At 63.3% G+C, this 56703-nt stretch carries 52 protein-coding genes and 1 pseudogene (1 of these 53 only partly in view); 19 read left to right on the top strand and 34 right to left on the bottom strand.

Translation table 11 applies throughout. The features are described 5' to 3' along the window. The 3 genes from ACEPP2_RS09755 to ACEPP2_RS09745 form a co-directional block, all read left to right on the top strand. Positions 1-455 carry the 3' portion of a tellurite resistance TerB family protein gene (locus ACEPP2_RS09755; RefSeq protein ID WP_077549738.1) on the top strand. 247 nt of this gene lie to the left of the window's left edge, so the window shows 455 of its 702 coding nt (coding positions 248-702); its start codon lies beyond the left edge, outside the window; the stop codon is at positions 453-455. 68 nt (positions 456-523) lie between these two features. Next, positions 524-1216 (top strand): GNAT family N-acetyltransferase, encoded by a 693-nt coding sequence (locus tag ACEPP2_RS09750; protein ID WP_395516478.1) that lies wholly within the window; start codon positions 524-526, stop codon positions 1214-1216. After that, a complete protein-coding gene (locus ACEPP2_RS09745; RefSeq protein ID WP_395516477.1) occupies positions 1213-1428 on the top strand; it encodes a hypothetical protein in 216 nt (71 codons plus the stop codon). The genes ACEPP2_RS09750 and ACEPP2_RS09745 overlap by 4 nt, the downstream gene beginning before the upstream one ends. Here ACEPP2_RS09745 and ACEPP2_RS09740 read toward each other — a convergent pair. The 3 genes from ACEPP2_RS09740 to ACEPP2_RS09730 all read right to left on the bottom strand — a co-directional run bounded on the left by ACEPP2_RS09740 (position 1425) and on the right by ACEPP2_RS09730 (position 4079). Further along, entirely contained in the window at positions 1425-2468 is a 1044-nt protein-coding gene (locus ACEPP2_RS09740) for a nickel/cobalt transporter (protein WP_395516476.1), read from the bottom strand. The genes ACEPP2_RS09745 and ACEPP2_RS09740 overlap by 4 nt on opposite strands. Further along, the gene (locus ACEPP2_RS09735; protein ID WP_395516475.1) at positions 2468-3109 is read right to left on the bottom strand and encodes a DUF1007 family protein; all 642 of its coding nucleotides are present in this window, start codon (positions 3107-3109) and stop codon (positions 2468-2470) included. Before ACEPP2_RS09735 ends, ACEPP2_RS09740 begins: the two co-directional genes overlap by 1 nt. Before the next feature lie 73 nt (positions 3110-3182). Beyond that, a complete protein-coding gene (locus ACEPP2_RS09730; RefSeq protein WP_077549733.1) occupies positions 3183-4079 on the bottom strand; it encodes a LysR family transcriptional regulator in 897 nt (298 codons plus the stop codon). 543 nt (positions 4080-4622) lie between these two features. Between ACEPP2_RS09730 and odc2 the strand changes: the two genes are divergently transcribed. Together odc2 and ACEPP2_RS09720 are read left to right on the top strand one after the other, a co-directional pair. Continuing rightward, complete coding sequence (gene odc2 / locus ACEPP2_RS09725) at positions 4623-5756, top strand: ornithine/lysine decarboxylase (protein WP_142587223.1); 1134 nt, start codon at positions 4623-4625, stop codon at positions 5754-5756. Between the two features lie 95 nt (positions 5757-5851). Continuing rightward, positions 5852-6418: a GNAT family N-acetyltransferase gene (locus ACEPP2_RS09720; protein WP_395516474.1), complete on the top strand. Its 567-nt coding sequence runs from the start codon at positions 5852-5854 to the stop codon at positions 6416-6418. A 91-nt stretch (positions 6419-6509) separates the two neighbouring features. Here the strand turns inward: ACEPP2_RS09720 and ACEPP2_RS09715 are convergent, their stop codons facing one another. The 4 genes from ACEPP2_RS09715 to ACEPP2_RS09700 form a co-directional block, all read right to left on the bottom strand. Continuing rightward, positions 6510-7085 (bottom strand): hypothetical protein, encoded by a 576-nt coding sequence (locus ACEPP2_RS09715; protein ID WP_395516473.1) that lies wholly within the window; start codon positions 7083-7085, stop codon positions 6510-6512. A 16-nt stretch (positions 7086-7101) separates the two neighbouring features. Next, positions 7102-8277 (bottom strand): zinc-dependent alcohol dehydrogenase, encoded by a 1176-nt coding sequence (locus ACEPP2_RS09710; RefSeq protein ID WP_077549729.1) that lies wholly within the window; start codon positions 8275-8277, stop codon positions 7102-7104. Positions 8278-8467: 190 nt separating this feature from the next. After that, entirely contained in the window at positions 8468-8686 is a 219-nt protein-coding gene (locus tag ACEPP2_RS09705) for a tautomerase family protein (protein ID WP_077549728.1), read from the bottom strand. A 28-nt stretch (positions 8687-8714) separates the two neighbouring features. Beyond that, positions 8715-9455: an SDR family oxidoreductase gene (locus ACEPP2_RS09700; protein WP_077549727.1), complete on the bottom strand. Its 741-nt coding sequence runs from the start codon at positions 9453-9455 to the stop codon at positions 8715-8717. Between the two features lie 98 nt (positions 9456-9553). On the opposite strand from ACEPP2_RS09700, the gene ACEPP2_RS09695 reads away from it, so the two are divergent. Together ACEPP2_RS09695 and ACEPP2_RS09690 are read left to right on the top strand one after the other, a co-directional pair. Continuing rightward, positions 9554-10447, top strand: coding sequence for a LysR family transcriptional regulator (locus ACEPP2_RS09695; protein ID WP_395516472.1), 894 nt, complete (start codon positions 9554-9556; stop codon positions 10445-10447). A gap of 94 nt (positions 10448-10541) precedes the next feature. Then, complete coding sequence (locus tag ACEPP2_RS09690) at positions 10542-11567, top strand: serine hydrolase domain-containing protein (protein ID WP_142587217.1); 1026 nt, start codon at positions 10542-10544, stop codon at positions 11565-11567. Between the two features lie 406 nt (positions 11568-11973). Here ACEPP2_RS09690 and ACEPP2_RS09685 read toward each other — a convergent pair whose 3' ends face one another. The 6 genes from ACEPP2_RS09685 to ACEPP2_RS09660 all read right to left on the bottom strand — a co-directional run bounded on the left by ACEPP2_RS09685 (position 11974) and on the right by ACEPP2_RS09660 (position 16390). Continuing rightward, entirely contained in the window at positions 11974-12654 is a 681-nt protein-coding gene (locus tag ACEPP2_RS09685; RefSeq protein ID WP_395516471.1) for a spermidine synthase, read from the bottom strand. A 4-nt stretch (positions 12655-12658) separates the two neighbouring features. After that, positions 12659-13645, bottom strand: coding sequence for a WD40 repeat domain-containing protein (locus ACEPP2_RS09680; protein ID WP_395516470.1), 987 nt, complete (start codon positions 13643-13645; stop codon positions 12659-12661). After that, on the bottom strand, positions 13645-14769 hold the full coding sequence (locus ACEPP2_RS09675; protein ID WP_395516469.1) for a CobW family GTP-binding protein: 1125 nt from the start codon (positions 14767-14769) through the stop codon (positions 13645-13647). Before ACEPP2_RS09675 ends, ACEPP2_RS09680 begins: the two co-directional genes overlap by 1 nt. A 117-nt stretch (positions 14770-14886) precedes the next feature. Further along, a complete protein-coding gene (locus ACEPP2_RS09670; protein ID WP_142587213.1) occupies positions 14887-15291 on the bottom strand; it encodes a type II toxin-antitoxin system VapC family toxin in 405 nt (134 codons plus the stop codon). Next, complete coding sequence (locus ACEPP2_RS09665) at positions 15291-15542, bottom strand: type II toxin-antitoxin system VapB family antitoxin (RefSeq protein WP_395516468.1); 252 nt, start codon at positions 15540-15542, stop codon at positions 15291-15293. Before ACEPP2_RS09665 ends, ACEPP2_RS09670 begins: the two co-directional genes overlap by 1 nt. 56 nt (positions 15543-15598) lie before the next feature. Beyond that, positions 15599-16390 (bottom strand): creatininase family protein, encoded by a 792-nt coding sequence (locus tag ACEPP2_RS09660; protein WP_395516467.1) that lies wholly within the window; start codon positions 16388-16390, stop codon positions 15599-15601. 82 nt (positions 16391-16472) lie between these two features. Between ACEPP2_RS09660 and ACEPP2_RS09655 the strand changes: the two genes are divergently transcribed. The 3 genes from ACEPP2_RS09655 (at position 16473) to ACEPP2_RS09645 (ending at position 19074) form a co-directional block, all read left to right on the top strand. Further along, complete coding sequence (locus tag ACEPP2_RS09655; RefSeq protein ID WP_183949900.1) at positions 16473-16967, top strand: MarR family winged helix-turn-helix transcriptional regulator; 495 nt, start codon at positions 16473-16475, stop codon at positions 16965-16967. Positions 16968-17067: 100 nt separating this feature from the next. Next, complete coding sequence (locus tag ACEPP2_RS09650) at positions 17068-18090, top strand: LacI family DNA-binding transcriptional regulator (RefSeq protein WP_052639404.1); 1023 nt, start codon at positions 17068-17070, stop codon at positions 18088-18090. 21 nt (positions 18091-18111) lie between these two features. Then, positions 18112-19074: a 2-hydroxyacid dehydrogenase gene (locus ACEPP2_RS09645; RefSeq protein WP_395516466.1), complete on the top strand. Its 963-nt coding sequence runs from the start codon at positions 18112-18114 to the stop codon at positions 19072-19074. A 25-nt stretch (positions 19075-19099) separates the two neighbouring features. On the opposite strand, the gene ACEPP2_RS09640 is transcribed toward ACEPP2_RS09645, so the two are convergent. Further along, the gene (locus ACEPP2_RS09640; RefSeq protein ID WP_395516465.1) at positions 19100-19894 is read right to left on the bottom strand and encodes a gamma-glutamyl-gamma-aminobutyrate hydrolase family protein; all 795 of its coding nucleotides are present in this window, start codon (positions 19892-19894) and stop codon (positions 19100-19102) included. Positions 19895-20180: 286 nt separating this feature from the next. Between ACEPP2_RS09640 and ACEPP2_RS09635 the strand changes: the two genes are divergently transcribed. Further along, positions 20181-21287, top strand: coding sequence for a TRAP transporter substrate-binding protein (locus ACEPP2_RS09635; RefSeq protein ID WP_142587209.1), 1107 nt, complete (start codon positions 20181-20183; stop codon positions 21285-21287). Between the two features lie 131 nt (positions 21288-21418). Here the strand turns inward: ACEPP2_RS09635 and ACEPP2_RS09630 are convergent, their stop codons facing one another. The 6 genes from ACEPP2_RS09630 to ACEPP2_RS09605 all read right to left on the bottom strand — a co-directional run bounded on the left by ACEPP2_RS09630 (position 21419) and on the right by ACEPP2_RS09605 (position 28210). After that, entirely contained in the window at positions 21419-22819 is a 1401-nt protein-coding gene (locus ACEPP2_RS09630; RefSeq protein WP_152339486.1) for an NAD(P)(+) transhydrogenase (Re/Si-specific) subunit beta, read from the bottom strand. A gap of 12 nt (positions 22820-22831) precedes the next feature. Beyond that, positions 22832-23242, bottom strand: coding sequence for an NAD(P) transhydrogenase subunit alpha (locus ACEPP2_RS09625; RefSeq protein WP_052639394.1), 411 nt, complete (start codon positions 23240-23242; stop codon positions 22832-22834). Beyond that, entirely contained in the window at positions 23242-24552 is a 1311-nt protein-coding gene (locus ACEPP2_RS09620) for a Re/Si-specific NAD(P)(+) transhydrogenase subunit alpha (protein WP_142587208.1), read from the bottom strand. Before ACEPP2_RS09620 ends, ACEPP2_RS09625 begins: the two co-directional genes overlap by 1 nt. A gap of 76 nt (positions 24553-24628) precedes the next feature. Further along, a complete protein-coding gene (locus ACEPP2_RS09615; RefSeq protein WP_077549714.1) occupies positions 24629-24853 on the bottom strand; it encodes an aa3-type cytochrome c oxidase subunit IV in 225 nt (74 codons plus the stop codon). Between the two features lie 175 nt (positions 24854-25028). Next, positions 25029-25778 (bottom strand): N-acyl amino acid synthase FeeM domain-containing protein, encoded by a 750-nt coding sequence (locus tag ACEPP2_RS09610; protein ID WP_142587206.1) that lies wholly within the window; start codon positions 25776-25778, stop codon positions 25029-25031. A 137-nt stretch (positions 25779-25915) separates the two neighbouring features. Continuing rightward, the gene (locus ACEPP2_RS09605; protein ID WP_395516464.1) at positions 25916-28210 is read right to left on the bottom strand and encodes a putative bifunctional diguanylate cyclase/phosphodiesterase; all 2295 of its coding nucleotides are present in this window, start codon (positions 28208-28210) and stop codon (positions 25916-25918) included. Between the two features lie 376 nt (positions 28211-28586). On the opposite strand from ACEPP2_RS09605, the gene ACEPP2_RS09600 reads away from it, so the two are divergent. From ACEPP2_RS09600 to ACEPP2_RS09590, 3 genes are all read left to right on the top strand, one after another. Further along, positions 28587-29147: a TRAP transporter small permease subunit gene (locus ACEPP2_RS09600; protein WP_395516463.1), complete on the top strand. Its 561-nt coding sequence runs from the start codon at positions 28587-28589 to the stop codon at positions 29145-29147. A gap of 2 nt (positions 29148-29149) precedes the next feature. Further along, on the top strand, positions 29150-31126 hold the full coding sequence (locus ACEPP2_RS09595) for a TRAP transporter large permease (protein ID WP_395516462.1): 1977 nt from the start codon (positions 29150-29152) through the stop codon (positions 31124-31126). A gap of 195 nt (positions 31127-31321) precedes the next feature. Further along, positions 31322-32341, top strand: a complete 1020-nt coding sequence (locus tag ACEPP2_RS09590; protein WP_395516461.1) for an LLM class flavin-dependent oxidoreductase — start codon at positions 31322-31324, stop codon at positions 32339-32341. A 24-nt stretch (positions 32342-32365) separates the two neighbouring features. Here ACEPP2_RS09590 and ACEPP2_RS09585 read toward each other — a convergent pair whose 3' ends face one another. Together ACEPP2_RS09585 and rpsU are read right to left on the bottom strand one after the other, a co-directional pair. Further along, positions 32366-33250, bottom strand: a complete 885-nt coding sequence (locus ACEPP2_RS09585; protein ID WP_395516460.1) for a tetratricopeptide repeat protein — start codon at positions 33248-33250, stop codon at positions 32366-32368. A 119-nt stretch (positions 33251-33369) separates the two neighbouring features. Next, on the bottom strand, positions 33370-33597 hold the full coding sequence (gene rpsU, locus ACEPP2_RS09580; protein ID WP_052639379.1) for a 30S ribosomal protein S21: 228 nt from the start codon (positions 33595-33597) through the stop codon (positions 33370-33372). A gap of 304 nt (positions 33598-33901) precedes the next feature. Here rpsU and ACEPP2_RS09575 point away from each other — a divergent pair, with 304 nt between their 5' ends. The 5 genes from ACEPP2_RS09575 to ACEPP2_RS09555 all read left to right on the top strand — a co-directional run bounded on the left by ACEPP2_RS09575 (position 33902) and on the right by ACEPP2_RS09555 (position 39782). Further along, positions 33902-34525 (top strand): hypothetical protein, encoded by a 624-nt coding sequence (locus ACEPP2_RS09575; RefSeq protein WP_395516459.1) that lies wholly within the window; start codon positions 33902-33904, stop codon positions 34523-34525. 129 nt (positions 34526-34654) lie between these two features. Then, positions 34655-35908, top strand: a complete 1254-nt coding sequence (locus ACEPP2_RS09570; RefSeq protein WP_395516458.1) for a sarcosine oxidase subunit beta family protein — start codon at positions 34655-34657, stop codon at positions 35906-35908. Positions 35909-35924: 16 nt separating this feature from the next. Next, positions 35925-36266, top strand: a complete 342-nt coding sequence (locus ACEPP2_RS09565; RefSeq protein ID WP_077549701.1) for a sarcosine oxidase subunit delta — start codon at positions 35925-35927, stop codon at positions 36264-36266. Further along, the gene (locus tag ACEPP2_RS09560; protein ID WP_395516457.1) at positions 36263-39241 is read left to right on the top strand and encodes a sarcosine oxidase subunit alpha; all 2979 of its coding nucleotides are present in this window, start codon (positions 36263-36265) and stop codon (positions 39239-39241) included. Before ACEPP2_RS09565 ends, ACEPP2_RS09560 begins: the two co-directional genes overlap by 4 nt. Next, a complete protein-coding gene (locus tag ACEPP2_RS09555) occupies positions 39234-39782 on the top strand; it encodes a sarcosine oxidase subunit gamma (RefSeq protein ID WP_395516456.1) in 549 nt (182 codons plus the stop codon). Before ACEPP2_RS09560 ends, ACEPP2_RS09555 begins: the two co-directional genes overlap by 8 nt. Positions 39783-39804: 22 nt before the next feature. On the opposite strand, the pseudogene ACEPP2_RS09550 reads toward ACEPP2_RS09555, so the two are convergent. The 12 genes and pseudogenes from ACEPP2_RS09550 to ACEPP2_RS09495 form a co-directional block, all read right to left on the bottom strand. Then, positions 39805-40856: pseudogene (locus ACEPP2_RS09550) on the bottom strand (DUF2332 domain-containing protein). Positions 40857-40880: 24 nt separating this feature from the next. Beyond that, the gene (locus ACEPP2_RS09545; RefSeq protein ID WP_395516455.1) at positions 40881-42122 is read right to left on the bottom strand and encodes a class I SAM-dependent methyltransferase; all 1242 of its coding nucleotides are present in this window, start codon (positions 42120-42122) and stop codon (positions 40881-40883) included. Between the two features lie 59 nt (positions 42123-42181). After that, a complete protein-coding gene (locus ACEPP2_RS09540) occupies positions 42182-42670 on the bottom strand; it encodes a MaoC family dehydratase (RefSeq protein WP_395516454.1) in 489 nt (162 codons plus the stop codon). An 87-nt stretch (positions 42671-42757) separates the two neighbouring features. Beyond that, entirely contained in the window at positions 42758-44698 is a 1941-nt protein-coding gene (gene glgX / locus ACEPP2_RS09535; RefSeq protein WP_395516453.1) for a glycogen debranching protein GlgX, read from the bottom strand. Then, a complete protein-coding gene (locus ACEPP2_RS09530; protein WP_395516452.1) occupies positions 44695-45102 on the bottom strand; it encodes a GFA family protein in 408 nt (135 codons plus the stop codon). Before ACEPP2_RS09530 ends, glgX begins: the two co-directional genes overlap by 4 nt. Positions 45103-45128: 26 nt before the next feature. Continuing rightward, on the bottom strand, positions 45129-46757 hold the full coding sequence (locus ACEPP2_RS09525) for an alpha-D-glucose phosphate-specific phosphoglucomutase (RefSeq protein ID WP_395516451.1): 1629 nt from the start codon (positions 46755-46757) through the stop codon (positions 45129-45131). Position 46758: 1 nt separating this feature from the next. Continuing rightward, positions 46759-48201, bottom strand: coding sequence for a glycogen synthase GlgA (gene glgA / locus ACEPP2_RS09520; RefSeq protein ID WP_395516450.1), 1443 nt, complete (start codon positions 48199-48201; stop codon positions 46759-46761). A gap of 6 nt (positions 48202-48207) precedes the next feature. Then, entirely contained in the window at positions 48208-49470 is a 1263-nt protein-coding gene (glgC, locus tag ACEPP2_RS09515; protein ID WP_395516449.1) for a glucose-1-phosphate adenylyltransferase, read from the bottom strand. Positions 49471-49487: 17 nt separating this feature from the next. Next, on the bottom strand, positions 49488-51701 hold the full coding sequence (gene glgB, locus ACEPP2_RS09510) for a 1,4-alpha-glucan branching protein GlgB (protein WP_395516448.1): 2214 nt from the start codon (positions 51699-51701) through the stop codon (positions 49488-49490). Continuing rightward, complete coding sequence (locus tag ACEPP2_RS09505; protein WP_395516447.1) at positions 51701-54163, bottom strand: glycogen/starch/alpha-glucan phosphorylase; 2463 nt, start codon at positions 54161-54163, stop codon at positions 51701-51703. Before ACEPP2_RS09505 ends, glgB begins: the two co-directional genes overlap by 1 nt. Before the next feature lie 204 nt (positions 54164-54367). Next, positions 54368-55516, bottom strand: coding sequence for a vWA domain-containing protein (locus ACEPP2_RS09500; RefSeq protein WP_395516446.1), 1149 nt, complete (start codon positions 55514-55516; stop codon positions 54368-54370). A 215-nt stretch (positions 55517-55731) separates the two neighbouring features. After that, positions 55732-56703, bottom strand: a 972-nt coding sequence (locus tag ACEPP2_RS09495) for a mannose-1-phosphate guanylyltransferase/mannose-6-phosphate isomerase (RefSeq protein WP_395516445.1), incomplete at its 5' end; no start/stop codon positions are given.

Below are 56703 nucleotides of genomic sequence, written 5' to 3'. Positions count from 1 at the left end.
CCGGCCAGTCGCCCCAGACGGTGACACATAAAGAACCTGAGATCCTGCCGCCGCCGGTGGATTCGCCCTTCAACCCGCAGTCCTCCGCGCTCAGCAATGACTTTGCCCTGACCCTGATCCGCGCGATGATCGCCGCCGCCAAGGCCGACGGCCATATCGACGCCGCGGAGCGGGCGAACATCATTGACAAGGTGCATGCGGTTGACCTCGGCTCGGAAGCGGAAGCCTTCATCGCCAACGAGCTCGCCAATCCCGTTGATATAGACGATCTCGTCGCCTCAGCTCGCACCGAGGAGCAGAAGGTGGAGCTCTACACCGCCACCCGGCTCACCATCGATCCGGATACGCGCGCCGAACGCGGCTATCTCGACCTCCTCGCCGGTCGCCTCGGCCTGCCGGATGCGCTGCTTGACCATATCGACGCCACAGTCTCGGCCGCCAAGGTTCAGGCCTAGGTTCCCCTTCGGCCGGTTGCCTTTCACCGGCAGCTGGCCTAAGCCTCGACCCGGACAAGAGGCAGACCATGCGCGATCTCAGGAACTACAAGGTTGAAGCACCCGGCCCCGTTACCTTGCAGGGCCGTTTCGTGACGCTGGAGCCCTACGAGGCCGGACGCCACCTTGATGCGCTATGGGACGGACTGGGCGGCATGGGTGTCAACCAGCTGACCCGCTTCTTCCCCAATGACGACTTCACCGGGATCGACGACTTCGGTGCGTGGCTGGAAAAGGCTCGCACGCAGAGTAACTTCATGACCCTAGTCTTCCGGGATAACACCAGCGGGCGGATCGTCGGCATGGCGAGCTATATGCGGCCGGATCCGAAGAATGGTGTCGTCGAGGTCGGCTCGGTGGCTCATGGCCCGGATGTCCAGCGATCGCCGCTGACCACCGAGGCGCATTACCTCATGGCTCGACACGTGTTCGAGGATCTCGGCTACCGCCGCTACGAGTGGAAATGCCACAACGAGAACGAGGCCAGCAAACGTTCCGCTGTCCGCTACGGCTTCACCTTCGAAGGTGTCTTCCGCCAGCATGTCATCTCGAAAGGCGCCAACCGCGATACCGCATGGTTCTCGATGATCGACGGCGAGTGGCCGGTGCTGAAGCAGGCGTTCGAGGCATGGCTTGCGCCGGCCAACTTTGAGCCCGACGGAAGCCAGAAGCGGCGCCTGGAGGATATCCGCTCCGAGCTTTCGCAGGGAGCGGCGGCATGAGCGGCGAGGGCGGACGCAGCCCCGCAGTGGCTGCGGCACTCATCTTCGTCGGCTTCATGGCGCTGTTCTTCGTCATGCCGCCGATCATGATCTGGTTGGCGGAGACCTTCTCGCCCTATCTCGCGGCAGCGTTCGGCGTTCTGGCTGTTGTTTCCTTCTTTCTGATCTTCTGGCTGCGAGCCCGCCATCAGCGGCGCAAGACCGACGTCTAGGCCTGGAGTGCTGCCCCGAGCAGCGAGAGGCCGATCAGCAGGATGAAGAGCGCGCCGGCGATCTCGAAGCCGGTCGTAACTCGGCCTGCAGTGCGTGATCCGGGACCGGCAAAGCGAACGGCGACATCCTTTGCCGTCACGGCGAGGATCGCGAGCACCGACACGGTGATGGCGGTGCCGAGCGACATCGCCATTACCGAGAGCATTCCGCCGAGATAGAGGCTGTTCAGGAGCGAGAAGCTCATGACTAGGATGGCGCCGGAGCAGGGGCGCAGCCCGACCGCCACGATGGCCGACCAGGCTTCCCTGGCTCCGAAGCGGTTCCCGCCGAGGAGGCTTGGATCCGGCGCATGGGCGATGCCGCAGGTTTCGCAGGCGTCTCCGCTCCCCCGATAATCATGGTCCGTTACGTCGACCGCCTGGAAGGCGGACACGGCAGGTCGCGTGGGCCCGAGCCGCATGGGTCGGGGCGACGTTGCGTTGCCTGCGCCCGCCAGAACGGGCGCGGGTGCCGCACGAAGCACCATCAGCTTGCGGACCAGCAGCCAGGCGCCGAAGGCGGCAATCAGCGCGAAGCTCGCGATTTCCATGGCGCGGGTTGCGGCCGTCATGGTGATGCCGCTGCCCCTGAGGAGGAAGAAGGCCGTGCCGACCAGGAGTACTGCCACAAGCCCCTGAAGGAGCGAAGAGATGAAGGAGATGGCCACGCCGCGCCGGAGTTCCACCTCATTGGCGATCATGTAGGAGGAGATCACCGCCTTGCCGTGTCCTGGCCCTGCCGCGTGGAAGACACCATAGGCGAAGGAAAGGCCGACCAGCCCGCTCAGCGCCCACGGATCGTCGCGCATCGCCTTCAGCGCGCCGGTGAGCGAGCGGTAGAAGAGCTGCTGGTAGTCGTTGATCCAGCCAAGGAAGCCACCGAGCGGGCCGCCGATGCTGAAGGCCGGTTCAGCCGACCCGACGCCAAGCGGCGACTGCGCATGCGCGGCTCCAGCCAGCGCCAGCCCCACCAGCAGCAGAACCAGACGTCTCGACCGCATCAGCAGGTCAGCTCCAGTCGTGTTGCAAAGAGCTTGGACATGTCGTTACCCGAGGGGTCTTCGAAGAAGGCTTCGGTTAGTGTTTCGCTGTTCTGGGCAATGATCTCGTCGGGATCGGGGCGAACGACCTGCCGCTGGCATGCGTCGGCCGCCTTGCCCTGCGCGACGAGGTCTTCGTCGGTCGGGAAATCGATGGCCGTGTACATGGAGGGATCGTAGACGCCGAAGGCGAGCTTGCCCTTCAGCGGCAGCGGCGCCTCCGGCCGGACCGCGAAGAAGATGAGAATCTGGTTCTCCTCGAACGAGACATGGATCGCATCCGGTTTCACGATCGCTGCACTCTTGCCGTCCACAGAGATTGTCGTGAAGTAGTCGAAATCCGCAAGCGAGGCCCGCATGATCTCGCCGAGCTCGGCCAGTTCGGCCTCGTCAAGCTTGAGGTTGGTGTTCTGGTCGAAATCGAGCAGCACGCTCGACGAGAACACCTCGTCGAACCGCCATACGTGACGCAGTTCCGAGATGCTGCCATCGTCGGCGGCTACGACCTCCAGTCGCGCCTCCGCGAAGATGTGAGGGTGCGCGGCGGCCATTCCCGGCAGCGCCAGCGCGAAGGCAGTCACCGAAAGCAGGAGGTATTTCATGCGGGGACCGTGTCTCCGGATTGGAACATCTGCCGTATTTGGGCAGGAAATGGGTCGGAATTTCGACCTGCTGTCAACGCTGGTGCCTGCGGAACCAGACGGCCAGGTAGTCGACGAAGCTGCGCACCTTGGCGGGCAGGTAGCGGCGATGCGGATAGACGGCATAGATCCCGCGATCCTTGGCGATATATTCATCGAGAAGCGTGACCAGATCGCCCGCCTGAATGGCGGGGTTTGCGATGAAATCCGGGATGATCGCAACGCCCAGACCCGCCTTAGCGGCACGTAGCGTAGCCTGCGGGCTGTTTACCTCGACCGGGCCGCTGACCGGCACCGAGATCGTGTTGCCGTCTGCGCTGGAGAAGCGCACATTGTTGTGCCAGCGGGAATTGGTATCGATCAGGAAGGGGATGCGCGAAAGGTCCTGCGGCGTCTCGATCGGGCCGTGCCGTGCCACGAAATCTGCGGAAGCGCAGGCATAGACCCGGAAATCGGCGATCTTGCGGGCGATCAGCCCGGAGTCCTCAAGCTTTGTGATGCGGATCGCGAGGTCGAAGCTCTCCTCGATCAGGTCGACGAAGCGATCCTCCGCGACGATTTCCAGCGAGACGTCGGGATGCTCCTTGGCGAAGTCGATCAGCGACTGGCCGACTTCCGCATCCACGAACGTGCGCGGCACCGAGACTCTGAGTCGGCCTTTCAGGTCCGCATTGTTCTCCCGCACCAGGTCGGCGAGGTTGTCGATCTCCTTCAGGATGTCGGCGGCCGTCCGGTAGTAGGTATGCCCGGCCTCGGTCATGGAGAACTGCCGCGTCGTGCGGTTCAGGAGCAGGGCGCCAAGATCATCCTCCAGCTCCTTCACATACTTGGAAAGCAAGGCTTTCGAGCGGCCTGTCCGCCGCGAGGCGGCCGAAAAGCCCTCCGCTTCCACCACGTCGATGAAGGCGCGCATGCGCGTCAAGGTGTCCAATACGATCGTCCCTTTCTGGCCCCACGCCTAGTTGGGAATTCAGGTTCCCGGCGGCAATGTGAAAAATAGATAAACAGGCGAAAAAATCTCTTGATTGTGAAGGCGAATATTCTTATCTCCCGTGCTGCCCAAAGTCGCACGTGCCTGTGGGTGTCCGCCGACCCTCGAACTGGGATTCATCCCTAAGGTGAGGTCATCGGTAAGGTACCTGGAACTAACCCCTCCAGTCGCTATTCCGGCCAACCGGGAAATGCGAGGACATCTTGAAGCAACGACGGTGCGGGCCTTTCTGGTTCTCTTCCGGCTTTCCATCAGCCGGGGTCACTGAAGAGGCACACCATCATTGCCGGAAGTGCGGTGGGATAACCCCTCCAATCCATGGCAGACAAAGCCGGATCTTTGCCCGTGGCAGGGCGCTGATCCATTGTTTGCGCGTATGAGCGTGTAGCGGCGTCGGGGTCTCCACCGGCTGGCGCGATCGCATACCTCATCCGCCCTTTGTCCTCCGGTCCGCCGGAGCTTGGAATTTTGAGGGACTGCAAGATGACGACCGCTCGTATTCTCGATTTCATCAAGACCCGACGCCCCGAAGGCCCCTGCCTCGTCGTCGACCTCGATGTCGTGCGCGACAACTTCCACGCGTTCCGCCACGCCCTGCCCGACAGCGCGATCTACTATGCCGTCAAGGCAAACCCGGCGCCGGAAATCCTGAAGCTGCTCGCCTCGCTCGGTTCGAGCTTCGACTGCGCGTCGGTTGCAGAAATCCAGATGGCGCTCGACGCAGGTGCGACGCCGGACCGGATCTCCTACGGCAACACGATCAAGAAGGAACGCGACGTTGCCCGCGCACACGCGCTCGGCATCGGTCTCTTTGCCGTCGACAGCCACGAGGAAGTGGAGAAGATTTCCCGTGCCGCTCCCGGCGCGAAGGTCTTCTGCCGCGTGCTGACGGATGGCGAAGGTGCCGAATGGCCGCTGTCGCGCAAGTTCGGCTGCGTGCCGCAGATGGCCGTCGACGTGCTCGTCTACGCACACCAGCTCGGCCTTGAGTCCTACGGCGTATCCTTCCACGTCGGCTCGCAGATGATGAAGGTCGATGCCTGGGATTCGGCGCTTGCCGATGCCAAGCGGGTCTTCGCTCAGCTGGCCAAGCAGGGTATCCACCTGCAGATGGTCAACATGGGCGGTGGCTTCCCGACCAAGTACCTGCGCGACATCCCGTCGGCGGAAGCCTATGGCCAGGCAATCTTCGCTGCTCTGCGTTCGCACTTCGGAAACAACCTGCCGAAGACGATCATCGAGCCGGGCCGCGGCATGGTCGGCAATGCGGGTGTGATCAAGGCGGAAGTGGTTCTCGTGTCGAAGAAGTCCGACAACGACAACCACCGCTGGGTCTTCCTCGACATCGGCAAGTTCGGCGGTCTCGCCGAAACGATGGATGAGGCGATCCGCTACCCGATCCGCACGGAGCGCGACGGCGACGACATGGAGCCTTGCGTGCTCGCCGGCCCGACCTGCGATTCCGCTGACGTGCTCTACGAGAAGAACATGTATCCGCTGCCGATCTCGCTGACGATCGGTGACGAGGTTCTGATCGAAGGCACCGGCGCCTATACGACGACCTATTCGGCGGTGGCCTTCAACGGCTTCGATCCGCTGAAGAGCTACGTCATCTAAGGCCTGACACCGCCGACCCCGTAACCAGCCGGGGCGGCAAGCTCACAATTCCTCTTCATCGCCGCTGATAACGGTATTGGGTACGGGAGGCCGCCATGGCCGCTGTTCTTGACACTGTGCGCGCATTCTTTGCGCCGACCACCTATACGATCGATAGCGAAACGCCGGCGGATGTCGTCGCGCGTGAAAACCTGCTTGACCGGGTCATGGGACCGGAGCGCCGCAGGAAATCGTCGGAAAAGATCCGCCGCGGCCGCCTGCCCGCCGAAGGCCTCGCCCTTGTTGCCCGCGACGAAGACGGTCACGTGATCGGTACCGTGCGCCTGTGGAACATCGAAGCCGGCATCAGCCAGCAGGGCACGCTGGTCGAGGCGCTGTTGCTCGGGCCGCTTGCCGTCGACTGCACGCAGGAAGGCCGCGGCATCGGCGGCGCGCTCATGCGCGCGGCGATCGCGGAAGCGGATCGGCGCGGCCACGGCGCCATCTTGCTGGTGGGCGACGCCGCCTATTACGAGCGTTTCGGCTTCTCGGGCGAGAAGACCCGGCACCTCGTCATGCCCGGCCCCTCTGATCGTGACCGCTTCCTGGCGCTGGAGCTCCGGTCCGGCTGGCTGGACGGTGCCGCCGGCATGATCGTCGCGAGCGGTACTCGGCTCAACTGAACGACATTTGGTGTCGGTTGCAGGCGTCGGAATCTGAACAGAGAAAGCCCGCTCCTCGTGAAGGGGAGCGGGCTTTCGTGTTCGCATCCGCTCAGAGGCGCTGCTCGGGACGGGCGGCTTGCGGGGCAGGGAGTGCCTTCACGGCGACCTCGTTCTCCTGCTGCCCTTCGCGGCGGGCAGCATCAACACCTTGGGGAAAGCCGCTGCGGTCGCTGTAATCACGGATATCGTCCTCGTCGCGCCTCGCCTGCTGCCGCGTTCCGAGGGCGGCCGCAACGTCGAGCAGCGTCACCCCGGCCACCATGGCGAGTGCGAACGCGGCATTGCCGCGCTTCGGATTGTCGTCCGTGACTGCGGTGCTCAGCACAGCGAGGTCGACCGCATCACCTGCAACCCGGCTGTAGAGCCCTGCCTTCTTGTCCACCGAAAGCGTCAGCATGCCGCTGGCGATCTCGCGGGCACCGAAGGCGCGGATCAGGCTTTCGGATCCTTCCATGCCGATGGCGCGGCTGATGCGTCTGGCGGCGACAAGCTCGGCGATGCCGAGCCCGATGCTGAACCAGCCGAGATTGCGGGCGAGGCGATCGGTGTTGGAGAGGGAGCTCGGGCCCGTTTCGATCACCCTTGGATTGTCCGAGCGCTGTAGGGCGTTGGCGATATGTTTCATCACTGTTCTCCGATCCTCAAGTCTTCAGCACGACCTTGACGCAGCCGTCCTGCTTGTTGCGAAAGACCTTGTACATGTCCGGTCCGTCCTCGAGCTTCGCCGTATGGGTGATGACGAAGGAGGGATCGATCTGGCCTTCCTCAATCCGGCGGACGAGATCGTCGGTCCAGCGGTTGACGTGGGTCTGGCCCATACGGAAGGTGAGGCTCTTGTTCATCGCCGGACCCATCGGGATCTTGTCGACAAGCCCGCCATAGACGCCGGCAATCGAGATGATGCCGCCGGGCTGGCAGACATAGATCATCTCGCGCAGCACATGCGGCCGGTCACTCTCCAGCATCACCATCTGCTTGGCGCGGTCGAGAAGCGTATCCGGCTGGCCCATTGACACATGGGACTCCAGCCCGACCGCGTCGATGCACTTTTCCGGGCCCTTGCCTGTGGTGAGGTCGTTCAGACGCTCCACCACGCTTTCGGTCTCGAAATTGATGGTGATTGCACCACCCGCTTCGGCCATGGAAAGCCGCTCGGGAATGCAATCGATCGCAACGACCTGCTTGGCGCCGAGAAGGACGGCGCTGCGGATCGCCATCTGTCCGACAGGGCCGCAGCCCCAGATGGCCACAGTGTCGGTCGGCTGGATGTCGCAATTGACCGCCGCCTGCCAGCCGGTGGGGAAGATATCGCCGAGGAAGAGGGCCTGCTCGTCGGTCAGGCTGTCAGGCACCTTGATATGGGTCTTGTCGGCGAAGGGCACGCGGAGATACTCCGCCTGGCCGCCGGGATAACCGCCCGTCAGGTGCGTATAGCCGAAGAGCCCTGCGGTCGCGTGGCCGAAAACCTTGTCCGCCATGTCCTTGTTGCGGTTGGAGCGCTCGCAGACGGAGAAGTTGCCCCGCTTGCACTGGTCGCATTCACCGCAGAGAATGGTGAAGGGCACCACGATCCGGTCGCCCTTCTTGAGGGCACCGTTGATGCCGGAGCCCACTTCCACGACCTCGCCCATCATCTCGTGGCCCATGATGTCACCCGGCTCCATTGCCGGAATAAAATTGTGGAAGAGGTGCAGGTCGGAACCGCATATGGCGCAGCTGGTGACCTTGATGATCGCGTCGCGAGCGTCCTCGATCTCGGGATCCGAGACCGTGTCGCAGCGGATGTCCTCTTTTCCGTGCCAGACCAGAGCTTTCACAGGCTTCTCCTTCGGTTGATGTGTGCGCACTCACGCAGCGTGCAGGGCACCACAACCTTCGAAAGGGCCTGAGGTTTCAGATCTTCCCGAACTTCACGAAGGGTTGCCCGGACGATGGCCAGACAAATCAGGGAACAGACATTGCCGGATCCCGGCGGCAACGCCGCCGGGCGGCACCAGCTTTGAGCGCTTATTCCGCTTCACGTGCGCGGTAGGCGTCGGGGATGACGTAGATCTCATCGGCGCGGCCATAGCCGCCATCCTTGACCTCCTCGATCAGCACCATGGTATGCGGACGTGCCGCTTCGCTGAAGTAACCGATCAGCAGGTCTGTCGTGCGGTGCACGATCTCCTCCTTCTGCGCCCGCGTCAGCGCGCCCTCCGGGGTCTTGATGTTGACGAATGGCATGGTTTTTTCCTCTCGCTCTCTCGTTACGTCACAGCATGCCGCCATTGGCGCGAAGCACCTGGCCGTTCACCCATCCGCCCTCGGGGCTTGCGAGGAAGGACACGACCGGGGCGATGTCGTCCGGCTGGCCGAGCCGCCCGAGCGGAATGCCTCGGACGATGCTCTGCACCAGTTCTTCCGACTTGCCGTGCATGAACATCTCGGTTTCCACCGGCCCCGGCGCGACGGCGTTGACGGTAATTCCCCGGCTTCCGAGCTCCTTCGAGGCCACATGAGTCATGGCTTCGACGCCGCCCTTGCTTGCCGCGTATCCGCCGTAGCGCGGGCCGTATGCCCCGATGACGCTGGAGGAGAAGTTGATGATGCGGCCACCGTCGCGCAGCCGGCGGCCTGCCTCGCGGATACCGTAGAAGGTACCGGTGAGGTTGACGGCGATGTGCCGCTCGAAGGTGGCATCATCCATCTCCGTCAACGGGATGAGCGTCATCACGCCGGCATTGTTGACGAGGACGTCGGTGCCGCCGAAATGCTGTTCCGCAGCGTCGAACAGTGCGGCGATGCCTGCCGATGTGCTGACGTCCGCCTGCACGGCGAGCGCCTTGCCGCCGGCCGCTTCAATCTCCGCGACCACCTCGTCGGCGGCGGCCGGGCTTGAGGAATAGTTGACGATGACTGCGAAACCGTCAGCTGCAAGGCGAATAGCCGCGGCGCGGCCGATGCCCTTCGAGGCTCCGGTGACGATGGCGACGTGTTGTTCTGTGTGTGTCATGGCATGTCTCCTTTCGTTCCTACCCAAGATACGAAGCCTTTGTCGAAGAACAATGAACGCGAATTGACATGATAATTCAGCCGTGCTGAACAATAGCAATGGATCGCCTGACGCGCATGGAACTCTTTGTCCGGGTGGTGGAACGCGGCAGCTTCGCCGCGGCCGCCGCCGATCTCGGGCTTGCACGTTCCACCGCGACGGCGGCGATCAAGGCGCTTGAGGCGGATCTCGGCGCGCGCCTCCTGGAACGGACGACCCGTCACGTCGCCGTCACCCTCGATGGCCGCGCCTTCTACCAGCGCTGCCTGTCGATCCTCGCCGAGATGGCGGACGCGGAGACGATTTTCCGGGAGGCAAAGCCGCAAGGCGTCCTGCGGGTGGACGCCCATCCGATGCTGACGCAGACATTCCTGCTTCCGCATCTTCGCGAGTTCCTCGACCGCTACCCGGCCCTGGAACTGCAGATCGGCCAGACGGATCGCTATGTGGACCTCATCCGGGAGGGGGTCGACTGCGTCATCCGCGCCGGCGAAATTTCCGACAGTTCATTGATCATGCGGAGGCTCGGCTCGATCACCGAGCTGACCTGCGCCAGCCCCGCCTATATCGAGGCCCACGGCACGCCTGAAACCCCGGATGCGCTGGAGGGGCACGAGGCGATCGGCTTCATCTCCTCGCGTACCGGGCAGGTCCTGCCGCTGGAGTTCACCGTCAACGGGCAGATCCGCGAAATTACGCTGCCGACGCGCATCCGGGTCAACAATTCCGACACGATCGTGGACCTCGCCTGCCGTGGCTTCGGCCTGATCCAGGCGCCGCGTCACCGCCTTCGGGCTTTCATCGAGAGGGGTGAACTCGTAGAGGTGCTGGCAGATTTCTTACCGGCGCGAACGCCGCTTTCGGCTCTCTATCCGCAGAACCGGCAGCTCTCGCCGCGCGTGCGCGTGTTCCTCGACTGGATCAGCGAGATCTTTGCAAAGGCCGAGCTCTAGAAGCCGCAGTTGGCTCTCTTCACGCGCCATCACCTTGGCGTGAATCGGCAGGGCGGCCATAGTTCAGGACCCACGTCGCACTAAATTGGCGTTCATGATCACAAGACGCACCCTGATTTCTGCCATTCCCCTCGCTCTCACTGCCCCTCATGCTCTCGCCCAGGCTGTTCCGCAGACGCCGGAGCCCGGCGCATCCCTCGGCGCTGTCTTGGACGGGGCGAGAGGCCTGGAGCCGCTCAAGGTGGTGCTGGTTTCCCGGGAAGGAGAAATGCTCGCCGAACGCGCCTTCAACGGGCATTCAATCGACGAATCGACGAACATCAAGTCGGCCTCCAAGTCGATCATCTCCGCAATGGTCGGCGTCGCCATCGACAAGGGTCTGTTGCAGGGAACCGACCAGAAGATCGCGCCGATCCTCGAACGCGAGCTGCCGCGCGAGCCGGATCCACGCATGTCCGAGATCACCATCGGCAACCTTCTCTCCATGCAGGCGGGTCTCGCCCGCATGTCGGGACCCAACTACGGCCGCTGGGTGTCGAGCCGCAACTGGGTGCGGTTTGCCTTGTCGGAACCGTTCGACGGCGAGCCCGGCGGCTCTATGCTCTACTCCACCGCCTCCACCCATCTCCTCTCGGCCATCCTCACCCGCGTCGGGGAGAAGTCGACGCTGGCGCTGGCGCGCGAATGGTTCGAGCCGGTGGAAGGCTTCCGTATCGGCTCCTGGGAGCAGGATCCGCAGGGGATCTATCTCGGCGGCAACCAGATGGCGATGACCGCGCGGTCATTGCTGGCCTTCGGTGAAGTTTACTGCAACGGCGGCAAGGCAGAGGACGGCACGCGCATCATCTCCGAGGACTGGATAGAGCAGTCATGGATACCGCGGACCAATTCCCGCTTTTCCGGCGATGGCTACGGCTATGGCTGGTTCCTGCGCAGGATCGGCGGCGAGGAGATCAGGTTCGGCTGGGGCTATGGTGGGCAGATGCTCTATATCGTCCCGTCGCTCGGGCTCACGGTGGTGATGACGTCGGACGAGAATTCACCCTCGGCACGGACCGGCTATCGCGACGACCTGCACGCCCTCCTGGCGGAGATCATCGGTGCTGTTCGCTCCGCCTGACGGGAGCAATGTTGTTGCGCGGGCGAGAAATTGCGCTGGCGTTTCAAGGCAGCGGTTTTGTCATTCTTCCCCGTCCATCCCCGCAGCCTTGCCTCGTCTTATCCTGAAGCAGTCATCGGGCAGGGGCCGGGTTCGCGAACCGGTTGCCTCCCCCCGGGAAGCACCCGGTGCCCGGTGATGGTTGCAGACGGTGGCGGGCCGGCGTCAGGCCGGTCCCCACCGAAGCTCCGGAAAGAGAACTGACACCTCTCCTCCGGATCTTCGGGAAAAGCCGGAAGCGATCGGGCAGGCAGTCATGCCTGACACACCAATACCCTCGATGCCGATTGCCTGCCCATCCCCCGTTTCCCGTCGCGGAGTTCTCCGGCGCGGTTCCTCCTGCTGCCGTTCGGCAGGTGCAGAGGTTCTAGCAAGCCTGCTTCACGCCAAGCCAGATCATGTGCTTCGCACCGCGTCCCCTGGTGCTCGCACGCGTCGGATTTTCCTCAACCGCGAACCCTGCAGACTGCATCCGGCGCGTAAACCGGGAATCCGGGGCAGACGACCAGACGGAAAGTACGCCGCCAGGCCTCAGCGCAGATTTGGCCGCTCCCAGACCGCCTGCATCGTATATGCGATCGTTCTCGTCGCGCGTCAGCGCCTCCGGCCCGTTGTCGACATCGAGAAGGATGGCGTCAAAGACAGCCGTCTCGCGACGGATCAGCTCGCCGACATCCGCTTCCACGACCATGACGCGCGGATCGTCCAGGCACCCCTTGAACACCTCGGCCATCTCGTTCTTCGCCCAGCGGATCACCGCCGGCACGAGCTCTGCGACGACGACACGCGCATCCTGTGGAAGTTCCGCCAAGGCTGCACGGAGCGTAAAGCCCATTCCGAGGCCGCCGATCAGGATCACCGGCCGTTGGCGATCGCTGATCTTGCCGATGGAGAGACGCGCCAGCGCTTCTTCCGATCCGGAAAGCCGGCTGTTCATCAACTCGTTGGTGCCGAGCATGATCGAGAACTCTGAGCCTCGCCGCTTGAGGCGCAGCTCGTCTCCGCCGCCCGGCACGGTCGCCGTGTCGATCAGGGTCCAGGGGATCACGGGCTCAGGCCGAAATGTCGATGACGCCGCAGTCACCGGCTTCCGAAGCGAAGGCGAGCAGTCTGCCCGTCGCGCTCCAGCTAAGGCCGGTGATGGCGCCCTTGCCGGGTCGGCGCAGCAGTGCCTCCTTGCCATCGGCGATCCGCACGCCGAGGATCATGCCGTCGACGAAGCCGATCGCCAGGACCTCCTCCGCCGGATGGAATGCAACCTGGGTGACCATGATGTTGGCGCGCGTGCCAAGCTCCAGCGGCGCCTTGCCCATCGGACCGTCCTTGGCCGAGAACGGCCAGACGATCGCGGCGGGCGCGCCGGAGGAGGCCAGCCACTTGCCCTTCACCGACCAGGAGAGCGACTTCACCTTGGCCGGATACCCGGTCATGCGCATGTGGCGGGCTTCGCCTGGCTTGCCGTCGAGCTTCCAGCCGTGCAGGGCGTTTTCCTGCATGGTGGTGACGAGGAAGCGGCCATCGGGAGAGAAGGTGACGCCGGTGTGGGCACCCTTCCAGTCAAGGTCCACAGGCGCGCCATTGGTGCCGACCCAGTGCAGGGTCACGCCGTTGTACCGCGCCACGGCAATCCGCAGGCCCTTCGGGGCGAAGGCAACGCCTTCCACCGTGCGCTCTTCGGGAAATTCCCGCGTCGTGCCGTCCGAAAGGCGCACGAAGCTCGTGCGCCCATGCGCATAGGCGACGGCCCCCTGCGGCCCGCCGGCGACCACGTTGATCCACTTGCGCGGCGCTTCCGCCAGCTGCGTCACGCTGCCGTCATGGGCGATTCGCAGGACCTTGCCGTCCTCGCCGCCGGTAAGGAGGGTGGCGCTGTAGGGGTCGCGGATGCAGGTGAGCAGGCCCTCATGCGCGTCTGTCACCTTCTCGCCGCCATCGAGGCGGTGGATGGTGCCGGCAGCTGAGGCGAAGAGAGGGACCTCGCCGAGGAAATGCGTGGCGACGAAATGGCCTTCGAGATCAAGCGGTGCGACGGTCGGCATCAGGCAGGCGTCGCCTCGCAGGCCTTGAAGCTCTTCTCGATCTTCTCGACGTCGAGGTCGCGGCCGATGAAAACGAGGCGGGATTCGCGCTTCTCGCCATCCTTCCAGGGACGCTGGTGGTCGCCCTCTACGATCATGTGAACACCCTGCACCACGTAGCGCTCCTCGTCACCCTTGAAGGCGATGATGCCCTTCAGGCGCAGGATGTTGGGACCATCGGTCTGGGTGATCTTCTGGATCCAGGGGAAGAAGCGGTCCGGGTTCATCTCGCCACCGCGCAACGAGATGGACTTCACCGTGACGTCGTGGATCGGGGAGGGGGCATGATGGTGGTGATCGTGGCCATGGTCATGGTCATGATCGTGGTGATGGTGATGATCATGATCGTGGTGGTGATGGTCGTGGCCGTGATGATGACCGTGGTCATGGTCGCAATCCGGGCCGCAGACATGATCCTCGTGACCATGCTCCAGGAACTGCGGATCGTTCTCCAGCGCCCGCTCCAGGTTGAAGGCACCCTGGTTCAGGACTTTGGCGAGATCGACGCCGGAACGGCTCGTCTTGTAGATGCGTGCGCCGGGATTGATGGCCCGAACGACGTCCTCGATCTGCGCCAGCTCGTCCGGCGTCACGAGATCGGTCTTGTTGATGACCACGACATCGGCGAAGGCGATCTGGTCCTCGGCCTCGCGGCTGTCCTTCAGGCGGAGCGGCAGGTGCTTGGCGTCGACTAGAGCGACCACGGCATCAAGCTCGGTCTTGGCGCGCACGTCGTCGTCCATGAAGAAGGTCTGCGCAACCGGAACCGGGTCGGCAAGGCCGGTCGTCTCGACGATGATGCCGTCGAAGCGGCCGGGGCGGCGCATCAGGCCTTCCACGACGCGGATCAGGTCGCCGCGCACCGTGCAGCAGACGCAGCCGTTGTTCATCTCATAGATTTCCTCGTCGGATTCCACGATCAGGTCGTTGTCGATGCCGATCTCGCCGAACTCGTTGACGATGACCGCATACTTCTTGCCGTGGCTCTCGGAGAGGATGCGGTTCAGGAGCGTCGTCTTCCCGGCGCCGAGATAGCCGGTGAGAACGGTGACGGGAACGGGCTTGGCGATGGTCGTGTCGGTCATGGGAAACCTCGAAGGGTGAGCCGGCGCCGGGGCGGCGCGCAAAAGGTGTCGGCCTGATATAAGGGCAAGCCGGAAGCAGTTCAAAGGGTTTTGAATGTTATAAGGTGACAGCGGTTGTCACGGCTTGGTGTCGACGTCTGTCTCCCGCAGGAGACGGTCTGTGGTCAGGATAGGCTGCCCCATCACCTTCGCATGAGCGTAGTGGAAGCAATCGAAGTTGCTCAGATACCGACGGCCGATGCCGCGATCCTGCGCCACCGCGACGGCGTGATGCAAAATCTCCCGGGGCTGGCCTGTCTCCCTCAACTCAATATTGCGGTCGTCCAGCCACTCAAGCACGGCACCTTCCGCGTCGCGATAGCTACAGTCGAGCTGATCAGGACGCGAAAGGATGATGATCGCCTCCCAGGCAGCGAGTGCTGAGGTGAAAGGCGAAGCTGCGCCGAGTAAGGCCTCTTCATAGGCATCGGCCGTGTCTTCGCCTGCCATCAACGATATGATCGCGCAGGCGTCGACAAACATCAGTCAGATGCTAGTTCGTGGTCGAGTTCGTGGAACGCTTCGGCAGGAACAGGATGTCGGTTCGGCTTGAATGCGAGGCCGCGTCTAGCAAGTACGCGCCTTGCAGTCTCACGTGGGCTTTCGTTCTTTAGGCGGCTTGCGATGGTTTCCCGCAGCGCATTGACGACTGCGTCTGTGATCGTGGTGCCGTCAAGCTCCGCCAATTCGCGCGCCAGAGCATCCGCTTGCTTGTTACGGATATTGAGGGTCATCATGGCCTCCTGTGTAGCAGCAGCATAGCCATTTGTGTAGCTAGCTGCAATGCGAGCTATGACAGTTCCACCGCATCGAACGCCGCCACATCTTGCAGCAGTTCCATGATTCCCTTCACCGCATGGGCCAGGATGGCCTCGCCCTTTTCCGCGGTCGCGGCGGCGGCATTGCCGGCGACACCCGCCTTGTTGAGGTCCGACATCTTCCAGCCGAAGGCATGCGGGCCATAGGCGCGCAGGTGCCGGTAGCGGCTGGCGAATTCGCTCTGGCGGGATTGGAAGGCTTCGGCCCTCCCCATGTCCACCCGATCCGGATGGAGCGCCAGCATGACCGACGTCTCTATGTCACCGCCATGGATGTCGATCGCCTTTTCCTCAGGGCTGATCAGCCCGTCGGGTAGCCCGAAGCGTGTCCAACTCGTCGCGACAGCGAGCATGTTGAACCGGACACGGGCTTCGGTGGCGACGATGGTCATCAAAGGGGAATTGCCGCCATGGGCATTGAGCATCACCAACTTGCGGATGCCTTGTCGGTGCAGGTCCTCCGCAATCCCCAGCCAGCGCATCACCGCCTCGTCGAATGCCAGTGTCTTCGTCCCGGGCACATCCATGTGCTCGATGGAATAACCGACGGGTTCGATGGGAAGGAAGGTGACCGGAAGGCGAGGGGGCAGGGTGTTGATCAGCCGGTCGACGATCCCCGTTGCAATCAGCGTATCGGTTTCGAAGGGCAGGTGCGGTCCATGCTGTTCATGGGCGCCGAGCGGCAGGACGGCAATCCAATCGCTGCGGTCGACGGGCGACAGCGTCGGATCATTGTCCCTGAAATGCGGCCGTGGGTGAGGCATCTGGCGGTCCATCCCTCGTTTCGCTATGCATGGGACGAAGTCTATAGCCGTGCGAGCCTCAGCACGGAAGCAGGAAGGGCAGATGGCCAAGAAGAAGGACGGCAAGAAGGGCAAGGACGGCAAGAACGGCAAGAAGAAGGATCTCGAAGCCTTTGCTCCCGCCGATCTTGCGGTCGGCCTCACCCAGGCGGCCCGGTCCCTGCGCACCGTGCTCAGCCGCAGCCTTGCCGAAAGTGGCCTCTATGCGGGGCAGGATGGCGTGATCCTTGCACTCGCCGAGCAGGACGGCTTGACTGCCGGCCAGTTGGCCGCCCATCTCGGCGTCAAGGCCCCAACCATGACGCGCACCATCGGACGCATGGAGGCGCAGGGTTTCGTCATGCGTAGCGAGGACGGCGAAGACGGACGCCTGACAAAAGTATTCCTCACCGAGAGCGGCAGAGCGAGCGTGACACGGATCGAGCAAAGCGTGGCGGCCTGTGGGGAGCTAGCCTTGAAGGATTTCTCCGGCAAGGAGATCCGGACACTGATGCGGCTCCTGCGCGCCCTGGACAACAATCTCCATTCGCCTGAATAACCTGTTCGCTGGGCCTTTCCGGGCAGTTGCGATTTCCCATTTAATTATTTAAAGGATTTTAAATCCGGCCGCAGCCGGTGCTTGCCTGGCCGGAGGGGACGTGGCGCAAAAGATCAAGCTGTCGACGATTGCCGAAAGCCTCGGCCTGTCCACCGCAACCATTTCGCTCGCCTTGCGCGACAGTCCGCTGGTTGCAGCTGATACCCGGGAGAAGATCAAGGAGCAGGCGCGCGCGCTGGGCTATATCTACAATCGGCGCGCGGCGAGCCTCAGGACCTCCCGCTCCGGCATTGTCGGCGTCGTTGTACACGACATCATGAACCCCTTCTACGGGGAAATCCTGAAGGCGATCGAAAGCGAGCTCGACCGCAGCGGCCAGACCTTCATCCTGTCCAATCATTACGATTCCGTCGAGAAGCAGCGGACCTTCATCGAAACACTGCTGCAGCTCGGTGGCGATGGGGTCATCATGTCTCCGGCGATCGGCACTCCGATTGAGGACGTCAAGCTCGCCGAGGCCAATGGCATGCCGGCCATTCTGGTTGCCCGGTCCATGGAGGGCGTCAACCTGCCCATGTATCGCGGCGACGACAGCTACGGCATCTCGCTTGCCACCAACCATCTGATCGGGCTCGGCCACCGGGTCATCGCGATGATCGGCGGTACGGATCAAACCTCGACCGGGCGCGATCGCTACCAGGGCTATGTCAACGCGCTGCGCAAGGCAGGCATTGAAGTGGACCCGAACCTCCGCATTCCCGGCCCGCGCTCCAAGCAGGGCGGGTTCGAGGCGGCCGTACATTTCCTGTCGTTGCCGCAGAAGCCGACGGCGGCCGTGTGCTGGAACGATCTCGTCGCGATCGGCCTGATGAATGGCATCGCCCGGGCGGGCCTTGTCCCCGGCCAGGACATCTCCGTTACCGGCTACGACGACCTCGAGGAAGCCTCGATCGCAACGCCAGCGCTTACCACCGTCTGGAACGGCCAGAGCGAGGTAGGCCGGCTGGCCGCCCGCGCACTGCTCGACCGCCTTGCCGGGAGCCATGAGCCGGACGGTATCCACCTCATCAAGCCGGAGATGCGCATCCGCCAGTCAACCGGCATCTACCGACCCCGCAGCTGAATTCGAAGGAGGAGAGACAGCATGTCCGACCAACCCGTAGCCATACTTGTGCCCGGCCGCATCCACCCGCGGGTGCTCGAACGGCTGAAGGAGACCTTCGAGATCGTCGCCGTCCCAATGGGCCCCCCGACCGATATCGATCCCGGCCTTCGCGACAGGATCAGGGGCGTTGCTATCTCGGGCGTCCTGGACAATGGCTGGATCGACAGGCTGCCCAACCTGGAGATCGTCTCCAACTTCGGCGTCGGCTACGATGGGGTCGATACGGCAAAGGCGTTGCAGCACGGCATCATCGTCACCCATACGCCCGATGTGCTGAACGACGAGGTCGCCGACACGACCATCGCACTGCTCCTCAACACGCTCCGGGAATATCCACGGGCCGAAAATTATCTGCGCGAGGGGCGCTGGAAGAGCGAAGGACCCTATCCGCTGACACCGCTTTCGCTGCGCGGCCGCCACGTCGGGATCCTCGGTCTCGGCCGCATCGGCATCGAGATCGCCAAGCGGCTCGAGCCGTTCAAGGCCCGCATCGGCTACCATACCCGCACCCGCAGGGACGGGCTCCCCTATACCTACTATCCATCGCTGAAGGCGATGGCCGAGGAGGTGGACACGCTGATCTCGATCGTGCCCGGCACGGCTGCAACCCACAAGATATTCACCTCGGAGATCTTCGCCGCCCTTGGGCCGAACGGTGTCTTCATCAATGTCGGTCGCGGTACGAGCGTCGACGAGGAGGCGCTGGCCGAGGCTCTGCGCAGCCGCACCATCGCCGCGGCCGGACTGGACGTCTTCTATGACGAGCCGAACGTCCCGCAGGCGCTGCTCGATCTTCCGAATACCAGCCTCTTGCCGCACGTGGCCTCTGCGTCGGTGCCGACGCGCAATGCCATGGCTGATCTGGTGGTGGACAATCTCATCGGTTGGTTCCGCGAGAAGAAGGTGATCACGCCGGTTCCGGAAACGCCGGTAAAAGCCTGACCAACCCTCGTTGCTGCCGGTTGGCTCAGCCGGCAGCAGCGGCCAGCTGAGCGGGCCGTGTGCCGGCTCCACGAGTGGCGGCGTAGTCCCTCACGGCGTCGCCGAAGGCTTTGAACAGGGCGCGCGAGGGGGCATCCGTCTCGGCCCAGTATTCCGGGTGCCACTGGACGCCGACGGCGAATCCCTTCGCATCGATCACCGAAACCGCCTCGATCGTCCCGTCTTCAGCCGTTGCCTCGACCGTCAGCCGGGGCGCGGTCTCGGCGATCGCCTGGCGGTGCAGCGAGTTGATCTGCACCTCGCCGGAGAGGCCGAGGTGGCGGGCGATGCAAGTGCCTTCCCGAACGAATACAGGCTGGCGGATCGCGTACATGTGATCGCGCTCGGGCACGTTAGGCTTGCGGTGGTCCCACATGCCAGGCTGGTCGTGTATCTCGCTCGCAAGCGTCCCGCCCAGCGCGACGTTCAGCTCCTGGAGCCCGCGGCAGATGGCAAGCATGGGGATACCGCGCTCGATGGCGTGTCGGATGAGAGGCAGCGAGGTGGAATCCCGCGCAATGTCGAAAGGCCCATCCGCCTCCGTCGCTTCTCGGCCGTAGAGCGAGGGATGGACATTGGTGGCGGAGCCGGAAACGAGAAGTCCGTCGACCCGGTCGAGGATGGCATCGGTGTCATTGCCTTCCTCGAAGGCGGGAATGATGAAGGTCATCACGTCCGCCACCTTGAGGGCCGCCTTCACGTACTGGTTCGGAGTGGCGTGCCAGACTGTACCCTCAAATTCGCGAATATCTGCGGGTAGGGCGACGATCGGTTTGGGCATCTGAAGTCTCCGAGACGAAACCGATTTCTGGCGCCGGATCATCCTTGCTGTCAAGCGGTTCCCGCGGCTCCTGTCGCCCATAGTTTGGGCAGCGTTCTTGGCGGTGTGTGAAACCTGCGGAGAAATTGCGCAGGTCTCGGATTCTGTTAGTAAAAGAACATCCGAGACCAAGGGATAATGCCGGATATGCTTGCACGCGCGAGGGGGACATGTTTACCTCCGCGGCGGACCGGGGGAGGGCAAGAATACCGTCCCCTGCGGTTTTTGTTTTGTTGGGAGGTAATACATGGATCGTCGTTCATTCTTCAAGAAGGCGGCAGTAACCGGCGCCGGTGCAGCCGCCGCCACGACGCTGGCGGCTCCGGCCATCGCTCAGGAAAATCCGAAGATAACCTGGCGTCTGACGTCTTCGTTTCCGAAGTCGCTCGACACCATCTATGGCGGTGCTGAAGACATCGCACGCCGCGTCTCGGAAGCCACGGGCGGCAACTTCACCATCCAGCCCTTCGCGGCCGGTGAAATCGTTCCCGGCCTCCAGGCAGCTGACGCCGTCAGCGCCGGCACGGTCGAAATGTGCCACACCTGCTCTTACTACTATGTCGGCAAGGACCCGACCTTCGCGATCGGAACGGCCATCCCCTTCGGCCTCAACGCCCGCCTGACCAATTCCTGGTTCTACGAAGGCAACGGCAACAAGCTTCTCAACGAATTCTACGCCACTCATGGCCTCTACGGCATGATCTCCGGCAATACCGGCGCCCAGATGGGTGGCTGGTTCCGCAAGGAGATCAACACGGTCGACGACTTCAAGGGCGTCAAGATGCGCATCGCCGGTCTTGCCGGCAAGGTGGTCGAGAAGCTCGGCGTCGTGCCGCAGCAGATCGCCGGCGGCGACATCTATCCCGCTCTGGAGAAGGGCACGATCGACGCAGCCGAGTGGGTCGGTCCCTATGACGACCAGAAGCTCGGCTTCTACAAGGTCGCCAAGTACTACTACTATCCCGCATTCTGGGAAGGCGGCCCGGTCATCCACTCCTTCGTCAACCTGGAGCAGTGGAACAACCTGCCGAAGCACTACCAGGCCGCGCTGACCGATGCCTGCGCCTATGCCAACACCAGCATGATGGCGAAGTACGACGCCAAGAACCCGGCCGCCGTGAAGCAGCTCGTTGCCGACGGCACGATCCTGCGTCCGTTCAGCCAGGAAATCCTCGAGGCCTGCTTCAACGCCGCGCAGGAAGTCTATGCCGAGCTCACGGCTTCCAACGAGTGGTTCAAGAAGATCTACGAAGACCAGGTCGCCTTCAAGAAGGAAGGCTATCTGTGGATGCAGCTGTCGGAATACACGTTCGACACCTTCATGATGATCCAGCAGCGTAACGGCAAGCTCTAAGCTTTAGTCGACTACGGTAGCACCGAGGCCCGGATCTCAGGATCCGGGCCTTTTCTGTTGCAGCCCTCTGGACAGGTCAAAAAGAAAGCCCGGCTTCTCGCCGGGCTTGGGATTCGGGCAGATTGACCCGTCTAGTGCTTCATCGCCTTGACGATGTCCTCGGTCATCTTCTTGGCGTCGCCGAGCAGCATCATCGTGCCGTCCTTGTAGAACAGCGTGTTGTCGATGCCGGCATAGCCGGAGCCGAGCGAGCGCTTGACGAAGAGGCAGGTCTTGGCCTTGTCGACGTCGAGGATCGGCATCCCGTAGATCGGCGAGGTCTTGTCGTCGCGCGCCGCCGGATTGGTGACGTCATTGGCGCCGATCACATAAGCGACGTCCGCCTGCGCGAACTCGGCATTGATGTCTTCTAGCTCGAAGACCTCGTCGTAGGGGACGTTCGCCTCGGCGAGTAGCACGTTCATGTGTCCGGGCATGCGGCCGGCGACAGGATGAATAGCGTACTTCACCTCGACACCGTGTTCCTTCAGCGTATCGGCAAGCTCGCGCAGCGCATGCTGCGCTTGGGCGACGGCCATGCCGTATCCCGGCACGATGATCACCTTTTCAGCGTTCTGCATCAGGAAAGCTGCGTCGTCGGCAGAGCCCTGCTTCACGGCCCGCTGGACCCCGTCGTCGGCACCGGCCGCAGCCGTTTCACCGCCGAAGCCGCCGAGGATGACGGAGATGAAGGAGCGGTTCATCCCCTTGCACATGATGTAGGAGAGGATCGCACCCGAGGAGCCGACCAATGCGCCGGTGATGATCAGCGCCAGGTTCCCGAGGGTGAAGCCGATTCCCGCCGCCGCCCATCCCGAATAGGAGTTCAGCATCGACACGACGACCGGCATGTCGGCGCCACCGATCGGCACGATGAGCAACACGCCGAGCGCCAGCGACAGGATGACGATCAGCCAGAACTGCGTATGGCTCTCCGTCTGCGTCAGCGCGGCGATCAAGACGATGATCGCCACCAGCAAGCCGATGTTGATCGGGTGCCGGAAGGGCAGGAGGATCGGCTTGCCGGACATGCGTCCGTCGAGCTTGAGGTAGGCGATGATGGAACCGGTGAAGGTGATCGCGCCAATCGCGGCGCCGAGTGCCATCTCGATGAGCGCTTGCCCGTGGATCGTGCCGACATCGCCGATCCCGAAGGAAACCGGGTCATAGAGGGCTGCGGCAGCAACCATGACGGCGGCGAAGCCGACCAGCGAGTGGAAACCTGCCACAAGCTGGGGCATGGCCGTCATCGGAATGGTACGGGCGATATAGGCGCCCGCACCGCCCCCGATGGCGAGCGCCAGCACGATCAGCACAAGTCCGCCGAAGTCCGGCGTGGCGAGCAGAAGCGTCGTGCCGATGGCAATGCCCATGCCGACCATGCCGTAGACATTGCCCTGGCGGCTGGTTGTCGGATGCGACAGGCCGCGGAGCGCCATGATGAACAGCACGCCGGAGACGAGGTAGAGGAAGGCTGCAAGGTTCTGTGACATTGTTCAGGACCCTCAGCGATCTTTTTTCTTGTACATGGCGAGCATCCGGCTGGTGACCAGAAAGCCGCCGAAGATGTTCACCGAGACAAGCACCAGTGCCACGAAGCCGAAGCCGGTGGCATAGCCGCTGGCGGAGATGCCGACAGCGAGGAGTGCCCCGACCACGATCACCGAGGAAATGGCATTGGTGACGGCCATCAGCGGGGTGTGCAGCGCCGGCGTCACCGACCAGACGACGTAATAGCCGACGAAGATGGACAGCACGAAGATCGCCAGCCGGAACACGAAGGGGTCGATCGCGCCGCCTGACACTCCGTGTGCTGCCTGGGCGACAGCTTCGGGAGCCTGTTCGGCCGCAACTCTCACAGCCTCGACGGCATGTTCGAGCCGATCAAGAGCCGAATTCATCACTTCGCTCGCCATCAAAGCCCCTCCTTCTTGTCAGGCGTTGCTGCTTCGGTCTTCTTGCGCGTTCGCTTGGGCTTGTCCGGCGAGGTCTCGCCCGAGACGGGAGATGCAGTCCTAGCCGGTTTGCGCGCGGGTGCCGCAGCAGCGGTTGTCGTCGTCTCGGCTACTGATGCCGTGGAGGGTGCAAACGATGCTGCCGCCTCGGCAAAATTCGGATGCACCACCTGGCCTCCATGGGTCAGCATGGTGGCCTTCACCAGTTCATCGTCCGGATTGACGGCAAATTCCTTGGTCTCCTTCGAAACCATGGTCTCCAGGAAGGCGAAGAGGTTCTTCGCGTAGAGCGCCGAAGCAGAGGCCGCAACGCGGCCCGCCACGTTGGCGTAGCCGATGACCTTGACGCCTTCGACCGTGGCGATCGAACCCTTGACGGAGCCCTCGATATTGCCGCCCCGCTCGACGGCGAGGTCGACCGCGACCGAGCCGGCCTTCATCGAGGCGAGCATGGCACGGGTGACGAGGCGCGGCGCCGGCCGGCCGGGAATGAGCGCGGTGGTGATGACGATGTCCTGCTTGGCGATGTGCTCGGTGACGAGCGCCGCCTGCTTCGCCTGGTAGGCTTCCGACATCTGCTTGGCATAGCCGCCGGCCGTTTCCGCGGCCTTGAACTCCTCGTCCTCGACGGCGATGAACTTGGCGCCGAGCGAGGCGACCTGTTCCTTGGCGGCCGGACGCACGTCGGTGGCGGAGACCACGGCACCCAGCCGGCGGGCGGTGGCGATCGCCTGCAGACCGGCGACGCCGGCGCCCATGACGAAGACCTTGGCGGCCGGAACCGTACCAGCGGCGGTCATCATCATCGGCAGGGCGCGGCCGTATTCATGCGCCGCATCGATGACGGCACGGTAGCCGGCAAGGTTCGCCTGGGAAGAGAGAATGTCCATGGACTGCGCGCGAGTGATGCGCGGCATCAGCTCCATGGCGAACGCCGTGATGCCGGCGCGCGCCATTTCCGCCAGGGCCGCCTCGTTGCCATAGGGGTCCATGCCGGCGAAGACGGCGGTGCCGGGCCTGTATCCGCTGATCTCGGCCGATCCCGGACGGTTGACCTTGAGGATCACGTCCGCGGTGGCGGCGTCCGAAGCCGAGCCGATGCGCGCGCCAGCCGCCTCGAAATCAGCGTCGAGAATACCGGATGCCGTCCCGGCGCCCGCCTCGACCACGATGGAAAAGCCCATCGCCGAGAGGCGCTTCACCGTTTCCGGCGAGGCCGCCACCCGTTCCTCACCTGCCCCTTCGCGGGGTACGAAAATCACCTTTGCCACGATTTGCCCTCCCAGATTCGTGTGCTGGACAGGCATGAATGTCATGCCGGTCCTTCCGATCATTTCGGTCGAGGGATCAGCGAAGCAGGTAGAAGCCGGCGGCGGTGAGGACGAGGAAGACGATGAGCGCGCCGAAGAAGCCGGCCCCGCCGAAGAACCCGGCCGCCATGGCGATCAGGAGGACGACCATGACCATGGTTCCCCACTTCGTCAGCGCGAGGAACATGTTGTAGGTCTTCTCGTGCTCCGGGTAATCCATGGAAGCACCCGTCTCGACTGGAGCGCTGTTGTGATTGTCCATTCGTCGTCTCCCTGATGCGGCCGCTCCGACCACCTTCTCGGCGCGGCCGTTGAAACCTGTCCGACCGGCCACGAGCGAAATGATCGGGGCCGATTTTGTTGGATTCTGGCCTTACACAAAGCCGCCACAAAGCGCAATGGCACCTTCTGGCGCAGGCAGTCACGCTCCCGATGTTTCAGCTCGCGAGCGGCATGGAATGCTGCCGGGCCAGTCGTGCCGTCGGCAGGATCGTCAGCGGCGCCATGCCGCTGAGCGGCGATCGGTCGAACATCAGACGGCGTTCGTAGGGCTGGGATTCGTAGATCGGGAAGCGGCTCAAGAGCTTCGGCCCGATCTCGCGGGTGCGTGACGCAAGAAGCGTCAGATCGAAACCATATATGCTGGCGAAGGTCGGGGGTACGACGGTATCGGCATAGAAATAGCGGCGGTAGAAGGCGGAATGGGCGGGACGGATATGCTGCAGCATGCGGTCCGCATTGAAGTAGATCGCCGCCATGATCGTCGGCCTGACCGTCAGGAAAGGCAGGGCCGAGCGCTCGCCGTCCAGTTCGGGATCAATGGCGAGCCTTGCCGGGTCGATCAGCGTCATGCCGGCATCGAGGAAGGCATTCACTGCGTCGGGAAAGACGCCGGCCGACTGGCTGATCCGGTGGGTCGGGGTCACATGGTGCACCCTTATGGTGCTGACCAGTTCCTCATATAGATAGACCCCGAAGACGTAGGCGTGGTCGTCGAAATCGACCTCGTCGAGCATGCTGCTCGCGGAGAGCGGCAGGACGCCTCGCTCCTGATAGGACTTGTAGCGAAGCCGGGCAATGTCTTCGAAATCCTCCTGGCTTTCGATGCGGCGATACTCGACGGCGTCCAGGATCGAAAGAAGCTTGGTGGAAAATTCCTTGGTGGTAACGGTACTATTATTGAGCATCTGCGGCAATCTCCTCAGAGTTAACGAGAAGTTAACCCGAGATTGTCCGCTTCGGATGTGCTGCCGCCCCGAACGGGCGGTATTTTGGCGATTATGGTTAAGACCGGAGGGGGCGCGGCGCCTCCGTTACGGGGATGCTATGTCACTGGCTTTAGGCGCTTGCGCGATGCCTTGACGGCCACAGCCTGACCGCTTGCACGAAGCATCCTGGTCGCGGTCTCCGCATCAACGGGTGGCGCAAAGACATAGCCCTGGATCAGGTCTGCAAAGCGGTTCTCCTTGATGAGTTGAAGCTGTTCCTGTGTCTCAACGCCTTCGATCACGATCCTCAAAGCAAGATCACGCGACAGTTGCGCAATTCCCTTCAGCAGCTTCATCTGGCGCGGGTCATGGGTGATGTCCCGGATGAAGGCCCGGTCGACCTTGACGATGTCGAGCGGCAGGGAGGTCAGATAGCTGAGACTCGAAAAACCGGTGCCGAAGTCGTCAATCGCGATCGTGACGCCCTTCTCCCGCAACTGATGCAGGACCTTGCTTACCGCGGCGGGGTCATCAATGAAGCAGCTTTCTGTCAACTCCACGTGGAGGCGCCATGGTGGCAGGCCGGTGCGCGCAAGAATTTCGAGTATGTCGCCGAAGATGTCCGGATTCAGTAGGTCGTGAGCGGACAGGTTCACGGAAAGCGCCGTCGGGTGCTCCCAGCCGGCGCAATCGCGGCTGGCCCGTTCCAGCACCAGGCGCGTGATGCTGGAGATGATGCCCATCTCTTCTGCCATCGGAATGAAGACGTTGGGCGCGATCATGCCCTTTTCGGGATGCTTCCAGCGAACGAGTGCCTCCATGCACTCAATCCGGCTGCCGTCGACCGTGTACATGGGCTGGTAGACAACCTGGAGCTCCTCGTCCTCGACCGCCTGTCGCAACGCAGCCCGCAGCTTCTGCTCCTCGACATAGCGAGCATCCATTTCGGGTCGGAAGAAGGAGAGGGAGCCCTTGCCCTTCACCTGCGCATCACTGAGCGCGAGATCGGCCTTGATCAGCCAGGTCTCTATATCGAATTCGTCGGCTCGACCGACGATGGCGCCGCCATTGACGCGGATCTCGATCCGGAAGTCAGGGAGATCATAGGCACGCTGGATCTCCTCATGCACCTTCCGGACATGCGCCTCCAGCTGGGGGCGGTCCTCGGCCATCACGAAGAGGGTGAATTCGTCGCCCACCAGGCGCCCCGTCAGCAGATCGGGCCCACCCTGAGCAGACAGCCTCGATGCGACGGCCGCCAGCAGCCGGTCGCCAACAACATGGCCCCGCAGGTCGTTGACGTGCTTGAAGGCTTCGAGATCGAGCACGACAAGGGCGGCAAGGCTGTCAGACGGGCGCCGTTTGAGCTCGGCCGTTGCCATTGCGGCAAAATGAGACCGGTTGGCCAGCCCCGTCAGCGTATCGAACTGCACCATGTGCAGGATCTTCGCGTCCGCCTCGACGCGCGCGCTGACGTCCTCGAAGATCAGCACGATCCCGCCATCCTCGCGCCGGCTGGCGGAGAATTCCACATGCAGCCCTTTCTTGAGCTGGAAAAGGGTGCGGTCGATGTCGCCGCTCAACAAATGCCGTAGTTCAGTGACGGCCCTTGTGCGGCGGTAGCCATTATGGGCTTCCAGCACCCCAACCAGCGGAAGCCCGCGGATCTCGGAAACGTCCGGCAGTCCGAGCAGGTCGGAGGCGCGGCGGTTGACGACTTCAATGCGGCCTTCGCTGTCCAGCATGACGAGGCCGTGGGCGATCGTCGTCAGCGCCAGATCAAGCTGGTTGGCGATAAGGCGAATCTTTCGGGCCGCCAGGACGTTCTTGTAGAGAAACTCGCGCACGCCATTGGCCATCGAGCGGGTCGTCAGGCCGAAGGGGATGAGCAGTAGTGACATCATCGCAAGATGCGTATCGAGACTGGCGATACAGGCGATGATGATGGGGACGCAACAGCCGAGGGTCTGGAAGTCTACCGCATGGCGCGAGCCGTAATTGCGGCCGACAATGGACATCATCGATCCCATCGTCATTGCAATGCAGGTGAAGGCAACGAAGCTGTCCTTAAGGACGAGCATGGCGTGGCCGCTCGTCGTTCCCAGCAGGAGAGCGGTCATGGCGGCGCCCACAACATAGCGTCGCTCCCAGCGAGCGATCTGCTTGTCCGTCAGTGAGGTCTTGTCGACCTTGTCGAACCTCAGGAAATCGAAGAACCGGAGGGCGAAAACGAGCGGAAAGCCAGCCGCCGCATACAGATAGAACTGCGATCCCGTGTAGCTGAAGACGATAGCGCACCACACGACGTGGACCACCACGCCGGTAACCAATGTGCCGCGGTTTTCAAACAGCGAGCTCACGAAGGACAGGTAGACATCCGTCGGCAGCGTCGTTGCGTCTTGCGCTTTCATGGGTTGCCCCTCGTCTCGGCCCACCCTTGCCCGAGACAGCTTAATTTCGTCCGAATCGGCACCCCTTCCCCCATGAACCTGAGGGGTTGTTCGTTTTCTGCTTAACAGAAGTCAAAGAAAGCCCCGCAGGAATTCGCACTCCATCTTCACAGATTTCCGGACGGTGGCAAGCGGATCACAGTCTCGAGACGATTCGACCATTTCCAGCGGACAGACTGTCGCGATTGGGTCGCAGAAGCCTTGAAAACCAGCGCATCGCGCGCTCAGCCAATTGATTTTTGCGGCTCCAGCCAATACAGGTCGCGCACTAACAACGGGACCCGGCAATCGCCCAGGCCGGTGGCGATGGCTGCAAGGTTCGACAGGAGGGGAAAAAATGGCTGCGCTGCTCGCGCTCAGTCGCGTGATCGATGCCGTCACAACGGTCATCGGAAAATCCGTATCATGGCTGCTGCTCGCAGCCGTTCTGATCAGCGCGGGAAATGCCATTCTGCGCAAGGCGCTCGACATGTCGTCGAACGCATGGCTGGAAGTGCAGTGGTACCTGTTTGGAACCGTCTTCATGCTGGCCGCGGCCTATGCGCTGCTGAAGAACGAGCATGTCCGCATCGACATAGTCTCGTCCATGTGGAGCAAGCGGACGCGCGACATCATCGACCTCGTGCTGCACATCATCTTCCTCGTGCCGTTCGCCGGGCTGATGGCTTATCTTGCCTGGCCCTGGTTCTGGCTTTCGTTCAACTCCGGCGAGATTTCGTCGAATGCCGGGGGGCTCACCATCTGGCCGGCCAAGCTGGTGGTGCTGCTGGGCTTCCTGCTGCTCCTGCTGCAGGCCTTCTCCGAAATCATCAAGCGCTTTGCCGTCATCACGGGCCGGATCGAGGATGCACGCCATGACACAGCCGGCGAAATGCCGACTGCCGCGACGGAGGTCTGAGCGTGATCGACTTCATTGCCCACAACCTGCCGCTGGTGATGTTCTCTAGCGTCATGCTGATGCTGCTGCTCGGCTATCCGGTGGCCTTCACGCTTGCCGCAGGCGGCCTGATATACTTTGTGATCGGCGTCGAACTCTCGACGATTTCGCCGGAAATCCGGCTATTCTGGCCGCTGCTGCAATCCCATCCGGAGCGCATCTACGGCATCATGTACAACGATACGCTCTTGGCGATCCCGTTCTTCACCTTCATGGGGATCATTCTTGAGCGGTCGCGCATGGCGGAAGACCTGCTCGACACGATCGGCCAGCTGTTCGGACCGATCCGCGGCGGCCTGGCCTATGCCGTCATCCTCGTCGGCGCGCTTCTCGGCGCCACGACCGGCGTTGTCGCTGCATCCGTCATGGCCATGGGGTTGATCTCGCTGCCGATCATGATGCGCTACGGCTACAACAGGCCGCTCGTCTCCGGCACGATCGCCGCCTCCGGCACGTTGGCGCAGATCGTCCCGCCCTCGCTCGTCCTGATCGTCATGGCCGACCAGCTCGGTCGCTCGGTCGGCGACATGTATCTCGGCGCGCTTTATCCGGCGCTGCTGATTGTCGGGGCCTACTGCCTCTACATCTTCGCCGTCTCAATGGTGAAGCCGGAATGGGCGCCGGCGCTGCCGATGGAGGCCCGCACGCTCGGCAACGGCGTGACCTCGCTGATCGTGATGCTGGCGATCTCGGTCGCCCTTTACTATCTCGGCATGTACGTGCTGTTCACTGGCATCCAGTCGCCGGAGTGGCAGCTGGTTGCGGCCATGGTGTTCGCGGTGGCCGTGGTATACGTCGTCGCGCTGATCAACAGCCGTGTCGAGAAGAAGCTCATCTCACGGCTGGCCGAGCAGGTCATCATCGTGCTCATCCCGCCGCTGGCGCTGATCTTCCTGGTGCTCGGCACGATCTTCCTCGGCATCGCAACCCCGACCGAAGGCGGCGCGATGGGCGCCACTGGCGCGCTGCTTCTCGCCCTCGCCAAGGGGCGCCTGAGCTTCGGAACGATCAAGAATGCACTGGACGCCACGACGAAGCTGTCCGCCTTCGTGATGATGATCCTCATTGGTGCACGCGTCTTCGGCCTGACCTTCTACGGCATCAACGGGAATGTCTGGATCGAGGAACTGCTGCTGGCACTGCCCGGCGGCGAGTACGGCTTCCTGATCGTGGTGACGATCATCGTCTTCATCCTCGGATGCTTCCTCGACTTCTTCGAGATCGCCTTTATCATGGTGCCGCTGCTCGCGCCCGTGGCAGAGGCGCACGGGATTGATCTCGTCTGGTTCGGGATCATCCTCGGCATCAACCTGCAGACTTCGTTCCTGACGCCGCCCTTCGGCTTCTCGCTGTTCTTTCTGCGATCCATCGCGCCGGCAGCACCATGGCTGGACAAGGTAACGGGCAAGACCATGCCGGCGATGAAGACCACGGAGATCTACAGGGGCGTCTTCCCCTATATCATCATCCAATTCGTCATGATCCTCGTGGTGATCTTCTTCCCCGGGCTGGTGATGCACTACAAGACCGATCATCCGAGCGCCGATCCGACCGATATCCAGATCGAGATCCCCGGCTTCGGCGGCCAGGGTGGCGGGCTCGGCCTACCGCCGCTGGGTGGCCAGGGAGGCGGTGGAGGTGGCGGAGCGGGCGCGCCACCCGCGATGGGCCTTCCGCCCCTCAATCTTGGCGAGCCGCCTGCCTCGGGCGCCCAGCCTGCGTCGCCGCCGGCTTTTGGCCTGCCGCCGCTCAACCTAGGTGGGGAGCAGCCGCAACCTTCGGCACCGTCAGAGCCCGAGGCTCCTGCCGCCCCGCCGGCCTTCGGACTGCCGCCGCTCCAGGGACTGCCGGGGCAACAGGCCCCGCAGCCACCGGCTCAACAGCCGGCACAGCCACCCGCGCAGCCGGACCTGAGCCAGCCGCCACCGATCAATCAGTAGAAACCAGGCAAAAGCCCCGGCACGTCCGGGGCTTTTTCTTGGCTCCTGGCCGGTCCGGTGGGGTGTCAGGCAGCGGGATTGGCGGCATCGTTCAGCATGAGCGAACGGTCCGTCCGGCGGCCCGAGTGAGCTGGTACCTGACGCCGAGGCCTCCACGTGCCATATAAGCCGTAACGCCACCGGCAGGAGCATGCCATGAAGAAGATCGGTTTCCTTTCCTTCGGCCACTGGATGCCGTCACCACAGTCGGGCACACGCTCGGCCGGGGATGCTCTGCTGCAGTCCATCGATCTGGCCGTGGCAGCCGAGGAACTTGGTGCCGACGGCGCCTATTTCCGCGTCCACCATTTCGCCCGGCAACTGGCCTCGCCCTTTCCACTGCTCGCGGCAGTAGGAGCCAAGACCAGCCGCATCGAGATCGGCACGGCCGTGATAGACATGCGCTACGAGAACCCGCTCTACATGGCCGAGGATGCCGGTGCGGCGGATCTTATTGCCGGTGGGCGCCTGCAACTCGGCATCAGCCGCGGCTCCCCCGAGCAGGTCATCGATGGGTGGCGCTATTTCGGCTACGAGCCGGGCGAGGGACAGAGCGATGCAGACATGGGGCGTCGCCATGCGGAGGTCTTTCTCGACGTCCTGAAGGGGGAGGGCTTTGCCCAGCCTAACCCGCGGCCGATGTTCGCCAACCCGCCGGGGCTGCTTCGCCTGGAGCCCTATTCGGAGGGCCTGCGCGAGCGCGTCTGGTGGGGTGCCGGTTCCAACGCGACGGCCGTGTGGGCTGCCAAGCTCGGCATGAACCTGCAGTCGTCGACGCTGAAGGACGACGAGACGGGCGAGGCCTTCCACATCCAGCAGGCCAAGCAGATCCGCGCCTATCGCGGAGCATGGAAGGAGGCGGGTCATGACCGCGCGCCGCGGGTTTCCGTTTCGCGGTCGATCTTCGCGATCGTCAACGACATGGACCGCGCCTATTTCGGCTACAGCAAGGACGAGGATTCGATCGGCTATCTCGACGCCAATACCCGAGCCATCTTCGGCCGTTCCTACGCGGCAGAGCCGGATGCGCTGGTCGAGGAACTAAGTAAGGACGAGGCAATTGCGGAGGCCGACACGCTGCTCCTGACGGTGCCGAACCAACTGGGCGTCGAATACAACGCCCACGTGATCGAGGCGATCCTCAAGCATGTAGCGCCAGCCCTGGGCTGGCGCTAGGCTACTGCAGCGCCCAATTCCGGCCTAGCTGCTGCGGGTGCGGGCGAGGCCGTCCTTGGCCGGCTGGTAGTTGGGGTCCAGACGGGCGGCATGGGCAAACGACTTGGCGGCGCGGGCCCTGTCGCCGCGGGTCTCGTAAACGAGCCCCTGGTTCGTCCAGGATTCCGCGAGCTTGTCGTTATAGGCGATCGCCGTGTTGATGTCCGCGAAGGCGTTTTCGTCGTCGCCCATTGCGAGGTAGGAGACGGCGCGGCCGTTATAGGGTTCTGGCGAGTTGGGCGAGAGCGAGATCGCCTTGGAGAAGTCCTCGATGGCCTGCGCATGCTGGCCACGAAGCTGGTAGATCAGGCCGCGGTTGTGGTAGGCGCGACCATCGGTCGTGTCGAGCTGGATGGCGCGGTTGAAATCGTTGAACGCCTCGTCGTTGCGGCCTGCCTGACGATAAATGTTGCCGCGGCCGATATAAGCGACGTCATAACTCGGGTTCAGCTGGATCGCGCGGTTGTAGTCATTCGCGGCTTCCACGGGCTTGCCCATGTTGCGGTAGACGAGGGCCCGGTTGGCATAGGCCTGGTAGAACTGCGGATTGAGCTGGATTGCCCGGTTGAAATCGTCGAGCGCCTGCTTGAACTGGCCGGCGCGGCCATAGGCGGAGCCGCGGACATTGTAGCCTTCCGGATCCCCAGGATTGGCGTTGATGACGGCCGTCAGCGAGGCGATGTTCTCTTCCGAGCCCTGGGCGCGGTCGACCGTGATGAGATCGGTCGTCTGCGATGTGGTCGAGCAACCGGCCAGGAGGACGCTGGAGGCGAGAGCGAGTGCAGAGAGCGTAACCTTGCTGCGAATCGGGGCGGTGATGGTCGAAAAGACGAGTGTTGCGGACGAAGGAGCAGCAGTCTTGAAGGCCATCAGGCTCGGTTCCTCGTATCGTTCAGGAGCGGAATCGTGATCCGGTAAAAGCGAAAGGCGGCGGCGCCCAAGTCGCCACCGCCTCATTAGCACGTCAAAAACGTCAGAAAAACGGCCGATTAACGGCTCGGGCGCGGAGCGGCAATCAGGCCTTCGCGCTGCATGCGCTTGCGAGCCAGCTTGCGGACCCGACGAACGGCCTCAGCCTTTTCGCGAGCACGCTTCTGGGAAGGCTTTTCGTAGTAGTCGCGCATCTTCATTTCGCGGAAGATGCCTTCGCGCTGCATCTTCTTCTTGAGAGCGCGGAGAGCCTGATCAACGTTGTTGTCGCGGACAAGTACCTGCACGTGTAATCCCGTTCCTTGGTTTGGTTGCTCGCCGGAATCCATGCTGATTCGAGGCGAAAGAATAACTGTGCCCGGCCGGAAAGCCGTGCGATTGGTTCGGCAGATAGCAGAGGCTGGGTCGGAAGTCCAGATACTCCGATGCGGCGGCCTGCCGAAAAATATCGTGCGCGGCACGGGCGATCTACTCCAGCCAACCGATCTTGCCAACTCAGGAAAGCTTTAGGTTGCATCTCGGCATTGTTGCAATTTCTGGTAAAAGCGTCATAGTGTTGTTTGCTGAAGGCGACAGGGGCGGAGGGGTGTGATGCGGACGCAGGTGCTCGCGGCTTTGATGGCGGTGCTGCCGCTGACGTCCTGCTCGCCGAACGCCGGCGCAGGCAAGATCGCTTTCGGCGAAACCATTGGCCTCTCGACCACCGGCAATCTCCGGATCATTACCGAGCGCCAACGTTACGGCATGCCTCCCGTCGTCTGTACCGAGCCGAGCCCGGATTACGCCATTGCCTTCAACTTCACGCGCAAGGCAAAGCTCGATCTGCCCTCGCCGGCGGGTACCCGGACGGTGGATGGAGAGCTTTCATCCACGGAGACCATTGACGAAGGCGAAGGGCGCGCCGCCGCTGTGCTGGCGCTACGCGATGGGCTCTACAATGCCTGCCAGAGCTATGCGAACGGGGTGATCGGCCACGACGCCTACGCGATGATCCTCAGCCAGTATGGCGCCCTGCTGGTGGCGCTGGTCGGGAGCGACACGGTGAAGGGGGCGCCGGTAGCGTCCTCCATCGGAACGCAGAATGCCACCCTCTCGGCACTCACCGTCGCCTGCGTCAGCAGCTATGACAGGTCGCGCGGCGAGCAGACGAACGCGCTACTGACACCGGCATTTTGTCACAGTGTATTCCAGCGTGCGATGGCGCCGCGCCGCTGATTCAGGCCTCTGGCGACATTAGCAAAACAATCCTCTGCATGCGTCGCAAAAGAGCCATTGCGGGCCGTGTTGATTTGCGATGGGTATGTCTCTAACAGAACTCCGTTCCTCCAGGGAGTCGAAGGCGACATGCGCAAATATTCGGTCTTCGCCGTGGCCCGCGAAGCACTTCGGGGCCACAAGGGTTGGGAAGCCCAGTGGTCCTCGCCAGAGCCGCGTTCCAGCTACGACGTGATCATCATCGGCGGCGGCGGGCATGGACTTGGCGCGGCCTATTACCTTGCCAAGGAACACGGCATCACCAATGTCGCGGTGCTGGAGAAGGGCTGGCTCGGGGGCGGCAATACCGGCCGCAACACGACGATCATCCGCTCCAACTATCTCTACGAAGAGAGCATGGACATCTACGAGCATTCCCTGAAGCTGTGGGGAGGCTTGAGCCAGGACCTCAACTACAACGTCATGTATTCGCCGCGCGGCGTGATGATGCTGTCGCACAACACGCACGACATGCAGAGCTTCAAGCGGCACATCAACGCCAACCGGCTCTATGGAATCGACAACGAATGGCTGACGCCGGAAGAGGCGAAGGCCTATGTGCCGGTTCTCGATATCTCGAAGACCGCCCGCTACCCGATCAACGGTGCGGCGCTGCAGCGGCGCGGCGGCACGGCACGCCATGATGCCGTCGCCTGGGGTTATGCCCGCGCGGCCTCCGACCGGGGCGTCCACATCATCCAGAATACCGAAGTCACCGGCATCCGCCGCGGCCCGAACGGCGAGGTGACGGGGGTCGAAACCAATCGCGGCTTCATCGGGGCGAAGAAGATCGGTGTCTCCGCCGCCGGCCATTCGTCCGTCGTGATGGAGATGGCGGGGGTGCGCATGCCGCTCCATTCGACGCCGCTGCAGGCGCTGGTCTCCGAACCGCTGAAGCCGATCTTCCCCTGCGTCGTCATGTCGAACACGGTGCATGCCTATATTTCGCAGTCGGACAAGGGCGAACTTGTCATTGGGGCAGGCACCGACCAATACAACTCCTACAGCCAGACCGGCGGACTGCAGATCATCACCCATACGCTCGATGCCATCTGCGAACTCTTCCCGATGTTCCGCCGCGTCAAGATGATGCGCCAGTGGGGCGGCATCACCGATAACACGCCAGACCGTTCACCGATCCAGGGCGTGACGCCGGTGCCGAACCTCTTCGTCAACTGCGGCTGGGGAACGGGTGGCTTCAAGGCGACGCCGGGTTCCGCCAACCTCTTTGCCCACCTCATCGCCAAGGGCGAGCCGCACCGGCTGGCCCGGGGCCTGACGCTCGACCGGTTCCGCACCGGCCGCCTCATCGACGAGGCCGCCGCCGCCGCCGTCGCGCACTGATTGCGAGGTTCCAGAGATGCTGCTGATCCATTGCCCCTATTGCGAGGAAGATCGCTCGGAACTCGAATTCCGCTGGGCGGGCGAGGCCCATATTGCAAGGCCGGAGGACATCGCCGGCATCACGGACGAGGAGTTCGCCGAGTTCTTCTTCCTGCGCAACAACGAGAAAGGCCTGACCTATGAGCGCTGGCGCCATATCCATGGTTGCGGGCGCTTCTTCAACGCGGCGCGCGATACGGTGAGCGACAAGTTCCTGATGACCTACAAGGCTGGCCTGCCGAAGCAGCCGGTGCCGGGCGTGTCGGCGACGGAAAAGACCGTCGAGACTTATGAGCAGACCGAGGGAGATGCCCGATGAGCGCCTCGGCCAAGAACCTCGGCGCCTACCGCATCACGGGCGCTGGCCGCCTGACACCTGCGCGCACGGCGCGTTTCACCTTCGACGGCAAGAGCTACACGGCGATGGAGGGTGATACGGTCGCGTCCGCGCTGCTGGCTCATGGTGTTCATCTCGTGGGGCGCTCGTTCAAGTATCACCGGCCGCGGGGCATCTTGAGCGCCGGACCGGAGGAGCCCAACGCGCTTCTTGACGTTTCCCGCGACGCTGCCCGCCGTCAGCCCAACGTGCGGGCCACCGTCCAGGAGGTCTTCGACGGGGCGAAGATCTCATCGCAGAACCGCTGGCCGTCGCTTTCCTTCGATGTCGGGGCCGTCAACAACCTGTTCTCGCCCTTCTTCGCGGCCGGCTTCTACTACAAGACCTTCATGTGGCCGAAGGAAGCCTGGACAAAGGTCTACGAGCCCTTCATCCGCCGTGCGGCCGGCCTGGGTGTTGCACCGACGGAAGAGGATCCGGATCGCTACGCCAACCGCTTCGCCCATTGCGACCTGCTGATTGCCGGCGCCGGGGTTGCCGGGCTTACGGCCGCTCTCTCGGCAGCCTTCACCGGTGTGGAGGTAATCCTCGTCGACGAGCAGCCGGAGGTGGGCGGCGCTCTCCACTTCGACACCTCGACGACGATCGACGGGCAGAACGGCTATGACTGGGCGCAGGACACAGCCGCGAAGCTGCGGGCGATGCCGAACGTGCGCGTGCTGACCCGGACGACCGCGTTCGGCTACTACAACCACGGCTTCCTTGGGCTTGCCGAGCGCGTGAGCGACCACCTCGACCGCCCCGGACGTGACACGCCTCGTGAGCGCCTGTGGCAGGTGCGGGCGAAACGCGTGATCCTCGCGACCGGGTCGATCGAGCGGCACATGGTGTTCGCCAACAACGACCGCCCGGGCATCATGCTGGCGTCTGCGGCGCGCACCTTCCTCAACCACCATGGTGTCGCCGTCGGCCGCAATGTCGGTGTCTACACCGCGCATGACAGCGCCTATGAGGCGGCGTTCGACCTGAAGCGGGCGGGTGTCCATATCGCTGCCATCGTCGATTCCCGCGAGCGGCCGGGCGAGGCAGTGCTGGAGGAGGCGCGGGCGCTCGGCATCAAGGTGCTGACCGGGCATTCGGTAGCGGATACGGCGGGACGCCTGCGGATCAGGTCGATGACTGTGGCCCGCAACGGAAATTTTGACATCCGCAAGATCGCAGTCGACGCGCTGATCGTCTCGGCGGGCTGGACCCCGTCTGTGCACCTTTTCTCCCAGTCGCGCGGCAAGCTGCGCTGGGATGAGGCGAACCGGCGGTTCCTGCCGGATGTCTATGCGCAGGACTGTGTCTCGATCGGCGCCTGCAATGGAACCGACGATCTTGCCGAAGCAATCGACGAAGCCATTACCGCCGGCGGCGGCAGGATCGCGGTCCGCGGCGAGAGCCGGTTCGCCTGGACTGGCGGCATGATCGGTTCCGCGGAAGGTGCTGGGCCTGATACGACGGTCAAGGCCTTTGTCGACTTCCAGCACGACGTCACGGCGAAGGACATTCGCCTTGCGGTGCGCGAAGGCATGCACTCGATCGAACACATCAAGCGGTTCACGACGAACGGCATGGCATCCGACCAGGGCAAGCTCTCCAACATGCACGGGCTGGCGATCGCCGCAGAAATGCTCGATCGGCCGATCCCCAAGGTCGGTCTCACGACCTTCCGCGCACCCTATACGTCGGTTACCTACGGCACGCTGGTGTCGCATTCGCGCGGCAAGCTCTTCGACCCCGCTCGCAAGACTCCGATGCACGAGCTCGAAGCGGCCGAGGGTGCCGAATTCGAGGATGTCGGCAACTGGAAGCGCGCCTGGTATTTTCCGCGGCGCGGCGAGGACATGGCCTCTGCGGTCAACCGCGAATGCCGCACCGTCCGCGACGTCGCGGGCGTCTTCGACGCCTCGACGCTCGGGAAGATCGAGGTGGTCGGGCCGGATGCGGCGCAGTTCCTCAACCTGCTCTACACCAACGCCTGGGACACGCTGCAGCCCGGCAAGTGCCGCTACGGCATCATGACCCGCGAGGACGGTTTCATCTATGATGACGGCGTCGTCGGGCGGCTGGCCGAGGATCGCTTCCACGTCACCACGACGACCGGCGGAGCGCCGCGCGTTCTCCATCACATGGAGGACTATCTCCAGACCGAGTTCCCGCACTTGAAGGTGTGGCTGACCTCGACCACAGAGCAATGGGCGGTGATAGCCGTGCAGGGGCCAAGGGCAAGGGAGATCATCCAGCCGTTCGTCGTGGGCGTGGATATCTCCAACGAGACCTTCCCGCACATGAGCGTGGCTGAATGCACGGTCATGGGCGTTCCGGCCCGGCTCTTCCGCATGTCGTTTACCGGCGAACTCGGCTTCGAGGTGAACGTCCCCGCAGATTACGGTCCGGCAGTGTGGAAGGCGATCTGGGAACTGGCGAAGGGCATGGGCGGCTGCCTCTACGGCACCGAATCTATGCACGTGCTGCGCGCCGAAAAGGGCTATATCATCGTCGGCCAGGACACCGACGGGACGGTGACGCCGGATGATGCGGGTCTCGGCTGGGCGGTTTCGAAGAAGAAGACCGACTTCGTCGGTATCCGTGGCCTGAAGCGTCCGGATCTCGTCCGCGATGGCCGCAAGCAACTCGTCGGGCTTCGCACCAACCGGCCAAGCGACGTGCTGGAAGAGGGGGCGCAGATCGTTGCCGACCCGAACCAGCCGAAGCCGATGACCATGCTCGGCCACGTGACGTCGGCCTACTGGTCGGAGAACTGCGGCCGCTCGATCGCCATGGCGCTCGTCGCCGGCGGCCGGGAGCGGATCGGCCAGACGCTCTATATACCGATGAGGGATCGTACCATTGCCGTCGAAGTGACCGACACGGTGTTCTTCGACAAGGAAGGAGGCCGCATCCATGGCTGATCTCGCGCAACGCACGCTGCCGCTTGCCGGCGTCCATGGCGGTTCCGCAAGTGTGAGGCTGACGCCGGCCCAACCAACCGAACGGATATCGCTGCGGGCCCGGGCGGAGGACGTGACTGCCCTTTCGCAGGCTCTCGGACTCGACCTGCCCACAAGGCCGAAGACGTCCGCCTCCGCGAACGGACGCACCGCGCTATGGCTCGGGCCGGATGAATGGCTGGTGATCGGCGAGGCCGGGTCGGGGCTGATGCGGGCGGCGCAGGAATCCGGCGTGCTGCATTCCGCTGTCGATGTCTCCCACCGTAATACAGCGATCCTCGTCGAAGGACCGGGTGCTGCGGCAGCAATCAATGCCGGCTGCCCCCAGGACCTGTCGCTCAAGGCTTTTCCCGTGGGCGCCTGCACCCGCACCATCTTCGGAAAAGTGGAGATCGTGCTCCTACGGACCGGTGAGGAGAGCTTCCGGGTAGAAGTGTGGCGGTCGTTCTCGGACTACGCGTTCACACTGCTGGCGGAGGGGGCGAGGGACGCAGCGCTCTGAGGGAGCAACCTGCTCTGCCTGCTCAGCGCCAGCCTTCCCACTTCACCCAGCGACCGTGGAAATCGGCACGTCCGACCTCCTGCGCCTCGCCTTTCGGCCAAACCTGCAGGGTGATCGCGGCACCGTCCCGCCTGCCGTCAGCCTCCATCTGAAGGCGGGCAAATGGTGCGTCCGGCGTGGCGCGTTCTCCGGCCTCGCGGATGATGGCTTCGCCCTGCGCACGATCCTCCGGCGGCAGGTACTGCCAGGCGATGGTGTGGTAGAGCACCATGACGGTGCTTGGGCGGGGTTCGGCCAGCATCCACGGCAGCCATGACAGGGCGCCGAGCCGGTCGACCGGTGGAGGTGCTGAGGCGGCAATCGACAAGGCTGCCCGCAGGCGCTCCATGCGGTCGGCCTGGTCCGTCCAGACATAGGAGATCAGCCTAAGCCGGTCGTCGGCTAAGGTCGGGTCGAGAGGGTTGAGGTCGCAGCCACGGCGATCGCGAACCTCGACGTCCGCATCCGGCGGTCGCGGTCCGTGCCATTCCGGCTCGAGGCGCACGGGCGACGCCGGATCGCCCCAGTCGAGATCGCCGAGCCGGTAGCGATACCGGTCCCACTGGAGGTTCAGGCCGGCACTGGCGCCGACTTCCAGGAGGTCGAGAGGTTTCTCGAACATGTGCGCCAGCGTCAGGAAAGCGGGCAGGAGCGCGCTGCTTCGCCGGATCTCGTTCGTTTGCGGTGCCGACTTGAGGCGGGTGAGCAGGAACGCCTCGTGCCGAACCATCGCCGCCTCGATTGCGGCCCACAATCTGTCGTCCGACACATCATGCGGCGGATAGACGGCAACGAGCCCATCGTCTCGCTGCGAAAGAACGAGGGCGTGCAGGCCCCCAGCGAGATGCAAGGCCAGCGCATCGCCAGTCCCACTTGGATCATAGGGCCAGTCGAGGATCACGCGCCCGACCGGAAGAGCGCGATCGAGTCTGCCGGCAGCGAGACGGCAAGCCGCGCAGTGAAGGGCGAACCCAGGTCCTCGCAGGCCAGGGCCTGCCGCTCGAACGAGGCTCGTACGACGTCTTCACGATCCATGCTGGCCTCGTCAAATGTGGAATTCTACAGCGTTAAGTTCAGCGCCTTCTCCCGTTCGAGATACTCGCGCTGCTTGTCGGTGATGTAGTCGCGGACGATGGGTGCGGCGTCTCGCTTCCTCGACATCTGCATGTGGAAGACGAGCTGGCTGCCGGTGCGGAACATCATCTCGGCGCTGATCAGATAGAACTCCCACATGCGCGCGAAGCGCTCGTCATACATGGCGATTACCCGCTCGCGGTTCTTCTCGAAGCGCTCCGCCCAGTGGGCAAGCGTGGTGGCGTAGTGGACGCGGAGGAATTCGAGGTCCATGACCCAGAGGCTGTTCCTTTCCACGCTATCGAAGACTTCCGACAGCGCCGGCGAATAGGCACCGGGAAAGATGTATTTCCTCAGCCACGGGCTTGCCATGCCGGGCGGGCTCATGTGGCCGATCGAGTGGAGAACGGCGATGCCGTGATCCGGCATCAGGTCGTTCAGGTGGCCGAAGAACTCGTCGTAGTGCTGCACGCCGACATGCTCGAACATGCCCACCGACACGATGCGGTCGAACCTGTCATCGACGTCGCGGTAATCGCGCAGCTCGAACGTCACGCGATCCGACAGGCCTGCCTGCCGGGCCCTTTCCGAAGCGAGCTTCTGCTGCTCCTTCGAAAGGGTGACGCCGGTGACATGGACGTTCTCCAGCTTGGCGAGGTAGAGCGCCAGATCGCCCCAGCCGCAGCCGATGTCGAGGACGCGCATCCCATATGCCAGGCATAGCTTGGATGCGAGAAGGCGCAGCTTGTTGCGCTGCGCCTCTTCCAGCGTCTCCCCGGAATCTCGAAAATAGGCGCAGGAATAGAGCATGTTTTCATCGAGGAAGAGCCGGTAGAAATCATTGCCGAGGTCGTAATGGTGGGCAACGTTCCTCTGGGCCTCACCCTTGACGTTCGACTGCTGGCGCTGGCGGAAGCGCATCTTGATCGCGCGAAGCGCCTTTTGCAGCGGGTAGGAGCCGAGCGACAGGCGGTTGATCGAGAAGAGCGTCAGGAAGTCCCGCAGCGTCGAACCGTCCTCGAAGCGCATGGTGCCATCCATGTAGGCCTCCCCGGCGGCAAGCTCCGGGTTGAAGACCAGCGTTCGATAGAGCCGCTTATCCGTCAGCCGCATGGTCACCTCCGGCCCCGGCGTGCCGGCGAAGACGTGACGCTTTCCATCGGCGTCGATGACGGTGAGGCGGCCCTTGCGGATGAAGGATTTCATCATGTGGGAAAGCGGAAACATTCGTACCTCGCATATCGGCGGTGATCGATAGGTGGGTATGCGTATGCGTCTGCTGCGGATCAGGCGTCCGCGGGTCTGTCCTTGGGGTCGAACTGGACGATGGTGATCCAGTTGGCGGTCAGTGCCGGTTTTCTCTCGTTCTCGATCTCGACGGACACGTCGTAGGTGGTCATCAGCAGTCCGGCGCCGCGGAAGCGGCAGTCCGTGAGCGTGAACTGCCCGCGCACCAGGCTGCCGCACCGGACCGGCGACATGAAGCGGACCTTGTCGAAACCGTAGTTCAACCCCATGGTCTGCTCGCGGATCTTCGGCAGGCAATCGTAGTTCATCGCCGAAAGCAGCGAAAGCGTGAGGAAGCCGTGCGCGATCGTCCCGCCGAACGGGCTCTCCGCCGCGGCACGGTCAGGATCAACATGGATGAACTGATGGTCGAGGGTCGCATCTGCGAACGTGTCTATCATCGTCTGATCGACCGTGATCCATTTCGAGATACCGAGCACCTGTCCAACAAGCCCCGGCACGTCTGCAAGCGAGATTTCTCGCGCCATCTTCCCTCTCTCGTTCCCATGCAATCAGGCACCAATCTACAGACTTTGCGCGCCTTGGGTAGAAGGCGCGTGCCGTGCAATGCAATGTCAGCCGGCAACGAAGAAGGTGACCGAGCGGGCGGGTGCCTTGCCACTCCATGGCATGTCATCATTGATCATTTGCCAGTCTCTATCAGGCAGCGTGACAGTGTGCTCCGCGCGGCTACGGTTGAAGACTGCTGCGATGTGTACGGTCCTGCCGGTATCGCGGTCGATGGTCTTGAGGGCGACCGTCAGAACCGATGCCTCCGGGTGTCCCCAATCGTCCTGCGTCATGGGTTCGCCGGAGGAATTGAACCAGTCGATATCGTCTCCGGCATCCACAAAGAAACCGGTCTCGGAGAAGACGGAGAAGCGCCTGCGTAGGCGGGTGAGCCGCGCCGTGTACTCGACCAGCCCCTCGTCCATACCTGCCCAGTCGAGCCAGGTCATCTCATTGTCCTGGCAATAGGCATTATTGTTGCCGCCCTGGCTTCGTCCCGCCTCGTCGCCCATGGCCAGCATGATGGCGCCACGGCTGGCAAACAGGGTAGCGAGAAGCGCCATCACGTCTCGCCGTCGCGCCTCGATGACCTGCGGGTCGTCGGTCGCGCCTTCGACGCCACTGTTCCAGGAGAAGTTGTCGTGATGGCCGTCGCGGTTTTCCTCGCCATTGGCGTGGTTGTGGCGCTCCTCGTGCGAAACCATGTCCATCAGCGTGAAGCCGTCATGCGCGGCGATGAAGTTGACGCTGCGTGTCCGGTGGTGTCCGTGGCGGGCAAAGATGTCCTGCGAGCCTGTGAGCCGGGTCGCGAGCTCCCCGAGGGTCCAGTGGTCGCCTCGCCAGAAGCGGCGGATGTCATCGCGGGCGCGGTCGTTCCACTCCAGGAAGGGAGGCGGGAAGTTGCCCAGCTGGTAGCCGCCGGGCCCAATGTCCCAAGGCTCGGCGATCAGGATGCGGTCGGAAAGGACCGGATCCTTGATCATTGCCTGCAGGGTCTCGCTTTCGGCAGAGAAGCCGTGCGGTCCGCGGCCAAGGATCGGTGCGAGGTCGAAACGGAAGCCGTCGATGCCGGCGTTCAGCACGAAATGGCGAAGGCTGTCGAGGATCAGGCCGCGGACGAACGGATGGTCGCAGGCGACGGTGTTGCCGGTGCCGGTATCGTTTACCAGCGTGTCCGGATGACCTTCCACGTGGCGGAAGCAGGCGAGGTTGTCGAGGCCGCGAAGCGAGAGTGTCGGACCGGCGCGATCGCTCTCGCCGGTGTGGTTGAAGACGAGGTCGAGGATGACGCCGATACCAGCCTCATGAAGTGCCGCGACCGTGTCGCGCAGTTCGGCCACGCCCCCGGGGCACAAACGCGGATCAAGCACCATGAAGCCGACCGGATTGTAGCCCCAGCCGTTGGTGAGCCCGAGCGGTGGCAGGTGCCTTTCGTCGATCCAGGCCGTGATCGGCATCAGTTCGACCGCGTCCACGCCGATGCGCTTGAGGTGGGTGAGGACGGACGGATGGGCGAGGGCGGCGACGGTGCCTCGCTGATGCTCCGGGACTTCCGGATGCAGGATGGTGAAGGGGCGGACGGCGAGCTCGTAGATCAGACCGCCGGTGCGGAAGAGCGGCTTCGAAGGCGTCACGGGGTCGTGCCGACGCAGGATGGCCTTCGGCATAAGGTGGGCGGTGTCTGTGCCAAAGTCTGCCAGGCGCCGGTCATAGACAAAGGGGCGGTCGATTTCGGTGGCGTAGGGATCCAGGAGCAGCTTCGAAGGATCGAACCAGAGGCCACGATCGGGGTCGTAGGTGCCGTGGGCGCGATAGCCGTAGCAGGTCCCTTCGCCGATGTGCGGGACGGAGACGCTGTGAATATCGCCAGCACCACGGACCATCACGTGGCGGGCGGTTTCCACGGTACCTTCCGGGTTGAAGATGCAGAGCTCGATCTTTGCGGCGTTCGCGGACCAGACCGCAAACTCTGCGCCGTGGGGCGCCAGGGTCGTCCCGAGCTTCATCCCGGATCCTTCTCATAGACGGCAAGGCCGTCCGGCAGTTGAACCCAGTCGTGCCTTCGGCAGTCATAGACCGAGACTTGCGGCGGTGGGAAGGAGGGATCGGCAAAGCCGCCCACGGCCACGGCAACCGATCGGTCGCCGACGCCTTCTTCCGTATGGAAGAGGTTGGTGCCGCAGACCGGGCAAAAGCGGAAACGGTAGCTTGCGCCCTGGTCTCCCGTGCGCAGATATTCGCTGGCCGCGCCAATGACCCGATAAGGCGTGCGGAAAGCCGCGAGCGCTGCGAACACGCTGCCGGTGCGCTGCTGGCAGGCGAGGCAATGGCAGACGCCGACATTGAGCGGCTCGCCGTTCACTTCGATCCGGAGCTGCCCGCAACTGCAGGACGCGGTTCTCGTCGCCACTGTCTGGCTTCCTCCTGTCTCTGCGATCAGGTGATTACGGTCGGTCCCGTGCGGCCGGTGCGTGTCTTGATCTCGGCAATCTCGTCGGCCACCGCGATCAGGTCACTGAGCGCCGCCTGCGTCTCGATGCCGTGACGCGACGCGTCCGGCTCGTAGCGCTCGACATAGATGCGCAACGTCGCGCCGGAGGTGCCGGTGCCGGAGAGGCGGAAGACGACGCGGCTGCCGCCTTCGAACAGGATGCGGATGCCCTGCCTGGTGCTGACGGAGCCGTCGATCGGATCGGTGTAGGAGAAGTCGTCCGCCGCCTCGACCTTCAGGTCGCCGAAGCTCTGGCCGGGGAGGGATGACAGCTTGCTGCGCAGCGCGTCCATCAGCCCGTTCGCCGCATCGGTGTCGACCTCCTCGTAATCGTGGCGGGAATAAAAGTTGCGGCCATATTCGGCCCAGTGCTTGCGGACGATCTCCGCGACGCCTTCCTTGCGGGCGGCGATGATGTTCAGCCAGAAGAGGATTGCCCAGAGGCCATCCTTCTCGCGCACGTGATCAGACCCGGTGCCGAAGCTTTCCTCGCCGCAGACGGTGACCTTGCCGGCGTCCATCAGGTTGCCGAAATACTTCCAGCCTGTGGGCGTTTCGTACATGCCGAGCCCGAGTTTTTCCGCCACGCGGTCGGCGGCAGCGCTGGTCGGCATGGAGCGCGCGATGCCGGCTATGCCCTTCGCATAGCCGGGCGCGCATTTCGCATTAGCGGCAATGATGGCGAGGCTGTCGGAGGGGGTGACGAACATGTCCTTTCCGACCACCATGTTGCGGTCGCCGTCGCCATCGGAGGCGGCGCCGAAGTCCGGGCCATCGGCGCTCATCACGTCGTCATAGAGTTCCTTGGCGTGGACGAGGTTCGGGTCCGGGTGGTGGCCGCCGAAGTCCGGCAGCGGCGTCGCGTTGCGGACGGAGCCTGCCGGCGCGCCGAGACGCTTCTCGATGATCTCCTTGGCGTAGGGACCGGTAACGGCACCCATGGAATCCATCGCAATACGGAAGCCGCCGGAGATCAGATTCCGGATGGCATCGAAATCGAAAAGGCTCTCCATCAGCTGCGCATAGTCGGCGACCGGGTCGACGACCTCGACCGTCATACCGGCGAGATCGAAGCTGCCCTGCGTGTCCAGGTCGATATCGGGTGCGTCGGCAATCTTGTACTCGCTGATGATCTTCGACCGCTCGAAGATCGCCTCGGTGATCTTTTCCGGTGCCGGGCCGCCATTGCCGATATTGTACTTGATGCCGAAGTCCTCGTTCGGCCCGCCCGGATTGTGACTGGCCGACAGGATGATGCCGCCGAAGGCACCGTACTTGCGGATGATGTTGGAGGCGGCGGGGGTGGAGAGGATGCCGCCCTGGCCGACCATGACCTTGCCGAAGCCCGCAGCCGCGGCCATCTTCAGCGCCTTCTGGATGACCTCGCGGTTGTAGTAACGGCCGTCGCCGCCGATCACCAGGGTCTTGCCCTCAAAGCCCTCGAGCGAGTCGAAGATCGACTGGATGAAGTTCTCCGCGTAGTTCTCCTGCGCGAAGACGGGCACCTTCTTGCGGAGCCCGGAAGTGCCGGGCTTCTGGTCCTTGTAGGGGGCGGTCGGAACGGTCCGGATCATGTCAGCGGCCTTTCATCGTCATGTTCTTGTAGAGCTGGGCATAGAGCCCGGCGCTCTTGTCCCAGGAAACGTCGGTCTTCATGCCCTGCTTCTGTATCTCGGCCCAGGTCTTCGGCTCGCGGTAAAGGCGGAAGGTCCTGTTGACGGCGCGCTGCAGAGCGTGGGTTGTGGCGGGGCTGAAGCTGACCCCGGTCGCGGCGCGAGCAGCGAGCGCAGCGGGGCTGGCATCGATCACAGTGTCGTTGAGGCCGCCGGTGCGCGCGACGACCGGAATGCAGCCGTAGCGAAGACCGTAGAGTTGGGTCAGCCCGCAGGGTTCGAAGCGGGAGGGGATGATGATGGCGTCGGAGCCCGCCTGCATCAGGTGCGACAGCGGCTCGTCATAGCCCGTATGGATCGAGACGCGGCCTGGGTGGCGGGCGGCCGCGGCGTGGAAGGCGTTCTCCAGCCCCGCATCGCCCGAGCCCAGGACGGCAAGGCGACCACCCTGGGCAACGATCTCGTCGGTGACGTCCGCCAGCAGGTCCATGCCCTTCTGCCAGGTGAGCCGCGAAACGACGCAGAACAGCGGTCCGTCGTCGTGCTTCAATCCGAAGCGCTCGGCGACCGCGTGCTTGTTCTCGCGGCGGCGCTTGAGCTTCGACGGACCGTAGGTGGCGGCAATCAACGGATCGTGCTCCGGATTCCAGACCCGGGCATCGATGCCATTGACGATCCCGTGCAGGTCTCCCGCGCGGGCAGCGAGCACGCCTTCAAGCCCCATGCCGAATTCAGGGGTCAGAATTTCTTCCGCATAGGTCGGGCTGACGGTGCTGATCGCCGTGGCTGCCTGCAGGCCAGCCTTCAAGTAGCCGACGCCGCCGTAATATTCCACGCCGTCGATGGCATAGGCATCCGGCGGCAGGCCGAGATGCGGGAAGATGTCGACGCCGTACTGGCCCTGAAAGGCGATGTTGTGGATCGTCATCAGGCTCGGCGGCGCCGGGCGTGAGGCATAGCGGAGGTAGGCGGGCAGGAGACCTGTCTGCCAGTCGTGCAGGTGGACGAGATCCGGGCGCCAGCCATCCAGGACGCCGAGCGCGATCTCGGCGCCGGCGCGCGACAGGGCGGCGAAGCGGCGCCAGTTGTCCGGATGGTCGCGCCCGTCCGGCCCCACATAGGGGCCACCCGGCCGGTCGAAGAGCGACGGGACATCGAGGATGAGCAGATCGAGGCCGTGATGCTCGACCTGCAGGATGCTTGCCGGATGGCCGAGCAGATCGTCGAAGGCGTGGCAGCGCGTGGCATGTTTCACTGCAGCCAAGACGGCCGGATAACCCGGCAACAGCGTGCGGGTGCGCACGCCGTGTTCCTTCAGCGCAAGCGGCAGAGCGCCCGCCACGTCGGCGAGCCCGCCGGTCTTGATCAGCGGGTAGATTTCGGAGGCAACCGAAAGGACGTTCATGCGGCTCTACAGGTCCAGTTTGTCGATCATCGGCTGGGTGATCAGGCAGATGCCGTTCTCGGTGCGGCGGAAGCGCTTGGCATCGAGTTCGGGATCTTCGCCGACAACCAGACCTTCCGGAATGGTTACATTGGAGTCGATGACGACATTGCGAAGCTGCGCCCGACGGCCGATGCGGACATTCGGCAGAACCACCGCACCGTCGAGCCGCGAGTAGGAATTGGCGCGGACGCCGGTGAAGAGCAGGCTGCGGTGCAGTGCCGAGCCGGAGATGATGCAGTCTCCCGACACCACAGAGGAGATTGCCGAGCCGCGACGGTCCTCGTCGTCATGGACGAACTTGGCAGGCGGCGTGATCTCCGCATAGGTCCAGATCGGCCAGGACTTGTCGTAGATGTCGAGCTCGGGAAGAATGGCGGTAAGATCGATGTTCGCCTGCCAGTAGGCCTCGATCGTACCGACGTCGCGCCAGTAGGACTCGCGCTCGAAATCGGAGCGGACGCAGGACTTGTGGAAGCGGTGGGCGACTGCAGTACCGTTCTTGACGATGTAGGGGATGATGTCCTTGCCGAAGTCGCGGTTGGAGGAAGGATCCGCCGCATCGCGCTTCAGCACTTCGGCCAGGAACTTCGTGTGGAAGACATAGATGCCCATCGAGGCGAGGGCAAAGTCCGGCTTGTCGGGGATGCCTGGCGGATTGGCCGGCTTCTCGACGAAGTCGATGATCTCGTCCTTCTCGTTGACATGCATGACGCCGAAGCCGGTCGCTTCCATGCGCGGCACTTCCAGGCAGCCGACGGTGACATCGGCGCCGGAATCCACATGCTGCTGGAGCATGTATTCATAGTCCATCTTGTAGACGTGATCGCCGGCCAGGATGACCATGTACTCCGGATTGTAGGCCTCGATGATATCGATGTTCTGGTAGACGGCATCGGCCGTGCCTTCGTACCACTGCGTTTCCGAGACACGCTGGGACGCCGGCAGGATGTCGAAGCTCTCGTTGCGTTCCGGCCGCAGGAAGCCCCAGCCGCGCTGCATGTGGCGGATCAGCGAATGGGCCTTGTACTGGGTGGCGACGCCGATGCGGCGAATGCCGGAATTCAGCGCGTTGGAAAGGGCGAAGTCGATGATGCGGGCCTTGCCGCCGAAATAGACGGCCGGCTTGGCACGCCGGTCGGTCAACTCCTTGAGGCGGCTTCCGCGGCCGCCCGCCAGGACATAGGCCATGGCATCGCGAGCCAGTGGCTGATAGCGCTTGTCGTCCATTCTGCTCCCCCTCTCTTCTATACTTGTTCCAGTTCCAGCATGATCGTCGCCAGGGGCGGAAGCGTCATGGTGGTACTGATATCTCCTCCGGCGTCGACCGCCTGTACCCGGCCGCCATTGCCCTTGCCGCTGCCGCCATAGATCTCCGCATCCGTGTTGAGGATTTCCCGCCATCTTCCCGCGGTTGGCAAGGGGAGGCGGTAATTTTCCCGATAGATCGGCGTGAAATTGGTGATGACCGCCACCGGCCGCTCGCCCGGTGCCATGCGCAGCCAGGCGAAGACGGAGTTGTCGTGGTCGTCGGCAATCAGCCAGCGGAAGCCTTCCGGCTCGCAGTCGCGCGCGTGGAGTGCGGGCTTTGCCCGGTAGCAGAGGTTGAGGTCGCGGACGAGCCGGCGCATGCCCTCGTGCTGGTGGTAGTGCAGGAGGTTCCAGTCGAGGGCTTTCGCCTCGCTCCATTCGCTCCACTGGGCGAATTCCTGTCCCATGAACAGGAGCTTCTTGCCGGGATAGCCCCACATGAAGGCATAGTAGGCGCGCAGGTTGGCGAATTTTTGCCAGTCATCGCCGGCCATCTTGGCAATCAGCGAACCCTTGCCGTGGACCACTTCGTCATGGCTCAAGGGCAGGACGAAGTTCTCCGAGAATGCGTAGACGAGACCGAAGGTGATCTCGTTGTGGTGATGCTTGCGGTGAATGGGCTCCCGCTTCAGGTAGCTCAGCGTGTCGTGCATGAAACCCATGTTCCACTTGAAGCCGAACCCAAGTCCGCCTTCGTGGACGGGATGCGACACCTTCGGCCACGAGGTGGATTCCTCGGCGATCGTCATCACGCCGGGGTGGTTGCCGTAGGATAGGCTGTTCAGCTTCTGCAGGAAGCGCACGGCCTCGAGGTTTTCGCGGCCGCCATATTCGTTCGGAACCCACTCGCCCTCCTTGCGGGAGTAGTCGAGGTAGAGCATGGAGGCCACCGCATCGACGCGCAGACCGTCGAGATGGAATTTCTCGGCCCAATAAAGCGCGTTGTTGATGAGGTATGACAGAACCTCCAGCCGCCCGAAATTGTAGATGGCGGTGTTCCAGTCCGGATGGAAGCCCTGGCGTGGGTCCTCATGCTCGTAGAGGGCGGTGCCGTCGAAGCGACGCAGCCCGTGCTCGTCGGTCGGAAAATGCGCCGGCACCCAGTCCAGGATGACGCCGATGCCGACCTTGTGGCAGCCGTTGACGAAGCGGGCGAAGCCCTCCGGGTCGCCGAAGCGCGCAGTCGGCGCGTAAAGGCCGGTGGTCTGGTAGCCCCAGGACGGGTCATAGGGATGTTCGGTTACGGGCAGGAATTCGATATGGGTGAAGCCCATATCGGTGACGTAGGGGATCAGCCGCGCGGCGAGTTCGTCCCAACTGAGGAAGGTGCCGTCGTCACGACGCTGCCATGACCCCCCATGGACCTCGTAGATCGATATGGGCTGGCGGCGATGATCGGCTTTTTGCCAATGGGTGAGGTGAGCCTCGTCCTCCCAATCCTGCTTCAACTCCGGTGTGGTGACGGACGCGGTGTTCGGCCGCATCTCCGCCTTGCGCGCATAGGGATCGGCCTTGAGAAGGCGTTCGCCGTCCCTGCCGATGATCTCGAACTTGTAGGGCGAGCCTGCCCGCACGTCCGGCGCAAAGATTTCCCAGATGCCGGTATCCTGCCGCAAGCGCATCACGTGCAGGCGGCCGTCCCAGTTGTTGAAGTCGCCGACCACCGAGACCCGCCGGGCATTGGGCGCCCAGACGGCGAAGTGAAAGCCATCCACGCCCTGATGGCGGATCGGATGGGCGCCCATCTTGTCGAACAGGCGCAGGTGGGAGCCTTCGCGGACGAAGTAATCGTCCATGGGGCCGAGCACGGGGCCGAAGCTGTAGGGATCGGTCACCGCCCATTCGTCGTCTCCGCCACGTCGAGCGCGATAGCGGATCGGTTTTGGTGAGGGGACGTCTACCGGCCCTTCGAAGAAGCCAGCCTCATGGCGCCGCTTCAGCAGGCCAAGCCGCGTTCCATCGAGAAGGTAGGCGGCAACCTCCTCGGCGCCAGGGATGAAACAGCGGACATGATAGCCGGTCGGCAGCTTGTGGAGGCCGAGCACAGCGAAGGGATTGCTGTGTCGGCCTTCCAGGATCGCCTCGATCTCCGACAACGGAATTTCGCCAGGGGCTCTTCCGTCGTCGGGCGACTTCGGCGCTGTCGTCATCAGGCTCTCCAGATTTCCGACGCGTACTGGCGAATGGTTCTGTCAGAGGAGAACCATCCCATCCGGGCGGTATTTCGAATTGTCTTTGAATACCATGATTTAGGGTCGGTCCAGATTTGGTCAACGGTCCGCTGTGCTGCCGCATAGGCATCAAAATCCGCGGTCAGCATGAACCAGTCGTGATTGTAGATCCCGTCGATCAGGCCGGTGAAGCGGGAGCGGTCGTCCGGCGAAAAGACGCCGGAGGCGATCGCATCGAGCGCCTGCGAAAGTTCCTTCGACTTCTCGATGATGGCGCGCGGCTCATGACCGTCGGCTCGGGCCTGGGCGACCTCTTCCGCCGTCAATCCGAAGATGACGATGTTATCCGCGCCCACATGATCGCGCATCTCGACGTTTGCGCCGTCCAGCGTGCCGATTGTCAGCGCGCCGTTCAGCGCGAACTTCATGTTTCCGGTGCCGGAGGCTTCCATGCCGGCCGTGGAGATCTGCTCCGAGAGGTCAGCGGCCGGCACCATGACTTCCGCCAGCGACACATTGTAGTTCGGTACGAAGACAACCTTGAGCAGGCCGCGCACCGCCGGATCGTTGTTGATGACGCGGGCCACATCGTTCGCGAGCTTGATGATCAGCTTGGCGTTGTGGTAGCTCGGCGCCGCCTTGCCAGCGAAAAGCTTGACGCGCGGCACCCAGTCGAGCTCCGGATGGGAGCGGATCTGGTCGTAGAGGGCGACCGCCTCGACGATGTTGAGAAGCTGGCGCTTGTACTCGTGAATGCGCTTGATCTGGATGTCGAACATGGCCGACGGATCGAGGCGCACGCCCATTCGGCTGCCGACGAGATGCGCAAGCTGGACCTTGTTCTCGCGCTTTACGGCGGCGAACTTCTCCTGGAAGGCGGCATCGTCCGCGAAAGTGTCGAGAGCGTGCAGCGCTTCCGTGTCATCCAGGAACTTGTCGCCGATCGCTTCGCGGATCAGCGAAGTCAGCGCCGGATTGCACTGCATCAGCCAGCGGCGCGGCGTGATGCCATTGGTCTTGTTGTTGATCCGGTCGGGATAAAGCGTGTGAAGGTCCGAGAAGACGGTGACCTTCATCAGGTCCGTGTGGAGCGCCGACACGCCGTTGATGGAATGGGAGCCGATGAAGGCGAGGTTACCCATGCGCACCCGGCGGTCGCCGTTCTCGTCGATCAGGGAGATGGCGCGGATCTGCTGATCGCTGAAGTTCTTCGCCTTGCGGGCCTCGACCAGGATCTTCGCGTTGATCGCGTAGACGATCTGCATGTGGCGGGGCAGCAGGCGCTCGAAGAGCGGCACGGGCCAGCTTTCCAGCGCTTCGGGCAGGAGGGTATGGTTGGTGTAGGAGAAGGTGCCGCGGGTGATCTCCCATGCCTCGTCAAACTCCAGTCCGTGCACGTCGGTGAGCAGGCGCATCATCTCGCCGATCGAAACCGCCGGATGCGTGTCGTTCAACTGGATCGCCACCTTGTCCGGAAGATTGGAAAAGTCCGGATACTGCTGCAGATGGCGGCGCAGGATGTCCTGGAGCGATGCGGAGGAGAAGAAGTATTCCTGCCGCAACCGCAGTTCCTGGCCGGCGGGATTTGCATCGGCCGGATAGAGGACGCGGGTCAACGCCTCCGCCTTGTTGCTCTCGCGCAGGGCGCCGATGTGGTCGCCGGCATTGAAGGCATCGAGCAGGATCGGGTCGATCGGCTGGGCCGACCAGAGGCGCAGGGTGTTGACCCGCTGGGCGCGCCAGCCGACCACCGGCGTATCGTAGGCGGTCGCGATCACCCGTTCGGCCGGTTTCCAGACATAGCGCGGCGGCTCGTCATAGCCGCCGATGGTTTCCACCGAACCGCCGAAGCCGATCTCGTAAGAGCTTTCGCGCCGCTCGAACTCCCAGGGGTTGCCGTGGGCAAGCCAGGTTTCCGGCAGTTCCACCTGCCAGCCATCCGCCATCTGCTGGCGGAAGAGGCCGTGGACATAGCGGATGCCATAGCCATAGGCGGGAATGTCGACTGTCGCCATGGACTCCATGAAGCAGGCGGCGAGTCGACCGAGGCCGCCATTGCCCAGCGCTGCATCGGGTTCGAGGCCCGCAATGACATCGAAATCGACGCCAAGAGAAGCCAGTGCATCACGCAGTTCATTCATGAGGCCGAGATTGGACACGGCATCGCGCATCAGCCGGCCGATCAGGAATTCCAGCGAGAGATAGTAGACCCGCTTGTCGCCCTTTTCGTAAACGCGGCGTGTGGAATCCATCCAACGGTCGATGATGCGGTCACGGACCACGAGGATGGCAGCCGTCAACCAGTCGTGCGGCTTGGCTACCTTGGCATCCTTGCCGATGCGGTAGGTGAGGCGCTCGATGATCTCTGCGGCGAGGATTTCGGGACGGGTGCTGCGGGGGCTTGGCTGCGGGATTTCCACAGCCGGGAGGCTATCATTCATGGTCTGCCAACTCTTCCGGTAGGGCAGGCGGGGAGGCGGCCTGCGTGAACCTTCGGTCTTCCTGTATTCGAGTCAGTTTACGCACCGACGCGGGAAGCTGGCAATAAATCGATTGAGGCGGCGGAAAAAAGGCGGGGATAGGGGTGAACGTGGAAAGGCGACGAACCCGCCGGTCGGGCGGGTTCGTCAGGAACTTGTCCGGTCTCAACTGGTCAGGCGGGTCGCAGACTTCGCCGCCTTCTGGCCGATTGCCTTGAACGCTTCGATCAGGGTGTTGGCATCCTCCGGCTGGAAGTAATGAGCCGGGGTGGAGGCGCATTGTGACAACAGCTTCTGGCCAGCCGTGGGCGCCATGAAGGCAATGGCATAGACTTCCATGCCGGCGTCCTTGGCGTTCTTGCACGCCTTTAGCGTCTTGTTGTCCGCACCCGAGATGTTGTTTTCGCCGTCCGTCATGAAGACGATATATTTCGACGGATCTTCGTCACCGTTCTTGTTCTTGTGATAGGTGTTCTCCATCGAGTTGGCCAGGGACGTGTAGGCGGTCTCTACTGCTTCTCCGGAATTGGTGTATCCGGACGCCGGTAGTGCATTCACATAGGTAAGCGCCGCCGACGTTCCCCAAGCAAGCGGAGAGGGCGACTGCATGACCTCGTTATAGGAGACCGCGCCCGTCCGAACGAGCTTCTTGTCGGGATCGACCTTGTCCAGTTCCGCGAGCAGCTTGGCGGTTGCATTCTTCAATGCCTCCATCTTGGTCTGGGTGACCATCCAGCAAACGTTCTGACCGTAGATCACGACGCACTTCTGGACCTTGCTATTGGTATTCTCTCCCATCGAGCCCGAGCGGTCGAGGACGAGGTAGAGCGACAGCGCGTTTGCCTTTTTCTCCGTCCCACTTGTCGACGTACCGCTAGTGGCAATGTTCATCGAACCTTGGCCGAGCACGCCCATCAGTGGGGTTAGGGCGAGGTCGTAATTCGACCCGACCTGAACCTGGAATTTCTTGCCGGTGGCGGTCACTGTGGTCTTGATGTCGATGTCGAGGGTCCCGGCGAGGGTGCTGGCGGCGTCGGCGCCTAGCGTGTTGGACGCCTGCCCGAGGAAGAATTGCCTGGCAAGCTCGCGGGCGGCCGCCTCATCGGCAGCTTCGCCGCTGGCGAGCGCCGTGGAGGCTGCAAGCGCCGCGGAGTCGGCGGCTTCCTGCAACTGCGTCTTGGAGACCATCATGTTGGTGAGGTCCAGCGCGACACCGGCTGCTCCCAGCAGGACGGGGAGCAGGATTGCCGTCATCATGCCGAAATTGCCGCTGCGGTCATTCAGGAGCCGCGAGAAATTCTGCCACGCCATCATCTTCCCATCCGCCCAAAACAGCTGAACCTCGGCATTGAATAACAGGAGGCCGTGGAGGAAGGGCTAAGCGGAAAGCTCAGATTTTAATCAATGGCCCGATTGGTGCCAAAACGGCCCGGAGCGGGGACGGAAGTGGCCGGAGGAGCATGCATTCGGCGTCCTCTCCTTTGCAGCGGGCGCTCGCAAGGCGAGGCCGCCTTGCGAGCGCGCAGGCCTCAGCCGCGACCAAACTCGTCGACGATGCGGATGATGTCGTCCTCGCCGAGATAGGAACCGGTCTGCACCTCAATCATCTCGAGCAGGATCTTGCCCGGGTTGGCGAGGCGATGGACCTCGCCCTGCGGGATGTAGACGCTTTCGTTCTCCCGCACCGTCTTCACCTCGTCACCGATAGTGACCTCGGCCGTGCCCTTTACACAGATCCAGTGCTCGGAACGGTGATGATGCTTCTGCAGAGACAGCTTCTTGCCCGGCGAGACGAACAGGCGCTTCACCTGGAAACGGTCGCCGTTGAGAATGGAGGTATAGCCGCCCCAGGGGCGGTAGGAGGTAGGGTGGGTCTCGGTGAGTGGCGACGTCGCCTTGTCGGCAGCGAGCTTCTTGACCATGCGGCCGACATTCTGGCTCTCCTCCAGCCGCCCGACATAGACCGCATCCTCGCTGGCAATGACGACGACGTTTTCCAGTCCCTGCACCGCAAGGTGGCTGGTGCGGGACATGACGAGGGAGTCTCGCGTATCCATCAGCGTCGCGTTGCCGGAAACCATGTTGCCGGCCTCGTCGCGCGTGCCAAGTTTCCATACTGCATCCCAGCTGCCGAGATCGGACCAGGTGAAGGACGAGGGGACGACAGCGGCGTTCGAGGTCTTCTCCATGACGGCGTAGTCGATGGAGATGTCCGGGCTCCTGATGAAGGCTGCAGCATCGAGACGGATGAAATCGAGGTCCGTGACCGCGTTCGCGACGGCTTCGCGAGCCGCTTCGGCCACCTCCGGCGCGTGAGCCTCCATTTCCTCCATCAACTTGCCGGCCGTGAACATGAAGATGCCGGAGTTCCAGTAGAAGCCGCCATCCGCCAGCATGCGCTGCGCTTCCTCGAGCGGCGGCTTTTCGACGAAGCGCCTGACGGCATGGGCGCCGCCTCCGAGGGATTCGCCGGCTTCGATATAGCCATAGCCGGTGGCGGG

This window comes from Pseudorhizobium flavum (assembly GCF_044142885.1).
GTDB classification, from domain to species: Bacteria; Pseudomonadota; Alphaproteobacteria; order Rhizobiales; family Rhizobiaceae; genus Neorhizobium; species Neorhizobium flavum.
Note: the sequence above shows the minus strand (reverse complement) of the source record. Positions and strands in the feature narration are given on the sequence as shown.

Coding starts and splice junctions, on each gene's coding strand:
- ACEPP2_RS09750 (WP_395516478.1), top strand. CDS start 524: ATGCGCGATCTCAGGAACTACAAGGTTGAAGCACCCGGCCCCGTTACC.
- ACEPP2_RS09745 (WP_395516477.1), top strand. CDS start 1,213: ATGAGCGGCGAGGGCGGACGCAGCCCCGCAGTGGCTGCGGCACTCATC.
- ACEPP2_RS09740 (WP_395516476.1), bottom strand. CDS start 2,468: ATGCGGTCGAGACGTCTGGTTCTGCTGCTGGTGGGGCTGGCGCTGGCT.
- ACEPP2_RS09735 (WP_395516475.1), bottom strand. CDS start 3,109: ATGAAATACCTCCTGCTTTCGGTGACTGCCTTCGCGCTGGCGCTGCCG.
- odc2 (WP_142587223.1), top strand. CDS start 4,623: ATGACGACCGCTCGTATTCTCGATTTCATCAAGACCCGACGCCCCGAA.
- ACEPP2_RS09720 (WP_395516474.1), top strand. CDS start 5,852: ATGGCCGCTGTTCTTGACACTGTGCGCGCATTCTTTGCGCCGACCACC.
- ACEPP2_RS09715 (WP_395516473.1), bottom strand. CDS start 7,085: ATGAAACATATCGCCAACGCCCTACAGCGCTCGGACAATCCAAGGGTG.
- ACEPP2_RS09705 (WP_077549728.1), bottom strand. CDS start 8,686: ATGCCATTCGTCAACATCAAGACCCCGGAGGGCGCGCTGACGCGGGCG.
- ACEPP2_RS09700 (WP_077549727.1), bottom strand. CDS start 9,455: ATGACACACACAGAACAACACGTCGCCATCGTCACCGGAGCCTCGAAG.
- ACEPP2_RS09695 (WP_395516472.1), top strand. CDS start 9,554: ATGGATCGCCTGACGCGCATGGAACTCTTTGTCCGGGTGGTGGAACGC.
- ACEPP2_RS09690 (WP_142587217.1), top strand. CDS start 10,542: ATGATCACAAGACGCACCCTGATTTCTGCCATTCCCCTCGCTCTCACT.
- ACEPP2_RS09680 (WP_395516470.1), bottom strand. CDS start 13,645: ATGCCGACCGTCGCACCGCTTGATCTCGAAGGCCATTTCGTCGCCACG.
- ACEPP2_RS09675 (WP_395516469.1), bottom strand. CDS start 14,769: ATGACCGACACGACCATCGCCAAGCCCGTTCCCGTCACCGTTCTCACC.
- ACEPP2_RS09670 (WP_142587213.1), bottom strand. CDS start 15,291: ATGTTTGTCGACGCCTGCGCGATCATATCGTTGATGGCAGGCGAAGAC.
- ACEPP2_RS09665 (WP_395516468.1), bottom strand. CDS start 15,542: ATGACCCTCAATATCCGTAACAAGCAAGCGGATGCTCTGGCGCGCGAA.
- ACEPP2_RS09660 (WP_395516467.1), bottom strand. CDS start 16,390: ATGCCTCACCCACGGCCGCATTTCAGGGACAATGATCCGACGCTGTCG.
- ACEPP2_RS09655 (WP_183949900.1), top strand. CDS start 16,473: ATGGCCAAGAAGAAGGACGGCAAGAAGGGCAAGGACGGCAAGAACGGC.
- ACEPP2_RS09645 (WP_395516466.1), top strand. CDS start 18,112: ATGTCCGACCAACCCGTAGCCATACTTGTGCCCGGCCGCATCCACCCG.
- ACEPP2_RS09640 (WP_395516465.1), bottom strand. CDS start 19,894: ATGCCCAAACCGATCGTCGCCCTACCCGCAGATATTCGCGAATTTGAG.
- ACEPP2_RS09635 (WP_142587209.1), top strand. CDS start 20,181: ATGGATCGTCGTTCATTCTTCAAGAAGGCGGCAGTAACCGGCGCCGGT.
- ACEPP2_RS09630 (WP_152339486.1), bottom strand. CDS start 22,819: ATGTCACAGAACCTTGCAGCCTTCCTCTACCTCGTCTCCGGCGTGCTG.
- ACEPP2_RS09625 (WP_052639394.1), bottom strand. CDS start 23,242: ATGGCGAGCGAAGTGATGAATTCGGCTCTTGATCGGCTCGAACATGCC.
- ACEPP2_RS09615 (WP_077549714.1), bottom strand. CDS start 24,853: ATGGACAATCACAACAGCGCTCCAGTCGAGACGGGTGCTTCCATGGAT.
- ACEPP2_RS09610 (WP_142587206.1), bottom strand. CDS start 25,778: ATGCTCAATAATAGTACCGTTACCACCAAGGAATTTTCCACCAAGCTT.
- ACEPP2_RS09605 (WP_395516464.1), bottom strand. CDS start 28,210: ATGAAAGCGCAAGACGCAACGACGCTGCCGACGGATGTCTACCTGTCC.
- ACEPP2_RS09600 (WP_395516463.1), top strand. CDS start 28,587: ATGGCTGCGCTGCTCGCGCTCAGTCGCGTGATCGATGCCGTCACAACG.
- ACEPP2_RS09590 (WP_395516461.1), top strand. CDS start 31,322: ATGAAGAAGATCGGTTTCCTTTCCTTCGGCCACTGGATGCCGTCACCA.
- ACEPP2_RS09585 (WP_395516460.1), bottom strand. CDS start 33,250: ATGGCCTTCAAGACTGCTGCTCCTTCGTCCGCAACACTCGTCTTTTCG.
- ACEPP2_RS09575 (WP_395516459.1), top strand. CDS start 33,902: ATGCGGACGCAGGTGCTCGCGGCTTTGATGGCGGTGCTGCCGCTGACG.
- ACEPP2_RS09570 (WP_395516458.1), top strand. CDS start 34,655: ATGCGCAAATATTCGGTCTTCGCCGTGGCCCGCGAAGCACTTCGGGGC.
- ACEPP2_RS09565 (WP_077549701.1), top strand. CDS start 35,925: ATGCTGCTGATCCATTGCCCCTATTGCGAGGAAGATCGCTCGGAACTC.
- ACEPP2_RS09560 (WP_395516457.1), top strand. CDS start 36,263: ATGAGCGCCTCGGCCAAGAACCTCGGCGCCTACCGCATCACGGGCGCT.
- ACEPP2_RS09555 (WP_395516456.1), top strand. CDS start 39,234: ATGGCTGATCTCGCGCAACGCACGCTGCCGCTTGCCGGCGTCCATGGC.
- ACEPP2_RS09545 (WP_395516455.1), bottom strand. CDS start 42,122: ATGTTTCCGCTTTCCCACATGATGAAATCCTTCATCCGCAAGGGCCGC.
- ACEPP2_RS09540 (WP_395516454.1), bottom strand. CDS start 42,670: ATGGCGCGAGAAATCTCGCTTGCAGACGTGCCGGGGCTTGTTGGACAG.
- glgX (WP_395516453.1), bottom strand. CDS start 44,698: ATGAAGCTCGGGACGACCCTGGCGCCCCACGGCGCAGAGTTTGCGGTC.
- ACEPP2_RS09525 (WP_395516451.1), bottom strand. CDS start 46,757: ATGATCCGGACCGTTCCGACCGCCCCCTACAAGGACCAGAAGCCCGGC.
- glgA (WP_395516450.1), bottom strand. CDS start 48,201: ATGAACGTCCTTTCGGTTGCCTCCGAAATCTACCCGCTGATCAAGACC.
- glgC (WP_395516449.1), bottom strand. CDS start 49,470: ATGGACGACAAGCGCTATCAGCCACTGGCTCGCGATGCCATGGCCTAT.
- glgB (WP_395516448.1), bottom strand. CDS start 51,701: ATGACGACAGCGCCGAAGTCGCCCGACGACGGAAGAGCCCCTGGCGAA.
- ACEPP2_RS09505 (WP_395516447.1), bottom strand. CDS start 54,163: ATGAATGATAGCCTCCCGGCTGTGGAAATCCCGCAGCCAAGCCCCCGC.
- ACEPP2_RS09500 (WP_395516446.1), bottom strand. CDS start 55,516: ATGATGGCGTGGCAGAATTTCTCGCGGCTCCTGAATGACCGCAGCGGC.